Origin of the sequence: Proteus sp. G2609 (assembly GCF_963896135.1) — a bacterium.
Classification (GTDB): Bacteria; Pseudomonadota; Gammaproteobacteria; order Enterobacterales; family Enterobacteriaceae; genus Proteus; species Proteus mirabilis.
The window spans coordinates 1-53,168 of record NZ_CAWQNB010000035.1 but is presented as its reverse complement, the minus strand read 5'-3'; the positions used below and the strand labels follow the sequence as shown (position 1 = coordinate 53,168).

At 38.1% G+C, this 53,168-nt stretch carries 58 protein-coding genes, 1 tRNA gene and 1 pseudogene; 30 read left to right on the top strand and 30 right to left on the bottom strand.

Going from position 1 to position 53,168, the window contains the following annotated elements; all coding sequences use genetic code 11:
* The 7 genes from AACV01_RS10840 to AACV01_RS10810 all read left to right on the top strand — a co-directional run.
* A partial coding sequence (locus tag AACV01_RS10840; protein WP_237585020.1) for a hypothetical protein occupies window positions 1-245 on the top strand: 245 nt, incomplete at its 5' end.
* A 67-nt stretch (window positions 246-312) separates the two neighbouring features.
* Window positions 313-1,254 carry a cell envelope biogenesis protein TolA gene (locus AACV01_RS10835; protein ID WP_161682913.1) on the top strand — a complete coding sequence of 314 codons (942 nt, stop codon included), beginning with the start codon at window positions 313-315 and terminating at the stop codon, window positions 1,252-1,254.
* 220 nt (window positions 1,255-1,474) lie between these two features.
* Window positions 1,475-1,750, top strand: a complete 276-nt coding sequence (locus AACV01_RS10830; protein ID WP_036970046.1) for a hypothetical protein — start codon at window positions 1,475-1,477, stop codon at window positions 1,748-1,750.
* Complete coding sequence (locus tag AACV01_RS10825) at window positions 1,747-1,968, top strand: hypothetical protein (RefSeq protein WP_036970043.1); 222 nt, start codon at window positions 1,747-1,749, stop codon at window positions 1,966-1,968. The genes AACV01_RS10830 and AACV01_RS10825 overlap by 4 nt, the downstream gene beginning before the upstream one ends.
* Window positions 1,965-2,891 carry a recombinase RecT gene (locus tag AACV01_RS10820; protein WP_161682911.1) on the top strand — a complete coding sequence of 309 codons (927 nt, stop codon included), beginning with the start codon at window positions 1,965-1,967 and terminating at the stop codon, window positions 2,889-2,891. Before AACV01_RS10825 ends, AACV01_RS10820 begins: the two co-directional genes overlap by 4 nt.
* Window positions 2,888-3,586 (top strand): lambda exonuclease family protein, encoded by a 699-nt coding sequence (locus AACV01_RS10815; RefSeq protein ID WP_161682909.1) that lies wholly within the window; start codon window positions 2,888-2,890, stop codon window positions 3,584-3,586. The genes AACV01_RS10820 and AACV01_RS10815 overlap by 4 nt, the downstream gene beginning before the upstream one ends.
* Entirely contained in the window at window positions 3,576-4,028 is a 453-nt protein-coding gene (locus tag AACV01_RS10810; RefSeq protein ID WP_161682907.1) for a single-stranded DNA-binding protein, read from the top strand. The genes AACV01_RS10815 and AACV01_RS10810 overlap by 11 nt, the downstream gene beginning before the upstream one ends.
* A 112-nt stretch (window positions 4,029-4,140) precedes the next feature.
* Here the strand turns inward: AACV01_RS10810 and AACV01_RS10805 are convergent, their stop codons facing one another.
* Complete coding sequence (locus AACV01_RS10805; RefSeq protein ID WP_069368897.1) at window positions 4,141-4,374, bottom strand: hypothetical protein; 234 nt, start codon at window positions 4,372-4,374, stop codon at window positions 4,141-4,143.
* Between the two features lie 124 nt (window positions 4,375-4,498).
* On the opposite strand from AACV01_RS10805, the gene AACV01_RS10800 reads away from it, so the two are divergent.
* From AACV01_RS10800 to AACV01_RS10770, 7 genes are all read left to right on the top strand, one after another.
* Window positions 4,499-4,996, top strand: a complete 498-nt coding sequence (locus tag AACV01_RS10800) for a hypothetical protein (protein ID WP_161682903.1) — start codon at window positions 4,499-4,501, stop codon at window positions 4,994-4,996.
* A complete protein-coding gene (locus AACV01_RS10795) occupies window positions 4,996-5,184 on the top strand; it encodes a hypothetical protein (protein ID WP_161682901.1) in 189 nt (62 codons plus the stop codon). Before AACV01_RS10800 ends, AACV01_RS10795 begins: the two co-directional genes overlap by 1 nt.
* Window positions 5,177-5,458, top strand: coding sequence for a hypothetical protein (locus AACV01_RS10790; RefSeq protein ID WP_161682899.1), 282 nt, complete (start codon window positions 5,177-5,179; stop codon window positions 5,456-5,458). The genes AACV01_RS10795 and AACV01_RS10790 overlap by 8 nt, the downstream gene beginning before the upstream one ends.
* A 175-nt stretch (window positions 5,459-5,633) precedes the next feature.
* Window positions 5,634-6,149, top strand: a complete 516-nt coding sequence (locus AACV01_RS10785; RefSeq protein WP_072068391.1) for an HNH endonuclease — start codon at window positions 5,634-5,636, stop codon at window positions 6,147-6,149.
* Window positions 6,133-6,486, top strand: coding sequence for a phage protein NinX family protein (locus tag AACV01_RS10780; RefSeq protein ID WP_161682921.1), 354 nt, complete (start codon window positions 6,133-6,135; stop codon window positions 6,484-6,486). The genes AACV01_RS10785 and AACV01_RS10780 overlap by 17 nt, the downstream gene beginning before the upstream one ends.
* Window positions 6,473-7,075 carry an MT-A70 family methyltransferase gene (locus AACV01_RS10775; RefSeq protein WP_161682897.1) on the top strand — a complete coding sequence of 201 codons (603 nt, stop codon included), beginning with the start codon at window positions 6,473-6,475 and terminating at the stop codon, window positions 7,073-7,075. The genes AACV01_RS10780 and AACV01_RS10775 overlap by 14 nt, the downstream gene beginning before the upstream one ends.
* Before the next feature lie 211 nt (window positions 7,076-7,286).
* Window positions 7,287-7,493, top strand: coding sequence for a helix-turn-helix transcriptional regulator (locus tag AACV01_RS10770; RefSeq protein ID WP_004247694.1), 207 nt, complete (start codon window positions 7,287-7,289; stop codon window positions 7,491-7,493).
* Window positions 7,494-7,496: 3 nt separating this feature from the next.
* On the opposite strand, the gene AACV01_RS10765 is transcribed toward AACV01_RS10770, so the two are convergent.
* A complete protein-coding gene (locus AACV01_RS10765; protein ID WP_161682919.1) occupies window positions 7,497-8,681 on the bottom strand; it encodes a tyrosine-type recombinase/integrase in 1,185 nt (394 codons plus the stop codon).
* A 165-nt stretch (window positions 8,682-8,846) separates the two neighbouring features.
* Window positions 8,847-8,934, bottom strand: a tRNA-Ser gene (locus AACV01_RS10760).
* 180 nt (window positions 8,935-9,114) lie between these two features.
* Between AACV01_RS10760 and tusE the strand changes: the two genes are divergently transcribed.
* Window positions 9,115-9,444: a sulfurtransferase TusE gene (gene tusE / locus AACV01_RS10755; RefSeq protein ID WP_004244693.1), complete on the top strand. Its 330-nt coding sequence runs from the start codon at window positions 9,115-9,117 to the stop codon at window positions 9,442-9,444.
* Between the two features lie 2 nt (window positions 9,445-9,446).
* Here tusE and AACV01_RS10750 read toward each other — a convergent pair whose 3' ends face one another.
* Entirely contained in the window at window positions 9,447-9,731 is a 285-nt protein-coding gene (locus AACV01_RS10750; RefSeq protein WP_004244692.1) for an acylphosphatase, read from the bottom strand.
* Between the two features lie 199 nt (window positions 9,732-9,930).
* On the opposite strand from AACV01_RS10750, the gene hspQ reads away from it, so the two are divergent.
* Window positions 9,931-10,251: a heat shock protein HspQ gene (hspQ, locus tag AACV01_RS10745; protein WP_004244691.1), complete on the top strand. Its 321-nt coding sequence runs from the start codon at window positions 9,931-9,933 to the stop codon at window positions 10,249-10,251.
* Window positions 10,252-10,315: 64 nt separating this feature from the next.
* Here the strand turns inward: hspQ and AACV01_RS10740 are convergent, their stop codons facing one another.
* Entirely contained in the window at window positions 10,316-10,729 is a 414-nt protein-coding gene (locus AACV01_RS10740) for a CoA-binding protein (RefSeq protein WP_004247691.1), read from the bottom strand.
* Between the two features lie 139 nt (window positions 10,730-10,868).
* Between AACV01_RS10740 and AACV01_RS10735 the strand changes: the two genes are divergently transcribed.
* The gene (locus tag AACV01_RS10735; protein WP_004244689.1) at window positions 10,869-11,327 is read left to right on the top strand and encodes a methylglyoxal synthase; all 459 of its coding nucleotides are present in this window, start codon (window positions 10,869-10,871) and stop codon (window positions 11,325-11,327) included.
* Window positions 11,328-11,331: 4 nt separating this feature from the next.
* Here AACV01_RS10735 and helD read toward each other — a convergent pair whose 3' ends face one another.
* The gene (gene helD / locus AACV01_RS10730) at window positions 11,332-13,383 is read right to left on the bottom strand and encodes a DNA helicase IV (protein WP_159108775.1); all 2,052 of its coding nucleotides are present in this window, start codon (window positions 13,381-13,383) and stop codon (window positions 11,332-11,334) included.
* Between the two features lie 115 nt (window positions 13,384-13,498).
* On the opposite strand from helD, the gene yccS reads away from it, so the two are divergent.
* Window positions 13,499-15,673, top strand: a complete 2,175-nt coding sequence (yccS, locus tag AACV01_RS10725; RefSeq protein WP_161682895.1) for a YccS family putative transporter — start codon at window positions 13,499-13,501, stop codon at window positions 15,671-15,673.
* 129 nt (window positions 15,674-15,802) lie between these two features.
* Here the strand turns inward: yccS and AACV01_RS10720 are convergent, their stop codons facing one another.
* Entirely contained in the window at window positions 15,803-16,417 is a 615-nt protein-coding gene (locus AACV01_RS10720) for a TfoX/Sxy family DNA transformation protein (RefSeq protein WP_004244685.1), read from the bottom strand.
* 225 nt (window positions 16,418-16,642) lie between these two features.
* Between AACV01_RS10720 and sulA the strand changes: the two genes are divergently transcribed.
* On the top strand, window positions 16,643-17,197 hold the full coding sequence (sulA, locus tag AACV01_RS10715; RefSeq protein WP_004247687.1) for an SOS-induced cell division inhibitor SulA: 555 nt from the start codon (window positions 16,643-16,645) through the stop codon (window positions 17,195-17,197).
* Between the two features lie 348 nt (window positions 17,198-17,545).
* On the top strand, window positions 17,546-18,634 hold the full coding sequence (gene ompA / locus AACV01_RS10710; RefSeq protein ID WP_004247686.1) for a porin OmpA: 1,089 nt from the start codon (window positions 17,546-17,548) through the stop codon (window positions 18,632-18,634).
* Window positions 18,635-18,798: 164 nt separating this feature from the next.
* On the opposite strand, the gene matP is transcribed toward ompA, so the two are convergent.
* Entirely contained in the window at window positions 18,799-19,266 is a 468-nt protein-coding gene (matP, locus tag AACV01_RS10705) for a macrodomain Ter protein MatP (RefSeq protein WP_004244682.1), read from the bottom strand.
* A gap of 364 nt (window positions 19,267-19,630) precedes the next feature.
* Here matP and AACV01_RS10700 point away from each other — a divergent pair, with 364 nt between their 5' ends.
* Together AACV01_RS10700 and fabA are read left to right on the top strand one after the other, a co-directional pair.
* Window positions 19,631-21,373 (top strand): AAA family ATPase, encoded by a 1,743-nt coding sequence (locus tag AACV01_RS10700; protein ID WP_161682917.1) that lies wholly within the window; start codon window positions 19,631-19,633, stop codon window positions 21,371-21,373.
* 83 nt (window positions 21,374-21,456) lie between these two features.
* Complete coding sequence (gene fabA / locus AACV01_RS10695; RefSeq protein ID WP_004244680.1) at window positions 21,457-21,975, top strand: bifunctional 3-hydroxydecanoyl-ACP dehydratase/trans-2-decenoyl-ACP isomerase; 519 nt, start codon at window positions 21,457-21,459, stop codon at window positions 21,973-21,975.
* A 323-nt stretch (window positions 21,976-22,298) separates the two neighbouring features.
* Here fabA and rmf read toward each other — a convergent pair whose 3' ends face one another.
* The 7 genes from rmf to rlmKL form a co-directional block, all read right to left on the bottom strand.
* Complete coding sequence (rmf, locus tag AACV01_RS10690; protein ID WP_004244679.1) at window positions 22,299-22,469, bottom strand: ribosome modulation factor; 171 nt, start codon at window positions 22,467-22,469, stop codon at window positions 22,299-22,301.
* Between the two features lie 488 nt (window positions 22,470-22,957).
* The gene (locus AACV01_RS10685) at window positions 22,958-23,362 is read right to left on the bottom strand and encodes an ASCH domain-containing protein (protein ID WP_004244678.1); all 405 of its coding nucleotides are present in this window, start codon (window positions 23,360-23,362) and stop codon (window positions 22,958-22,960) included.
* An 87-nt stretch (window positions 23,363-23,449) separates the two neighbouring features.
* Window positions 23,450-24,022 (bottom strand): membrane integrity-associated transporter subunit PqiC, encoded by a 573-nt coding sequence (gene pqiC, locus AACV01_RS10680; protein ID WP_004244677.1) that lies wholly within the window; start codon window positions 24,020-24,022, stop codon window positions 23,450-23,452.
* Window positions 24,022-25,674, bottom strand: a complete 1,653-nt coding sequence (gene pqiB / locus AACV01_RS10675; RefSeq protein ID WP_004244676.1) for an intermembrane transport protein PqiB — start codon at window positions 25,672-25,674, stop codon at window positions 24,022-24,024. Before pqiB ends, pqiC begins: the two co-directional genes overlap by 1 nt.
* Window positions 25,667-26,956, bottom strand: coding sequence for a membrane integrity-associated transporter subunit PqiA (gene pqiA, locus AACV01_RS10670; protein WP_004247682.1), 1,290 nt, complete (start codon window positions 26,954-26,956; stop codon window positions 25,667-25,669). The genes pqiB and pqiA overlap by 8 nt, the downstream gene beginning before the upstream one ends.
* 92 nt (window positions 26,957-27,048) lie before the next feature.
* A complete protein-coding gene (locus tag AACV01_RS10665; protein ID WP_161682893.1) occupies window positions 27,049-28,980 on the bottom strand; it encodes an ABC transporter ATP-binding protein in 1,932 nt (643 codons plus the stop codon).
* 6 nt (window positions 28,981-28,986) lie between these two features.
* Complete coding sequence (rlmKL, locus tag AACV01_RS10660) at window positions 28,987-31,101, bottom strand: bifunctional 23S rRNA (guanine(2069)-N(7))-methyltransferase RlmK/23S rRNA (guanine(2445)-N(2))-methyltransferase RlmL (protein ID WP_004247681.1); 2,115 nt, start codon at window positions 31,099-31,101, stop codon at window positions 28,987-28,989.
* A 109-nt stretch (window positions 31,102-31,210) separates the two neighbouring features.
* On the opposite strand from rlmKL, the gene AACV01_RS10655 reads away from it, so the two are divergent.
* Window positions 31,211-32,353, top strand: a complete 1,143-nt coding sequence (locus AACV01_RS10655; RefSeq protein ID WP_161682891.1) for a YcbX family protein — start codon at window positions 31,211-31,213, stop codon at window positions 32,351-32,353.
* Window positions 32,354-32,619: 266 nt separating this feature from the next.
* Here AACV01_RS10655 and AACV01_RS10650 read toward each other — a convergent pair whose 3' ends face one another.
* Entirely contained in the window at window positions 32,620-33,171 is a 552-nt protein-coding gene (locus AACV01_RS10650; protein ID WP_004244671.1) for a cell division protein ZapC, read from the bottom strand.
* A gap of 213 nt (window positions 33,172-33,384) precedes the next feature.
* Window positions 33,385-34,395, bottom strand: coding sequence for a quinone-dependent dihydroorotate dehydrogenase (gene pyrD / locus AACV01_RS10645; protein ID WP_004251935.1), 1,011 nt, complete (start codon window positions 34,393-34,395; stop codon window positions 33,385-33,387).
* Between the two features lie 359 nt (window positions 34,396-34,754).
* Here pyrD and AACV01_RS10640 point away from each other — a divergent pair, with 359 nt between their 5' ends.
* Window positions 34,755-35,786: a PDDEXK nuclease domain-containing protein gene (locus AACV01_RS10640; RefSeq protein WP_049201627.1), complete on the top strand. Its 1,032-nt coding sequence runs from the start codon at window positions 34,755-34,757 to the stop codon at window positions 35,784-35,786.
* A gap of 161 nt (window positions 35,787-35,947) precedes the next feature.
* Here the strand turns inward: AACV01_RS10640 and pepN are convergent, their stop codons facing one another.
* Entirely contained in the window at window positions 35,948-38,563 is a 2,616-nt protein-coding gene (gene pepN, locus AACV01_RS10635; RefSeq protein ID WP_017628415.1) for an aminopeptidase N, read from the bottom strand.
* Window positions 38,564-38,904: 341 nt separating this feature from the next.
* Here pepN and pncB point away from each other — a divergent pair, with 341 nt between their 5' ends.
* Window positions 38,905-40,119: a nicotinate phosphoribosyltransferase gene (pncB, locus tag AACV01_RS10630; protein WP_004244666.1), complete on the top strand. Its 1,215-nt coding sequence runs from the start codon at window positions 38,905-38,907 to the stop codon at window positions 40,117-40,119.
* Window positions 40,120-40,133: 14 nt separating this feature from the next.
* On the opposite strand, the gene AACV01_RS10625 is transcribed toward pncB, so the two are convergent.
* Window positions 40,134-40,325, bottom strand: coding sequence for a hypothetical protein (locus tag AACV01_RS10625; protein ID WP_004244665.1), 192 nt, complete (start codon window positions 40,323-40,325; stop codon window positions 40,134-40,136).
* A gap of 73 nt (window positions 40,326-40,398) precedes the next feature.
* Between AACV01_RS10625 and asnS the strand changes: the two genes are divergently transcribed.
* The 4 genes from asnS to AACV01_RS17875 all read left to right on the top strand — a co-directional run bounded on the left by asnS (window position 40,399) and on the right by AACV01_RS17875 (window position 45,104).
* On the top strand, window positions 40,399-41,799 hold the full coding sequence (gene asnS, locus AACV01_RS10620) for an asparagine--tRNA ligase (protein ID WP_004244664.1): 1,401 nt from the start codon (window positions 40,399-40,401) through the stop codon (window positions 41,797-41,799).
* Window positions 41,800-42,140: 341 nt separating this feature from the next.
* Complete coding sequence (locus AACV01_RS10615) at window positions 42,141-43,274, top strand: porin (protein WP_272898952.1); 1,134 nt, start codon at window positions 42,141-42,143, stop codon at window positions 43,272-43,274.
* A 352-nt stretch (window positions 43,275-43,626) separates the two neighbouring features.
* Window positions 43,627-44,817, top strand: coding sequence for an amino acid aminotransferase (locus AACV01_RS10610; RefSeq protein ID WP_161682889.1), 1,191 nt, complete (start codon window positions 43,627-43,629; stop codon window positions 44,815-44,817).
* A 104-nt stretch (window positions 44,818-44,921) separates the two neighbouring features.
* A complete protein-coding gene (locus AACV01_RS17875) occupies window positions 44,922-45,104 on the top strand; it encodes a type II toxin-antitoxin system TacA family antitoxin (RefSeq protein WP_350400902.1) in 183 nt (60 codons plus the stop codon).
* 146 nt (window positions 45,105-45,250) lie between these two features.
* Here the strand turns inward: AACV01_RS17875 and AACV01_RS10605 are convergent, their stop codons facing one another.
* From AACV01_RS10605 to AACV01_RS10565, 9 genes and pseudogenes are all read right to left on the bottom strand, one after another.
* Window positions 45,251-46,213, bottom strand: a complete 963-nt coding sequence (locus AACV01_RS10605) for a hypothetical protein (RefSeq protein ID WP_049203042.1) — start codon at window positions 46,211-46,213, stop codon at window positions 45,251-45,253.
* Between the two features lie 136 nt (window positions 46,214-46,349).
* Window positions 46,350-46,484, bottom strand: a complete 135-nt coding sequence (locus AACV01_RS10600) for a hypothetical protein (RefSeq protein WP_258172072.1) — start codon at window positions 46,482-46,484, stop codon at window positions 46,350-46,352.
* Window positions 46,485-46,732: 248 nt separating this feature from the next.
* A complete protein-coding gene (locus AACV01_RS10595; RefSeq protein ID WP_017628420.1) occupies window positions 46,733-47,164 on the bottom strand; it encodes a hypothetical protein in 432 nt (143 codons plus the stop codon).
* Window positions 47,165-47,521: 357 nt separating this feature from the next.
* Window positions 47,522-47,671 (bottom strand): annotated as a pseudogene (locus AACV01_RS10590) (RHS repeat-associated core domain-containing protein); the annotation flags it as partial.
* Window positions 47,672-47,902: 231 nt separating this feature from the next.
* Window positions 47,903-48,379 carry a hypothetical protein gene (locus AACV01_RS10585; protein WP_004247669.1) on the bottom strand — a complete coding sequence of 159 codons (477 nt, stop codon included), beginning with the start codon at window positions 48,377-48,379 and terminating at the stop codon, window positions 47,903-47,905.
* Window positions 48,379-48,600, bottom strand: coding sequence for a hypothetical protein (locus AACV01_RS10580; protein WP_223307222.1), 222 nt, complete (start codon window positions 48,598-48,600; stop codon window positions 48,379-48,381). Before AACV01_RS10580 ends, AACV01_RS10585 begins: the two co-directional genes overlap by 1 nt.
* Window positions 48,601-48,670: 70 nt before the next feature.
* Window positions 48,671-49,588, bottom strand: a complete 918-nt coding sequence (locus AACV01_RS10575; RefSeq protein ID WP_004247667.1) for a hypothetical protein — start codon at window positions 49,586-49,588, stop codon at window positions 48,671-48,673.
* Between the two features lie 72 nt (window positions 49,589-49,660).
* On the bottom strand, window positions 49,661-49,810 hold the full coding sequence (locus tag AACV01_RS10570) for a hypothetical protein (RefSeq protein ID WP_155289805.1): 150 nt from the start codon (window positions 49,808-49,810) through the stop codon (window positions 49,661-49,663).
* Window positions 49,811-49,989: 179 nt separating this feature from the next.
* Complete coding sequence (locus AACV01_RS10565) at window positions 49,990-50,553, bottom strand: hypothetical protein (protein WP_004247666.1); 564 nt, start codon at window positions 50,551-50,553, stop codon at window positions 49,990-49,992.
* Between the two features lie 473 nt (window positions 50,554-51,026).
* Between AACV01_RS10565 and AACV01_RS10560 the strand changes: the two genes are divergently transcribed.
* Window positions 51,027-51,596, top strand: coding sequence for a DDE-type integrase/transposase/recombinase (locus tag AACV01_RS10560; protein WP_081042231.1), 570 nt, complete (start codon window positions 51,027-51,029; stop codon window positions 51,594-51,596).
* 203 nt (window positions 51,597-51,799) lie between these two features.
* Here AACV01_RS10560 and AACV01_RS10555 read toward each other — a convergent pair whose 3' ends face one another.
* Complete coding sequence (locus AACV01_RS10555) at window positions 51,800-52,135, bottom strand: hypothetical protein (protein WP_049202934.1); 336 nt, start codon at window positions 52,133-52,135, stop codon at window positions 51,800-51,802.
* The coding region (locus AACV01_RS10550) for an RHS repeat-associated core domain-containing protein (protein ID WP_237585018.1) at window positions 52,128-53,168 on the bottom strand (1,041 nt) is incomplete at its 5' end. The genes AACV01_RS10550 and AACV01_RS10555, both read right to left, overlap by 8 nt.

Below are 53,168 nucleotides of genomic sequence, written 5' to 3'. Positions count from 1 at the left end.
TGGGAAAAATGACATTCGTAGTTGAGTATGAAGATGGCAAGGAGCCGTCTGTAAACGCAGGAACGGAGATATTAGGCGGTAAGTTGTTATCGGTTGGATTTGATGATTATAAAGATAAAAAACTAACTAGAGATGAAATTAACGCAATAAATTACGCGTTAAATTTTAGCGAGTTCAGAGAAGCTTGTGAAGAGTTCGAAGTTGACTATGACGAACTCGTCGATAAGTTAGATTCCTCTCTTTAGCAGTAACCCACCACTTAATCATTCATATCGCTATTAATAGTTGGCACGCACATAAGGAACATAGGAAATGGCAAATGAATTAGTCGTAATTGAACAAGCAACGGCGCTAGATTTGTTTACAGCACCAGAAAAAGTAAATCAGATGCTGGAGCACATTAAGTCTCTTGCAGAAGAAGAGCGAAAAGAACTCGATAGCGATTTTTCGGTAGCTAAAAACCGAAAGGCTTTTGCATCTCTGGCGTACAAAGTTGCTCAAACAAAAACGTATATCGACAAGGAAGGTAAAGCAGTTGTCGATAAGTTAAAAGAGCTACCCAAAAAAGTTGATGCTAGCCGTAAGATATTTCGTGACGAACTAGATGCATTAAGCACAGATATTCGCAAGCCACTAACAGAGTGGGAAGCTCAAGAAAAAGCTCGCGAAGAAGCCGAAGCGCTTAAGAAGCAAATCGAAGTTGATCATGAAGAAGCTCTGCAAATGAACGAGCTGTTTGATTTACGCAAAGCTGAAGAAGAGCGCAAACGCATTGCTCGTGAAGAAGAAATGAAGCGACAAGCTGCGGAACAGGCAAGACTTGAAGCTGAGCGCAAAGCACAGCAAGAAATTGAAGCAGCAGCTAAACGTGAGCGTGAAGCAAAAGAAGCCGCTGAACGTGCAGAGCGTGAAAAGCAGGAAGCAATTCAACGTGCAGAACAAGCAGCAAAAGAAGCCAAGGAAAAGGCAGAGCGCGATGCTAAAGAAGCACTGGAGCGAGCCGAACGAGAGAAGAAACTAGCTATCGAAGCTGAGCGTAAGAAAGTACAGGAAGCAGAACAAGCGCGATTAGCAGAAGAAGAACGTAAGCGTCAGGAAGAAGCTAAACGTCAGGCTGATAAGGAACATCAGAAAACAGTTAATAATAAAGCCATGCAAGATTTAATTGATGCTGGCATTCCAGAAGAGTGCGCCAAGAATTGTATTATCGCTATCGCTAAAAACCTAGTATCAAACGTAAAAATTCACTACTAACCCACCGCACCAACACCAGATAACCACCCTATCGCTCACCTAGCGAGGTAACAATGAAAACTAACTATTACAGCGCTATGCGTGATTGCATGGCGGTGCGTATCACTACGCCTTTTTTACAACTCGCACGTCAAGCGGCAAGGATAGCCGTCTCAACTAATAACAAGGATGTCTGGCGGTTGGCGAGTCAACTACAGAAGATGGCTTACGGGAGGAAAGTATGTCACTGACTATACGTTACACCTATGCAGATATGACCAGTAGAAACCGAAATAATGGCACGGAAATAGCCTTTCAGAATCTTAACGATGTCCGCATTGAAACAGAATCATTCAGGGAACTTACTCAGTATTACCAACCTGAGCCATCAGAAGTCGTTGATTATGTCATTAATCAGTATGACGAAAAGTCACTCGCTGCAGCTATCCATCTCTCAGGACGAGGAGAAGTGGTCGCAAAGATACTTAATGAGTTGTATTTCAGGAGGGTTGCGTGAATCCTTATCATGAACTTGATGCAATGGAAGAGCGTAGGCAAGAAGAAGCATCATGGATTGATGCAAAGGACGCTGAGTTAAGTAATGTCGCATTTAGCGTGGTTGATGGATTACCAAAAGACATTACAAATCAATGGAGTGACAGCGTTTTCGATATGACAATTGATGGTCTTTATAAGGAGTTAAAGAGCTATCAGGAACGTAGGAGGATGTCGTGACAAATGCAGTTCAAAAAATATATGAGGTTGTAAATCCTCTTAAAAATGAGTTCGAACAAGTGTGTAGCGAGCCAAGCATTGCATTCAAAAGGGAATCTGAATTCGCTATGCAAATATTCGCGAACAATGATTATCTGGCAAATGTTGCAGTTAATAATCTTGTGTCAGTTCGTAGTGCGATCATGAATGTCTCAGCTATCGGAATTAGTTTAAACCCAGCGCAAAAGTTGGCTTACCTAGTTCCTAGAGACAAGAAAGTATGTCTCGATATCAGTTACATGGGATTGATGCATATTGCTCAACAATCACAGGCTATTAAGTGGTGTCAATCAAGCATCGTTCGACAAAATGATAATTTTCAACTCACATCAATAGATACCGCACCTCGTCACGAATACAACGCCTTTGCCACTCAGGAGCAAAGAGGTGAGATTGTTGGGGCTTACACTGTAGTAAAGACAGAAGATGGAGACTATCTAACTCACACAATGGCTATTGCTGATATTTACGCAATACGTGACCGCTCAACAGCATGGAAAGCTTGGATATCAAAGAAAAAATCGTGTCCTTGGGTAACTGACGAAGAGCAGATGATTCTAAAAACAGTAGTGAAACAGGCTGCTAAATACTGGCCTCGCAGAGAACGTTTAGATAAGGCTATTGACTATGTTAATACTGAGGCTGGAGAAGGTATTGATTTTGGGAACGAGCAACAAGAACCAAAGGACATAACGCCAGCAAGTGAGGATCAATTAAAGGCTATCACGGACTTGATGCCTAAAGTTAATGGTGAATGGAGTGACACGTTCTTCGCATTTATTAGTAAAAAATTCAACCATCAAATATCCCATCCAGAGCAATTAACCGCATTTGAGGCCAATACCATTATCGACATGCTAAGGAAAAAGGCAGAAGGAAAATGATTAGTAATGACATCATTCTAAGCAAAACAGGCATCGATTTAACCAAGGTAGAGCAAGGAAGCGAAGAATGGATGTCTATCAGGCTTGGCGTAGTAACTGCCTCTGAGGCATGGAAAGTTATCTCTAAGCCAAAGTCAGGGAAAAAATGGACAGACACAAAGAAAACATATTTAAACACCCTTATTGGTGAAGTCTGTACAGGAGTTTACAAGGAAGTATCAGCAAGGACGCTGGAATGGGGTAAAAACTACGAATTAGAAGCAAAGATGACATTCGAGTTTTACACCGGATTAACGGCAAAGGAAGTGCCAATAATATTTAAAGATGAGCAACTACGGATAGCTTGCTCACCAGACGGCATTTGCAGTGATGGCTCTGGATTAGAGCTTAAATGCCCTAATAACACGGACGTATTTATAGACTTAGCATTGAATGGCATCAATGCAATGAAAAAGGAATATGTGGCTCAAGTTCAATATTCCATGTGGGTTACAGGTAAGGATATCTGGCACTTTGCAAATTTTGACCCACGCATGCCGGCAGGGAAAGAAATCGCATATTTCCTTGTTGAGCGTGACGAAAAAATGATGAAAGAATTCGACGAGTTAGTGCCTGAGTTCATCGAAGTAATGGATCAGGGGTTAAACAAGTTAGGCATTAAATTTGGCAATCAATGGAGTGTATATGGCAATTAACACAATAACAGCAAGCGGGAATTTAGGTAAAGATTGCGAACAGCGATGGACGCCAAATGGTAAGGCGGTTGCATCTTTTAGTTTGCCAGTGAAACAAGGCTACGGAGAGCACGAAAAAGTATCTTGGGTTATCTGCAAGGTGTTTGGCCCTAAAGCTGAAAAGTTACCTCCGCACCTAACCAAAGGAACAAAGGTTACGGTTACTGGTGAGTTCGTCATGGAAGAATGGACAAGCCAGAGTGGTGAGAAAAAATCAGCTCCAGTAATTATCGTTAACCAATTGGATTTTGGCGGTAACGGTGGTAATCAGGCAGGAAGCCAGAATCCACAGTCTCAAGGATGGGGTCAACCTCAGCAACCGCAAGCACCAAAACAAGCATCGAGTAATCAAGCGCCGCAAAGTGAGCCACCGATGGATTTTGATGACGATATTCCGTTTTGACCACCCTACCCGTTTAACCAAAGGATATAACCATGAAAGCTACGGACAGCTTAATTTAACTCTCAGGGATGCAATGAAGAGGAATGAATGCCAATCCTTGGCAGATGTAAATTTAGATAAAGCTCGCCATAAACATACACATAGCAGACCTAGTCAATAAGGTTCTTCTATTAATTCCGTCAGGCATCTTTATATCAAACGTCAATTTACCCACATCCCACTTTTCAAAGTTAGGAAATTTAGAATTATCTTCTAAATAAAAAGTCAAATAGGAATCCCTAGAGTCTCTAGCTACAAGCCTGTAATCAATGCCAAATACTTTTATTTCATAATATCGATTACTCATTTTTCTTCTTCCTCGCTAATGGTCGAAAATCGATCATACCACCAAGAATTAAACAAATAAACCTTTTAAAACATGGATTTACATATTACATATTTTTCTCAAAAACATATCGACAGAGGGAATGATGAAGGACAGAATCAAGTTTAACGATGCAATGTTAGCGGCTGTCATGGATGGCGACAAAACACAAACGCGTAGACCGATTGAGCCACAACCAAAAGTAACCGAGGAAGAGTTACGAAACCTTAGTGCATGGCAAGAAGGTTACACACTATCAGAGCAAGTATGTGCAGCATGGCGGCATGGATTTGTTAATGTTGATTGTCCGTATGGTGAAACTGGCGACATCATTAACATTGCAGACAAGGATGGTAATATCAAAGGGAGAATTGAAATTACTGATGTTTGGTTGCAACAGATTCAAGAAATATCACAAGTTGATGCACACGCTGAAGGATTTGAGATTACTGGGTGGCGACCTACTTATAGTGACCCAGACAGTGGCGGCGAGACATTCACACCATATGATAAATTCGCTGATGCATGGATAGATATTTACGGTGAAGATAGCTGGAATAATAACGATTGGGTATGGGTGGTTGAATTTAAAAAGGTGGAGTAATGGATATATTAGATGAAGCATTTGAAGTCTGGTTTAAGAAGTCTCATGGCTATAGTCCATCAGTAGCGCCACCTGATAGTCATTTAATTGGAGTTAGGCGTATGGCATTTGAAGCTGGATATAGAGCGGCTTTGATTGAATGCAAAGATATATTAATAAGCAATGGAGTGAAAATAAAAAATGAATGATGAAATCTTGGAGTTAGCGATTGATTTAAAAAATAAAGCTAAGGTATTAAGCGTTGGGCATGAACGATCATATGTTAATTTAAATACGCTAATAAAAATTTGCGAATATATCGAACACATTAACAATCTACAGCCTGTCGCTTGGATGTACCCTGTATTTCATGATGAGAAAATGCAATTCACTACTGACGCAGTTGCATCTGAAAATATAGATATTCATTTTCAATCCCATGGCTCACCATTTAAAGTAACACCACTCTACCGCCTAGATTAAATATGAAACTAATAATCGGATATGTATTACTGCTTGTAATACAGGGTTCTGCTGTGCCTGTTACAGAGCAAATATACACACAGCAAGAATGCGAGAACCGTGCAGTGCAGATAATGCAGGTGCGGGATGTTGAAATTGTTTGTGGAGAAATTATATCTAAAAATTCAAGGTGACTATGAAGATTTTAAAATTACCTCCAATTGAAAAAATAAGTAAACACTTGTCATATGACCCTGAAACTGGTTTGTTCATATGGCTAATAGGAAGGCAAGGTATAAGAGCAGGAAAGCAAGCCGGTAAAACAAGGTCTGATGGATATATAGATATTAAGTTTGAATCAATTCCTTATCTGGCACACAGGTTGGCATGGCTTCTGTATTACAAAGAAGATCCTCTAGATAAATATATAGACCATATCAATTTAATTCGAAATGATAATAGAATTAAAAATCTAAGGATCGCATCTGCCTATCAAAACTCTCAAAATAAAATAAGCCCAATAAAATGTTCTTCAGGAGTAAAAGGAGTTCACTGGAATAAGAATATGAAAAAATGGAATGTGAAAATAATGCACAATGGAGTCAGTAATTATTTTGGTGCATTTTCAACTGTAGAAGAAGCAACTCAAATTGCTATCTCTGCTAGAAATAAATTACATGGAGAATTTGCAAATCATGATACAAAAGACTGATAAATACACCGAACTATCTGACTTCGAGATTAATTTAGCTGTTGCTCACATTGTACTTGGCAAGGGTAGCTATGATTGGTGCCCTGATAAAAAAGAGGTTTACTTTGCAGGTATTGATGGTGGTGAATTTTTACATCATGGATACTTCGACCCATGCAACAATCCATCCGACGCAATGCCGATTATTAACGAATATGGCATTAGCCTTATATATCAAGATAGACAATTCCAGTTTGCAACCAGTGACGGGAATATAGAGTGCTGTATTGCCAACCCATTAAAAGCAGCAATGATTATTTTCATGTGTATTAAGGATGCGGAGAATGAAAAAGTATGACTTGATATTGTGCGATCCCCCCTGGTCTTACAATAACAAAGTTTCAAACGGCGCAGCAGATAATCATTACAATACCACCGACTTATATTCACTCTCCCGATTACCAATAGAAAAACACTCCTCTAAAAATGCCGTACTGTTTATGTGGTACACAGGCAACTTTGCACTCGAAGCTATTAAATTAGCCGAAGCGTGGGATTTTAAAGTTAAAAACATGTTCGGGTTCGCATGGGTTAAATTAAATAAAAATGCAGGAGATAGAATAAATAAAAAACCGCCAGAAGACTTTTTCGATTTCATGGAAATATTAAACAATGAGACAAAGATTAATTGCGGTAATTATACCCGTCAAAATGTCGAAATGTGTTTAATAGCCACTCGAGGAAATGGATTACCTCGTAAGTCTGCAAGTGTGAGGCAAGTTATTTATTCGTGCTTAGGTGAACATAGCGAGAAACCTAAAGAAATACATCATCGTTTAGAGGAATTATACGGAGATGTTCCTCGACTCGAATTATTCGCTCGTGAGAAACACGGTGATTGGGATGTATATGGCGACCAAGCGGAAGAAAGTATTCAATTAATATAGGTGAATTATGGACATTATCGACTCAGCAAATGAAACAAACGAACTATATATTCAAGTATCATTATCAAATCGCAAGGCAGCAATTAAATCATATAGCGGAATGTGTATCTGGTGTCACCAAGAACCAGTCGCACCTAATAGCGCGTATTGTAGTAAAGATTGCGATGATGACCATGAGCAGTATAAAAGGAAGAATGGATAGGAGGGTAAAATGGAATATAAAATATTAAGAATGGATCAGGTTTTAGATAGAACAGGATATAGCAAATCTTGGACTTATAAATTAATTGGCAAAGGAGAGTTCCCGAAGCAGGTTAAAATAGGTTCTCGTGCAGTTGGTTTTATTGAAAGTGAGATAGACGAATGGATAGAGCAACGAATTAATAATTCTCGTTGCCCTGAAAATACCCTAAATTGAATTTTATTTCTTTTTACTTCTCAGCTCATCTATATAATCAGCATACCACTGCATCATCTCCCTTCTCCCCTCCAAATACAGCGCATGGTTATAAGTACCACGGATAGAGTTTTTATCAACATGAGCAAGTTGTAACTCTATCCACGCTGTATTAAATCCTTTCTCATGCAATATTGTGCTCATGGTGTGTCTAAAGCCGTGACCAGTAGCTCTGCCTCTATAACCCATTCTTCCAATCATTGTATTTATTGCCATTTCGGACAGATGTTTTTTATGGTTAGTTCGGCTAGGAAAAATATACTGGTAATCGCCACTTATTGGCTGTATTTGACGCAGTAAAGAAATCACCTGATCTGACATTGGTACAACATGAACCCTCCCCATCTTCATTATTTTTTCTGGTAGTTTCCATGTTCTACTTTCAAAGTCGATAAATGACCATTCTGATTTTCTTAACTCTCCTGGTCTTAAACCAGTAAGCATTAAAATGTTTAAAGCAGTTCTTACTATCTGACTTCCTTGATACTTGTCTACCGAGGACAAAAACTCAGGCAGTTCATCAGCTAATAAGTACGGGTAATTTTCTCGTTGGTGTGGAATAAAAGCACTAGCCAAGTCTGGGGCTGGATTATATTCAGCTCTTCCAGTGATAATGGCGTATTTCCAAACCTCTCCACAGCGCTGACGAACTTTTTTTAATTTCTCGGTAACACCACGTTTCTCCATTATTGAAAGCACTTCAAGTAATTCGAGAGGTTTAATCTCTGCTATTGGGCGATCTCCAATGTATGGAAAAACATCATTTTCAAATGCTTCCATCATGTCGTCGCGATAACCTTCAGACCATCGGTCTTTTCTTCCCTCATACCACTCTAGAGCAATGCTTTTAAATGTATTGCTTCCATCAAACTTTGAATCCCTTTTCTTATCTTTCTTTATCTTGTTAGGATCAATGCCATCAGATAACTGCCGTTTTGCATCATCCCTTTTCTTTCTGGCTTCCGCGAGAGTTATCGTTGGGTAGACACCGATAGCTAAAACTTTTTCTTTGCCATCTATACGGTATTTTAATCTCCAATATTTACTTCCTGATTTTGTAACTAATAGATATAAACCTCCTCCATCGAATAGTTTATAGTCCTTTTCTTTTGGCTTACTGCTATCAACTTGCTTAACTGTTAGTTTCATATTGGGGGTATTAAATATTAAGGGGGTATAATGTTCCCCCATTTGTACCCCAAAAAAATGGAGCTTTCAAGAGACGTTGAGAGACTTCAGGAGACAATAATTTGATTGGATTGCTTGATTTTACTGGGATAAGGAGACTTCAGGAGATGTTAGGAGACATTGAAATGGCGGAGGAGGAGAGATTCGAACTCTCGGATGGTTTCCCATCGGCGGTTTTCAAGACCGCTGCCTTCAGCCGCTCGGCCACCCCTCCGCAATGGGGAGCAATATAAACATCCACGCTTATATTGTAAAGCCCTTATTGTCTTGTTTGGCGTAATTTTAAACGCCCTTTGATTTAACAGCTTAATTTATCAACGATTTACGCATTAGACTTGGGTATTGCGGTTATTTTTGCTAAATTAAATGATTATTTTTGATTGGTTAGAAACACATGTTTGTATTTAACGGACAACAAATCGAGACAGATAGTCACGGTTATTTAAAAAACAGCAATGAATGGACCGAAGAGATGGTGCCAATATTAGCTGAACTTGAAGAAATTGAACTCACAGAGCAACATTGGGAAATTATCCGTTTTGTGCGCCAGTTTTATTTAGAATTTAATACCTCACCGGCGATCCGAATGTTAGTGAAAGCATTAGCACAAAAATATGGCGATGAAAAAGGCAATAGCCGTTATCTATATCGCTTATTCCCTAAAGGTCCTGCTAAACAGGCAACGAAGCTCGCGGGCTTACCTAAACCTGTCAAATGTATTTAATACTAAGATGCATAATGGCGGATTGAAAAGTCTGCCATTTCTTCATATTGGCATGGTGTTGCCGACCAGAATACAATCTTACTCCCTATTGGTCCTCCAGCAGCCAACCAATCTTCTATTTTTCTCAGTACCTGCTCTTCAGCAAAAGCTCTGATCCCCACACTGCCATCATCACGATTCCACACATAACCCGTAATAGGCTGCTTTTTCATCCATTGATAAGTATGAAAGCGGAAACCGACACCTTGTACACGACCTTGAATAATATATTCTCTACCAACCTTCATTTACCTACCCTCCAAACTTATATGTAACGCAAAAATTCCGATAAGATTGTTGTCTTTTCTTTATACAATAGATAATCTGATTTTGTGAGGTTTGCATTTACACTGGATAACGACGTGTTTAATTTTGTTACACCTTGAAATTTCACTTTATGCCCTCATATACAGAAATTAATAAAGCAAGGTTTTACGGAGGTGATAAATGATGATCGCCAGCAAATTTGGAATAGGCCAGCAGGTTAGACATAAACTACTCGGTTATTTAGGTGTAGTTGTTGATGTGGATGCTGAATATTCCCTTGATCAACCTAACGAGGATGATATTGCATCTAATATGACCTTGCGATCAGCGCCTTGGTATCATGTTGTCATGGAAGATGATGAAGGACAACCTGTTCATACCTATTTAGCTGAAGCTCAAATAACTTATGAACTCTCAGATGAGCATTTAGATAATGACTCAATGGATGAGTTGTCACAATCAATCCGCAACCAATTACAGGCTCCGCGATTAAGAAACTAATTTTCTTCCATTCTTAACCTTAATGATAATCGCCGAATACATTTCGGCGATTTTACTCTGCCTATTACCAAGGCAATCCATGGGCTTCTATCTCTTTTTTAGGACAGCGATCCATAACCACACGCAACCCCGATTGTTCAGCTAATGCTTTTGCTTCTTCATTGATCACACCTATCTGTAACCATAAAACTTTAGCATTAATTTTAATCGCTTCTTTGGCAATCTCGAGCGCTGCTGCTGATTGACGAAATACATCTACCATATCAATCGCCACAGGAATATCTTGCAAATGACCATAACATTGCTGGCCTAATATTGTTTCCCCTGCCATACCCGGATTAACGGGGATCACCTCATAGCCTTGCTCTAATAAGAATTTCATGACTTTATAACTAGGGCGATCTTCTTTATGACTTGCACCAACCAGTGCAATTGTTTTGACACTTCTTAGAATGTCATAAATCTCTGAATCAACCATTTATATGCTCCGTTATCAGCAGGAAGATTGAAAATCTTATGATACATCATAGTATCTTGTTCCGCTCATAGCTTGTAAGATAAAAAAAAGGTATGTTGACAACTGGAATAATAACTGTATTTATTTTTAAAGGTAGCAAATGGAACAAATTGACCGCACACTCGCCACAGAAAAAAATATTGCGTTAGTTGCACATGATCACTGTAAAAGCTCATTGCTTGAATGGGTTAAAAACAACAGTGAACAGCTTTCTCACCATAAGTTATTTGCCACAGGAACAACAGGAAATCTGGTTAATCACCATACAGGATTAGAGGTCACTCAGATGTTAAGTGGCCCCATGGGAGGTGATCAACAAATTGGTGCTATGATCGCAGAAAAGAAAATTGATATTCTTATTTTCTTTTGGGATCCACTCAATGCCGTTCCTCATGATCCAGATGTGAAAGCGCTGTTACGCCTAGCAACAGTCTGGAATATTCCCGTAGCAACCAATCGTGCGACGGCTAATTTTCTTATTTCGTCCCCTCTTTTTTCACAAGAGTCAAAAATTAAAATTCCCGACTATGAAGGTTATTTAAAAGAACGTTTAAAATAATGCCTTATGGTTTTTTTTGCGTAGGGACACCTTGAGATTTTAACTCTGACACAAAACAAGATGGTTGTTGTTTATTAAACAATAACCATACTTGTTTTTTTGCTCTTGTTAATGCCACATACATTAATCGGCGCTCTTCAGCATCAGGATAGTCTTCAACAGGGGGTAATAAAGCGGTTTCTATAATCGACTCTCTTGCCGGAGCTGGAAATCCGTCTTTACCCGATTGTAAACCTAATATAATCACATAATCAGCTTGTTGACCTTTTGAAGCATGAAAAGTCATAAACTGTAATTTTAATTTGGGCCAGCGCGTTTTCGCCTTTTTCAATAAATCAGGTTGTAAGTAATGATAACGCGCTAATAAAAGGATCGTTTCATCGTCACTGACATAACCACTCATTTTATTTAATAAACTTTCTAATTGATCATCCGGCAATAATACAACGGCTTTTTTATTACCTTTTGTTAAGCTATTTAAAGGCTTAGCTAATTGATTAGGATTTTGTTGAATAAATGTATTGGCAACGTCACCTATAGTCGAATTAAAACGATAAGTGGTATCTAATGCACACTCAGCACCATCACCAAAAGATTGATGAAACGCTGTTGTTAGTAATAATTCAGCCCCACTAAAGCGATAAATAGCTTGCCAGTCATCACCAACTGCAAATAATGAAGTTTGTGTATTTTGTTGTTTTAACGCATTTAATAGTGCTGCTCTTAGTGGTGAAATATCTTGGAATTCATCCACCAGAATATGTTTCCAAGGACTGACGAAACGCCCTTTTTCTATCAGATTAATGGCTTGATGTAATAGCCCTGAAAAATCAATGGCATTCTCTTCTTTTAATGCGGTTTTCCATGCCTTTAACAGTGGTGCTAATAGTTTTAAATACTTTTTAAATGCATCCGTATATTCTGCAGGCACAGAATCAATCATTGTTTTTTGGCTACCACCTTGCATTCTTAATAAACTGATCCACCGCTCTAATCTTACGGCAACTTGATTTTCTAATTTTTTATCATGCCAAAACTCCCCATCAGGGATATCCCATGCTAGCTCTTCAGATAACCACTCACGCCAGCCTTTCGCTTGTGCTTTTTTCTGCTGACACTGCTCACGCCACTGCGTTAACAATAGTGTTCTTCTCTTTTCACTATTGATTTCTAATTCGCTGATCTTGGGCTGTTTTTTAGTTGACTGTTGGATAATAAATAATGCCAATGCATGAAAGGTTTTCGCCGTAATATCAGCGTTTAAGCGCTCAGATAAACGTTGGTTCATCTCTTCAGCGGCTTTACGTCCAAAAGCCAATAGTAGAATTTGTTCAGAGGTTGCTAGTTTACGACGTAACAACCACCCTGCTCTTGCCACTAGTACCGACGTTTTACCACTACCAGCACCCGCTAATACCAATATATTATCTTCACCGTTGATAACGGCTTTACATTGCGATTCATTTAAAGGCGATGTTTCAATGGTAGTAAAAAACTCCGCATGCTCTGTCAACATACGGGTGATCCATTGCTCATTTTCTTGCGCAATTAATGCCTTACCTTGCTGTAACCACTGTAAACAGCGTTGATAATGCACCTTACAGTTATCAAATTGAGTAAGTCGTTCCAGAGGAAGAGGAATAGCAGAAAAACTTTCTTGGATAGCCTGTTGAATACCGGCTAACTGGTTTTGTTTTATCCATTTATCGCTTTGAATTATATCTTGGATAGAAGAGAGTTGCTTTTCAAGTACTTGCGCCGTTATCTCACTCATCTCTTGGCTCCATATTTGCCAAGTTTGATAGAGATAGCGGTAAAATTGTTGCGTTTCTTCCCAGTCCGTTCCATGCAAACGAACCACTTTATTGTCGGGCAGTAAAAACTCTAACTCTCCCCACACAATGCCTTTTTTACAAAAAATGTCGATCAATTCATTAAAAGGAATTAAATATTGATGCTTTTCACCACTGACCTCAATACCCGCATTTAACAATTTTACCCTGTTATAAGGATGCTGAGCTAAACGTTGTCCCATTGGGGTTGATTTCAGTTCCATTCTGTAATTCCTACAATAAATAACAAATAGTCTGTCGTTAAACTCTTTTTTATCTGTAATAAACCCTATATTCTAAGAGGTAATTATCTCCATCTTGTTTATTTAAGGGCTTTTTGTGTTCAATTTGTTTAATGGCGCCCGCCGATTTATCTATAATAGCCACTTTTTATATTATATTCGCATAATAATCGCACTTACGGGAACGACTTTATTTCCATGGGCTTTAGGACAAGAACCAAAATATACTATACCTCTTACATTAGGTGTTGTCGCAGCCGCATTAACTGACTTAGATGATAGGCTTGTGGGCCGCTTAAGAAACCTTGTGATCACCTTATGTTGTTTCTTATTAGCATCAACATCCATCGGATTACTCTACCCTTACCCTATTTTATTCTTTTGTGGTCTTGCTATCTCCACTTGGGGGTTTATTTTATTAGGCGCCTTGGGTCAGCGTTATGCTACCATCGCCTTTGGTGCGCTATTAATCGCTATTTATACCATGTTAGGTATGCCGATTTTCCCAGAATGGCATGAACAACCTATTTGGCTCCTTTTAGGCGCAATTTGGTATAATTTGCTTACCTTAATTGGTCACCTACTTTTCCCTATTCGTCCCGTTCAAGATAGCCTTACGCGTTATTATCAGCAGCTTTCCGCTTATCTAGAAGCCAAGGCCGCATTATTTGATCCCGATATTGAAGGTGATCAACAGCAATTACTGTATAACTTGGCATTGGCTAATAATCAGTTAATTGAGGCAATGAGCCAAACTAAATTAACATTACTAAGCCGTTTAAAAGGTGATAGAGGCCAACGTAGCAGTCGTTTCACATTGCATTATTACTTTGTGGCTCAAGATATTCATGAACGGGCCAGCTCTTCTCATATTCAATATCAATTACTGAGTGATAGATTACGCCACAGTGATGTCCTTTTCCGCTTTCAGCGCTTACTGTCAATGCAAGCAAGAGCCTGCGAACAAGTCGCTCAATCTATTCTTTGGCATAAAAAGTACCAACATAATCCCCATTTTGAACGTGCAATCACTCATTTAGAAAATGCACTTAATAATGTAAAAAACAGTACTTCTGATCCACAAATTATTGCGCCACTCTATAATTTATTACAAAACTTACAGGGCATAGATGCTTTATTAAAAAGTATTAGTACAGAGCAATATCAAATCTCTCATGACCAAAAAGAAGAAACTCAGTTATCTGATGAAGGGCTTACTGGGTGGCGAGATATCGTGCTAAGAATAAAAGGTCACTTAACACCAAAATCAGCGCTATTTAGACATGCGGTACGAATGTCACTTGTCTTATGTATAGGTTATGTGATCATCCAGTTTTTTGATTTGCATCGTGGGTACTGGATTTTATTAACCAGTTTGTTTGTCTGTCAGCCTAACTATAATGCGACACGTAGACGATTAACATTACGGGTCAGTGGCACTATTATTGGTATTTTAATTGGTTTCCCTATTCTCTATTTTGTGCCTTCCATTGAAGGTCAATTAGTGCTTATTGTTGTGACGGGTACGCTCTTTTTTGCTTTCCGAACCGTACAATACGCTCATGCCACTTTGTTTATTACCCTACTCGTTTTATTAAGTTTTAATTTATTAGGTGAAGGCTATGATGTCGCACTACCGCGGATCATTGATACGTTAATTGGATGTGCCATTGCCTGGTTCGCAGTCAGTTTTATTTGGCCGGATTGGAAGTTCCGTCAGTTGCCATTGCTCATCCAAAAAACCATGACCAATAACTGCTACTATCTTGATGCGATCCTCATTCAGTATTATCAAGGAAGAGATAATAGCGTTAATTATCGTATTGCACGCCGTAATGCACATAGCAGTGATGGTGAGTTAGCATCTTTAATTTCTAATATGTCATCAGAGCCTAAAAGCTTTCAAACCTCTCAAGAAGAAGCATTTAAGTTACTGTGTTTAAATCATACTTTACTGAGCTATATTTCAGCGTTAGGTGTTCATCGTTGCAAAATTGAAGATGAAGCGGTACTCACCCTGCTTAATGATACTGTCTGTTATATTGATTCAGCGTTGAGACGTAAAAAAACACAAGATAATGATTTTATACAATCTCACGATCAACTTATCGCACGTGTTAATGCACAACCAAGTTCAGATAACGCCCGTATTCAATTAGTGTTAACGCAAATACGCTTGTTACTGGATTTATTGCCACAAATTGTCAATTGCATTGAGCTAATTGAGCAAACAGAATGGCAAAACGATAAAGATAAATTAGCTACAGCTTGATGGATAAAAAGTTATTTTCTCTAATTTCTATTAGAACCTTAGAGAAAATAACAGACTCTATTGGCTTAAGTTTGCTCTTATTCCGTTATTCCTGTTCATTCTAATGTACTAAAGTCCGAATACTGTAGTTTAATAGGATTTAACGGATAACTCTTTATACCAATTTAACAATTCCATTTTTAATTGACTAGGTAACACAGAGCGATGACAGCCAACAATAGCACCCGCTAATGCAAGCAATAAGTCGCTATTTCCTTGCTTAGGTTGCGCAATCAGTTTTAAATAACATGCCTTCGCACCGATCGTACGTAATTCCTCGATACGGTTAATCCCAACTTGATTGAGTTTTTTCTCTAATGCTATGCCCAAATTGGGTAAATCTTTGATACGACGAGGCTGCTTTTGCTGCCCTAAAAACTCCTGAGTACTATAATGATATGCAAAATCGATATATTGATTGAGCTTAGCGCTATTACGCCATATTGCTTGCGTAATACGATAATAGCGCAATGTAATGGGGATACCTTTTTTTAGATAGACGTATGCATCCATGTTGTTTGCTTTATAGAGTGTTTCAGCAAAACCACTCCCTTTTAAATAAAATTCATTATCAGCAGTAATCGCAAAGATAACCTCATCAACCATTAAGCTATAACCGCCGAATTGAGACTTCTTACTTAACTTTCCATATTCCGCTACGCGCGATAATAAATGAGCCTTCCTTTGCTCAGGTAAAATTGACATCAGATCTCCAAACCACAAAAAATATTTTTATCTTAAAATTCAAATATATGAATGTATTCTTGATGGTTAAGACAATAAATAAATGTCCTTTTTTTGCCAATAGTTACCCGATCAAAAATATGAATTTACATAAATTTTGAGAGCAACTTTCAAAAAATTGATCTTGATTTAAGTGAAACTCAGGTATACTGTATATACATACAGTACATATTGAACGAGGTAAATATGAAACTCTCAACATCATCTTTGGCAAGACAAAATGGCCTTTTCCAAGAGATCTCTACTGAGGTATTACCTCTCTCTATGGCCTCCGATGCAATTACAACAACAATGCCCGATAATAGACAAGGCATGGTAAGTGAACTGCTTTACCAAAATCCCTTGATGATTAACCACATCTTACTACCTCTGTTAAAACAGTATAGCCATGAATCACGTTGGTTACTGTGGTTGAGTCCACAACAAAAATTAAATCGTAGTTGGTTAAAAGAAACCGGCTTACCCCTGAATAAAATCATTCAACTCAATCATGTTGATTCAATTAATACTGTGGAATTAATGGAGAAAGCACTATTAAGTGGAAACTACAGTGTAGTATTGGGTTGGTTACCAGAAATATCGTCAGAAGAGATGAAAAGATTAGAATATGCTGCCAGCATCGGTAAAGCGTTAGGTTTTATCATGCGACAACAAAACAGTAATCATATCCAAATAGAAAACAATAATTCCTCTAAACGACATTTAAACTCGATAAAAATTCATTCAAATCACTACCATTAGTGAAATTTAAGAGTTTTCCTAATACTCATAACGCAACATTATCATTTAAGATAAGTCATAATCAATTGTAACTTAAATCATATGGTTACAAGAAATTTAACAAAAATATAGAATAATTCTTATTGTGAATAACGGCCGATCTTTTTAAAATTTTAAGTCGAATTTTAAAGGGATACTTGTAACTTTTTAAGTTCATTGTAGACTTTATATCGTTAAGGTTATGCTTTAAATCCCGTTTTTGGGGATCATCATTTGATGAAAGCATCGAATTCCTAACAATAATTTAACCAAGGGCAAATAATAAGGCTTAAAGCCAAATGCCTAACTTGGATGATAACGAGGCGTAAAATGAAAAAGACAGCTATCGCATTAGCAGTGGCAGTGGCAGCTTTCGCAACTGCAGCGCAAGCAGCTCCAAAAGACAATACTTGGTATACCGGTGGTAAATTAGGTTGGTCTCAGTATCAAAGTACTGGTAACAATTGGGACGGTGTGAATATCGGTAACGGTAGCACACACAAAGACCAAATTGGTGCTGGTGCATTTGCTGGTTATCAGTACAACCAATACTTAGGTTTTGAACTGGGTTATGACTGGTTAGGTCGTATGGCTTATAAAGGTTCATACAACAACGGTGCATTCAAAGCTCAAGGTATCCAATTAACCACTAAATTAAGCTATCCAGTAATGGATGACTTAGACGTTTATACACGTTTAGGTGGTATGGTATGGCGTGCAGATTCAACTGCAACTATTAATGCAACTTCAGCAGGAACTCAAAAACGTTTCTCTGAAAATGATACTGGCGTTTCTCCAGTATTCGCATTAGGTACTGAATACGCGATCACTCCTAACATTGCTACTCGTCTTGAGTATCAGTGGATCAACAACATCGGTGATAAAGGTACTCTGAACGCTCGTCCAGACAATGGTATGCTGAGTGTTGGTGTTGCTTACCGTTTCAACCAAGAAACTCCAGCTCCAGTTGTTGAGCCAGCTCCAGTAGTTGCTCCAGCTCCAGTTGTTGAGAACAAAACCTTTACTCTGCGTTCAGACGTTCTGTTCAACTACAACAAATCTTCTCTGAAAGCTGAAGGTCAAGAAGCACTGAATGGTCTGTACAACGAATTAGCTAACATCGACCCAACTCAAGGTCGTGTAGTAGTTATCGGTTACACTGACCGTATCGGTTCTCAAAACTACAACCTGCCTCTGTCAGAAAAACGTGCTCAATCTGTAGTTGATTACCTGGTATCTAAAGGTATTCCTGCAAACAGCATCTCTGCAGAAGGTCGTGGTAAAGAAAACCCAGTAACTGGCAACACTTGTGACAACATCAAAGCTCGTGCAGCTCTGATCGATTGCTTAGCGCCAGACCGTCGTGTAGAAATCGAAATCCAAGGTACAACTGAAGTTGTTGTTCAACCTGGTCAATAATTCAAATAGTAGAGAAATCTACTGTAATGAATTCTAAAAAAACCCTGCTTCGGCAGGGTTTTTCTTTTGATGATGACTTTAAATGATTAGCAGAGATATTCTCTATACCTCTTAAGTTAACGCTATACTGATGATCTCTCGATAATAAACAACGCTATTGTCATCTACTCTTTTTTCTGTTTGTCTCGTTCTAGTAACTCAATTAGGCCATCTTTTAGGTTATGTACTTTTAGTGCATACTGCTCTTTTCGCTCCGCATCTTCGATAAGCTGGACAATCGTTTCTGATAATGTCAAACCTCGGCGCTGAGATAGTGCTGATAGGCGTTGCCAAACCTTAAAAGTTAAATCGATAGATTTTTTACGCGTATGCTGATGTTCAGCATTAAAATAACGCTTTCTTCGAGCACGAATAGTTTGCTTCATTCTATTCGATAACTCAGGGTTCATATGTAAATTGATCCATTCAAGGACTTTTAATGGTTGAGATTCAAGGCGTAATAGTTGCTCAACCACTTCATCGGCGGCGCTCTTTTCGACATAACGGGTGATTAACTCACCTTCGCGATGTTTTTTTACCAAATAAGCCCACTTCCAGCCACATTCTAGATTTTCTAACTGTTGATATTTCATACAAATCACCGTGACAACGTAACTATATACTAGCATATCAACAATTTTGCCAAAAAACTGCCTTAAACCGAATATTTTTGCTTAAATTATCACCAAAAAAGATAAGTAGCTTTTGTTACCTCCCACCGACAAATGTCAGAAGGGATAGTTTTCTAACCACGTTGTGATAGAATCGTGCGTCGCTATAATAAAACAATACATTCAATTTAATAGGTTATAGCAAAAGTAATGGCAACGTATATTCCCGGCCAAAAGTATAGACATAATATAACTGTCAATAGCTGTCTTATTGCAGGATAGATACCAGCTATTAACGCTTTATGTTAACTTCCATGTTCACTACTCAATAATAAAAACGGTAACCTTGAAAAACAACGAATTAGAATGGCAGGCGTTACGCCCAGATTACGCCTCCTACCAGACTTTCTTTCAAACAGCATCGCAATTGCCTGCATCTTCACTTCGTGAGGTTCAACCTCGCTTATATGAAAGCTTACAGTGGCTAAATAATGCAGAAGCAGGCCAATTTATGCTGTTAAAAGCAGAAGATTCTACTGCTTATTTCGAAACACTCGCTGATACATTACAACAAGCAGAGATAAAAAATTATCCTGTTGTAGGTGCCTATCAAGCTGAGTCTAATCAAATTTATTGGCAAGATAATGTAGAAGGTTCATTTTCATCATCAGAATCTATTGCTTGTTGCCAATGGATAGAGCCAGAACAACTTTTTGGTTCATTTTATTATCATAAAGATAAGCTCCTCGTTAACCCAGGACTGCTGCATAAAGTCAATGGTGGTATTTTAGTCTTATCCATTAAAACGCTCTTAGCACAACCCTTAATGTGGTTCCGACTGAAAAAGATGGTTGAAGAGCAACGCTTTGAATGGTTAGTGTGGAATGACCATCAAGCCCTTCCTTTGCCTATTGAAGCCATGCCCCTTCACTTACGTGTTATTTTAGTGGGCGATCGCCTAAGCTTAGAAGAGCTTGAGTTTATGGAGCCTAATATCAGCAGTACGGCGCTATATGGCGAATATGAATACGATATGTATTTAGAAGATGAAACCGCCCTGAGCCAATGGTGTGGTTTTGTTAATGGACTTTGCCAAAAATATCGTCTTCCTTCATTATCTGCTGATGCTTGGCAAGTATTACTGACTCAGGGCGCAAGAGAGCATGAAGATCAGCTTATCTTATCTCTCGATCTTGAACTCATATTACGCCAATTACGTTATGCCATACGTTTTAATCATGATGCTTATCTTGGTGCCGAGGCGCTTAAAAAAGCGCAAGAAAATCGTTTATGGCGACATAGCTACTTATTAGAACGAAGCCGTGATGAAATATTACAAGGCCAAGTCACTATTCACACTGAAGGTGAAATGGTAGGCCAAATAAACGGTCTTTCTGTCTTAGATTATCCCGGTTATCCCGATCTAATTGGCGAGCCAACTCGTATTACCTGTGTGGCTCATATTGGTGATGGCGAACTGGTCGATATTGAACGAAAAGCAGAATTAGGTGGCAATATCCATGCAAAAGGCATGATGATTATGCAAGCCTACTTAAATTCTGAATTACGATTAGATCAGCCACAACCTTTTAGTGCTTCCGTCGTTTTTGAACAATCTTACGGTGAAGTAGATGGTGATAGTGCCTCACTAGCAGAATTATGTGCGCTGATCAGTACATTGTCACAACACCCAATTGATCAACAAATCGCCGTAACCGGTGCCGTAGATCAATTTGGTCAGGTACAACCTATTGGTGGTGTTAATCAAAAAATTGAAGGCTTTTTTGATATCTGTCAGCAAAGAGGATTAACAGGATCACAAGGGGTTATTATACCGCTGGCAAATGTGCGACATCTTGTTTTAAACGAGAGCGTGATACAAGCTGTCAAAGAAAATAAGTTCCATATTTGGCCGGTTGTCCATGTTGCAGAAGCAATTACTTTGCTAACACATCAGCCTTATTACGAAGAACAATGTGAAAATCCACAATCAAATGAACACTTGTTAGCTATTATTCATGATCGAATAACACAAGCTAATAATCAGGATAGGCCTAAATTACCTTGGTTCCTGCGCTTATTCAGATAATTCTGTTTCAAGTGATCGGAGTTGTTCAGCGTACAAGTGTAAGCTATTCTGTTACCTTACACTTGATAAAGGCTATATAAACAATGGTTGATAAACGCGAATCTTATTCTAAAGAAGACCTCATTGCTTCAGGCCGTGGTGAATTATTTGGCCAAGATGGCCCACCACTGCCTTCAGGTAATATGCTAATGATGGATCGCATCATTAAAATGACTGAAGATGGCGGCTCCCATAATAAAGGCTTTATCGAAGCAGAATTCGATATCAAGCCAGACTTATGGTTTTTTGATTGCCACTTTGTCAATGATCCTGTTATGCCGGGTTGTTTAGGGCTTGATGCAATGTGGCAACTGGTAGGTTTCTACCTAGGTTGGTTAGGCGGTGAAGGTAAAGGCCGAGCTTTGGGTGTCGGTGAAGTGAAATTCACTGGGCAAATTCTACCAACAGCCAAAAAAGTCACCTATAAAATTGATTTCAAACGTGTTATCAATCGCAAGCTTATTATGGGTATCGCTGACGGTGAAGTTTATGTTGATGGTAAACTGATTTATGAAGCCAAAGATTTAAAAGTCGGCTTATTTAAAGATACCTCAGCATTTTAAGTCAATATTACACATAGATAGATAAGAGCCTATTCTCTTCGATGAGATTAGGCTTTTTCTTTTATGGTGGTATGGTGGTATGGTGGTATCTCAGATAAGAGTACTTGGCAAGTTTTCGCCCTACCGTACTTTACAACATAAAAAGGCCTACCACGGTAGACCTTTTTATTTCCAATTCACAGTTGTTATTTATATTCAAATTGTCCTATGTTCAAGTTATTCATAGGAATATGCATAAATAACCCTCTTTTGATTATCAATTAAATCTTGGTGATAATATTTGCGATAACACAGGTGTCCGCAGTATCACCTCGACGGGTTATTTATTTTGCAAGCCCAGGACGATCTTCCATGGCCTGTCGCCAACCTCCTAGCCAATGTGAACGTGCATCAATGGCAAAATAGGGACACTGCTCTTTTGAACGACCTTGCATACCGGCTTGGTAACCTTTCGATAATGCTCTAGCTAAACGATCTCGTTTCTGTCTTTTCATATTTAGACAACCCTCACGTTCTAAGTTTAAGCGGAAAGATAATGATTGTTTTTCATACAACCACTATAAATTGATACGCTTTATTGAGGATTTAAGCAAGTAAAGAAATTAATATAATTGTCATATTTGTGATACTAAGCTGGATCCTATTTAAATCACCTTAGATTACAATTAATTATATTTAATATAATTAAATAATTTATATCTATTTGTATTTATTAATAAAAGACATAAAGCAAATCATAACAAGCTGATTTTTATTTATTTTTATAAAAAAATAATATTAAAGCTCCGATTTCTGACCTAAATAATAAAAACAATAGCTTGAAAATAAATAATCGATTTTTTTCAATTTATGTCAATATAACAATCCTATTAGAATTGCCTATTTTCTACTATTCACAGTAGTAAAAATAAAATTTATGCCAAATAACCATAGCAACATTAATGATATAACTTAAGTTATCGACAAATATGAAGCCTGTTAACTAAAAAACCTCTATTAACTCAAATTCTTCAAATATTAATTCCATATCTGGAGAGTAGGTACCTTCTCGCATAAAGAATTCTTTATGTCCTTGTTGCCAATATGACAAGCTTAGATCACCCTCACCTTCTTTACGCGCTAACTGTTCTGTGACTTCAGAAAAACGTACCAATGTTAAAGAGCGTGTTCTGATAACACAAATAGGAACCCCATGGCTATTTAAAATAATATTGTAACCACCAATTGTTGGCGTGACTGGATCACTAAAAAAACCACTTAATGAGCTACATGTTGCTGTTTTTTTTCTTTCAACGACAAGTTGTGCAAGTTCATCAGCAAGCTGCGGATTATCCCCGAAAGACCAACAAATCGCTGTAGGGTATTTCTTTTTTATCAATTCCAGCATGAGATTTTTCTCTCGTTATCTCGAATAAAAAACCAACACCTGATTTTAGTCAGGCATTGGTTATTCCTATATTACTGTATAAAACAATTAATATTGTGATTTAATTGTTTTTGCGATCTCAGCGACGACATTCTGCCATCCTTCCCCTAGCGTACGTACCAGAGCCGGATAGCCATCTTCAGTTTGTGTTAACGCGACAGAAAAAGGCTGACTAATCACTTTATTGCCTTGAGTGTAGATCCAATCACCAGCAATAATCACTTTGCCGTCATATCGACCTTGAAAATAATTAACATTGACAGTCAATTTAGCAAGTTTATCTTCAATAGGTTGTGTCGAGACCACTCGATTAGGGAATTCTTTTGCTAATCCCACAACCAGATTTTGCTGTAGCTGTTGATCAAGCGGGTTTATCCACAAATGTTGGTTAGCAACGGTATAATTGATATCACTGGTTTGATAGACAATGCCCGTGTTAACTAACATATCAGATAAACGGATAGGCTGAACCCAAATCTGATCTTGCTTTGCGCTCTCAGTAGTTGTAACAACCTTATTATTTGCACCTTGATAAACATCAGGTAATTGATAATAAGCTTTATCAGGCACACTTGAACAAGCCGTCAGCATCAATACCGCGATCCCAATAATATATTTCATTATTTTTCAGCCCTCTTTGGTTCAGGATCTTTACCTTGTTGTGCTTCAAAAATTAATGCGTTGCTCTTATTGTTTAAGGTCTTCAATAGCGGTTGCATCTCTCTGAGCACTTGATCTAAGCGTTGCATATTATCAACCATTTTACTGTATGCCGGTGAGCCAGGTTGGAAACCTTGCATACTGCGATTGATCTCTTTTAATGACTGTTGAATATCATTAGGCAGTTTTTGGAAGTCATCACTACCAATCATAGCATTTAATGATTTCAGAGTTTCCTTCGCTTCAGCAACCGCTTTTTGACTTTCGGTTAATGTCGCGGTCATCTCTTTCAACATTGGCTCAACAGGAAGATTGTTGATCTTATCCAATGAAGTCATCACTTTTTGCTGAATTTGCGTTAAACCAGAACTGACTGTGGGTATTTGTGGTAATCCTGCAACAGTTTGTGGCCCTTTCCAAGGTTCAACATCTTGATAAAAGTCCAGATCAATATACAGCGCACCTGTTAATAGATTGCCTGATTTTAACGATGCTCTTAATCCATTTTTAGCAGCAGAAGAAAGCTCTTTTACGAAATCAAAACTTTCACCTACATCATTCGCAAAACGTTCCGGCTCAACATGGATAAGCACAGGAATACGGAAATCTTTATCTAACGATTGTTGCATTTCTTGGGTGTAATAGGGTACTTGAACAACCGTACCCATTCTAATACCACGGAACTCAACTGGCGCTCCGGCTTGTAATCCTCTTATAGAATCAGAGAAAAACATAATATAGCTACGGTAATCGGTATATAACGAATTTTGAATACTCTTTTCGTTATCATAAAGTTTAAATTCTGTTTTAGGGGCAATAGCTTCACCAGGTAACCACCCCGTAGGCACATCGAAACTCACCCCACCGCTAAACAGTGTGGAAAGCGAAGCCATTTCAACACGAACCCCTGATGATGACATATCAAATGCAATGCCTGAATCTTTCCAGAAACGAACATTCGACGTGACCATTTTGTCATAAGGTGCTTTGATAAAAAGCTGGTAGTGCATATCTCGGCTTTCAATATTAAATTCACTCGTCTCAACCGAGCCGACTTGATAACCCCTAAATAATACCGGATCACCTGCATTAAGCTGGCCTGCTCTTTCACTGACTAAATTAATGCGTATCCCCTTTGCATCTGGAGAGGCCAGTGGCGGAGAGTCCAATAAATTAAATTCATCCTGCTCTTTGCCTGTTAAACCGGGTTGTAGCTCAATATAAGCACCTGAGAGTAGAGTACCTAAACCAGTGACACCTTCTTTTCCCACTTGTGGTTTAACCACCCAAAAAGCGGTATCAGCACGCAGTAGCTCTTTCATTTCATTATCGAGACGAGCTTTGATGATCACTCGGCTAAAATTACTATCTAATGTCACACTTTCGACTAAGCCAATATCAACACTGCGGCTCTTTATTTTAGTTTTACCTGCTTCAATACCATCAGCATTATAGGTTATTAATGTGACTTCAGGACCTTGATGACTGAAATGATAATAAAGTATCCAAGCTCCTATCAATAACGTAACAAGAGGTATTATCCAAACTGGAGACCAGCTTTTCAGTTTATTAATTTTTGCTTGTGTTAAAGCAGTATCGTTCTTTTCAGTCACCCTTAGGCTCCTTAATCATGGGTTTATCATCATCGGCAGTACATTTATCCCATGTTAACCGAGGATCAAACATCATTGCAGAGAACATCGTTAATACGACAACCAATGCAAATAGCACTACACCAAAATCGGGATAGATACTCATCAGACGTCCCATTCTGACTAATGAAGCTAAAACAGCGATAACAAAAACGTCAATCATTGACCAACGCCCTACATATTCGACCACTTCATAGAGAAAGTGCATTCTCGCCGGATCACGTTTTCCTTTGGCTTTATGTGCATCCCAACATAACCAACCGATAGCCACCATTTTTAAACTAGGTACCATAATACTGGCAATAAAAATAACCATTGCCACAGGATATGAGCCATCTTCCCAAAGTAAGATAACCCCAGCCATTATGGTTGAGTAAAGATTATTACCCAGCGACTCCGTCACCATAATCGGCAATAGGTTAGCCGGAATATAAAGAATTAAAGAAGTAATTAAGAAAGAGAGCGTCCATTGCAAACTATGAGGTTTTCTCGCATACCCTTTTACTTCACAACGACTACATTCATATTGATCAGCCGGTAAAATAGCAGTGCAAGAACGACATAATCTTACCCCTTGCTTTAAACCTGTTTTACCTGATTCAATTTTAGGATAAGCGGGTCGCGATTCTAGTTTTTCCCATAATGTATGGCGATCTAAACATTGAAATGCACGAATTTGTAATAAGCAGTAAAGTACATAAGGTAGGAAGCTTAACCCTAAGCCGATATCACCATACGCCATTAGCTTGACAAAACTGACTAAAATACCGGCTAAAAAAATCTCTGCCATACACCACGATTTTAATTGGAAAAGAATTCGTGATAGCCAAATTTGTAATTTTCTTGGCAGCTTAATGGGTGTACAAAGCAGTAAAATCGCTATCATGCAGAAAGCAGGAACCACTTGTACAAAGAGTAAAAAGAAAGCGCCTAGCTCAACATAATTTTCGCTAAACATCACATTTGGGATCTGCATTAAAGTAATGTTATTGGTAATTCCTGCCACTTCCATACTGACAAAAGTAAATTGGCAAGCCATTAACAACATAAATAATGCACTAATCGCCAAGGCTACAGGCTGATAAAAAGGTTGTCGCCAACGTGCTGTTAGCAAAGTGTGGCAACGTGGACAGGTCGCCTTGGTTCCTTGGGCTAATTCAGGAACACTCACTACCAGATCGCACTGAGGGCACAATATTTGCTCATGTTGTTCTTCATGACAAGAATGTTGACCCGAACACACAACGGCACCTCTCATTTATTTGATAATCAATAAACAACAATAAGTATAGAGACTAAAACGGGGCATTATGCCCCGTTATGAGTTGGCATACGTTATTCACCGTTTTGCATCATCTCCAACTCTTGCCATCTATCAAAAGCTGTTTCAAGTTCATTTTCCTTATCAGCTAATGCTTTTAGCACTTTTTCTGTCTCTTCATGAGGACGTGTAAAGAAATCAGCTGCAGCCACTTCTTCTTGTAAACAACCTAATTCCTCTTCTAAACGTTCCAGTTTAGCGGGCAGTTGTTCAAGCTCGCGGATCAAATGATAGCTTAACTTATTGTTACTTCGTGTAGCCTTTTTGGCGTTCTGTTTTGGTTTAGTCTCTTTTTCAGTTTTTTCTGGTGCATTACGTGACTTATTCGCTTCATTTTTAAGAGAAACAGACTGTGCCCGCTGCTGCTGCGCATCATAATAGCCACCAACATAGCTATTGATTACGCCATCACCTTCAAAGATCCAACACTCCGTAACACTATTATCAACAAATTCACGATCATGGCTAACCAACAACACAGTGCCTTGATAAGCATCCACCAGCTCTTCTAATAGTTCTAATGTTTCAACATCAAGATCATTAGTTGGTTCATCAAGAATAAGTAAATTGCTTGGTTTTAAGAACAAACGAGCAAGCAATAGACGATTTCTTTCGCCCCCCGAAAGTGCTCTAACAGGTGTCATGGCACGTTTTGGTGGAAATAAGAAATCTTGCAAATAACCTAAAACATGACGAGGACGACCATTTACCATCACCTCTTGCTTACCTTCTGCAAGGTTATCCATCACTGTTTTATCAGGATCAAGTGTGGCACGGTGTTGATCAAAATAAGCAACTTCTAATTTAGTGCCGCAATGAATACGACCACTATCTGCTTTTAAATCCCCTAACATCAATTTGAGTAGTGTGGTTTTACCACAACCATTAGGGCCAACTAAGGCAATTTTATCTCCTCGTTGTACTTTTGCAGAGAAGTCCCGAACGAGCCTACGCGTACCGATGCTATAATTAACATCTTCTAATTCAAACACAATTTTACCTGAGCGCGTTGCTTCTTCGACCTGCATACGAGCACTACCTAATACTTCGCGACGTTCACTTCGTTCAACTCGCAATGCTTTTAATGCCCGTACACGACCTTCATTACGAGTCCGGCGAGCTTTGATCCCTTGACGTATCCATGCTTCTTCTTGCGCTAATTTCCGGTCAAACTCAGCATTTTGTTGCTCTTCAACACGCAATGCTTCTTCTTTACTTTCCAGATATTTATCGTAATTTCCCGGCCATGAGGATAGTTTTCCGCGATCTAAATCAATAATGCGGGTTGCCATATTACGAATAAATGATCGGTCATGGGAAATAAAGACAATGCTACCTTGGAAATCCTTTAAGAATTTCTCTAACCATAAGATAGTTTCTATATCTAGATGGTTGGTGGGCTCATCCAAAAAGAGCACTTTCGGTGCGCTCACTAATGCGCGCCCTAATGCGGCTTTTCTTAACCATCCTCCAGAAAGTGAGGAAAGCTTAGCTTCGCCATTTAACCCTAATTTTTCCAGTACTTCAGCAATACGGCTATCTAATAACCAGAGATTACGGTTATCGAGCACTTCTTGTAACTGAGCTAATCGATTAAGATTTTTTTCAGAAGGGTCCGTTTCTATTACCTTTGAAACACGATGATATTCGGTAATATATTGCGCATCTTCTGCAACGCCTTGCGCGACAAAATCAAAAATAGTGCCTTCGATATCTCTGGGGGGATCTTGTTGTAAACGTGCAGTCACCAGATCTTGTTCATACACCACTTGCCCATCATCTAAGGGCTGCTCTTTGGCTAACACTCTTAATAGGGTCGATTTTCCGGCACCATTGCGACCGACTAAACAAACGCGTTCATTTTCATCAATAAACAAGTCTGTATTATCTAATAAAGGGGCATCACTAAACGCTAAATAAGCCCCAGTCAAACTAATTAACGGCATTGTAAATTATTCCTCACCAGCATGATTTAATAGCCAGCAATTGTGTATTTGGCGGTTACGTGCAAAATCTTGCGATAATGTTTTTTGTGTTATCTCTTTTGCTGTTAACCCAATATTCGCTAATGCTTCATGATCCATTTTGAAACCACGTTTATTATTTGAGAACATAATTGTTCCGCCTTTTCTTAATAAACGCTTTAGATGTTTCATTAATTCAATATGATCACGTTGTACATCAAAGGTATTTTCCATGCGTTTTGAATTAGAGAACGTCGGAGGATCGATAAAAATCACATCAAACTGTTCATTACTTTGGCTTAGCCACTGTAAGCAATCCGCCTGCATTAAACGATGTTGTCTACCTGATAATCCATTTGCTTGAAAGTTTTTCTCAGCCCATTCAAGATAAGTCCGTGACATATCTACTGTTGTGGTACTTTTAGCTCCCCCCAACCCAGCATGGACTGACGCGCTACCGGTATAAGCAAAGAGATTTAAAAAGTCTTTTCCTTTGCTCATTTCACCTAACATTTTGCGGGCAATGCGGTGATCTAAAAACAGTCCAGTATCGAGATAGTCGGTTAAATTCACCCAGAATTTGGCACCAAACTCATCAACTAAAAAGAAATCACCCTTCTCTGCCATTTTTTCATATTGTTGTTTACCTTTTTGGCGTTGACGAGTTTTTAAAATTAGTTGATCAGAGCGTAATGCTAAAACCTCCATGGTGGCACTAATCACATCAAATAAACGCTGACGTGCTTTATGTTCATTAATGGTTTTTGGAGGTGCATACTCTTGGATCACCACTTTTTCGCCATAGCGATCTACCGCAACATTATATTCTGGCAAATCAGCATCATATAAGCGATAACATTCAATTTGCTGTTGTTTTGCCCATTTTGCGAGTTTTTTCTCATTTTTACGTAAACGGTTAGCAAAATCTTCCGCCAGTCGTGTATTAATCGTCGAAGGTGTTTCTGATAATAAATAGTTTTTTTGTACACAATCTAACGGGCCATTTTTAGCTTTAAATTCACGCTCAGCACGTAACTGAATACAGCTTAACAATTCAGGAGAAGCACTAAAAAGTGATAATCGCCATCCTGGGAAATGGGCTTTTACCGCTCGTCCTAACTGGCTATGCAAGGCAATGAGTGCGGGTTCACTTTCTAAACGTTCACCATAAGGCGGGTTACTAATAATCGTCCCTTTAACACCTGTGGATACTGGATTAGTCAGTTTTGCTGCATCACCTTGGGTAAAAGTAATTAAATCGGCCACATCCGCACGACGTGCGTTGGCTCTTGCCATATCTAATACGCGTTTATCCACATCAAAACCATAAAAACGCGCTTGAGTATTCTTTTTACCTTCACGGAAGCGGGCAAATGCTTCATGAGTGACTTCTTTCCATAGCGCTTCATTATGTCCTAACCAATGACGGAAACCCCAATGGACTCGATTTAAAGCGGGGGCACAATCCGTCGCCATCATTGCCGCTTCAATAAGTAAAGTACCTGAGCCACACATAGGATCAATTAATGGTGTATCGGTTTTCCAACCTGAACGCATAATAATCGCTGCGGCTAGATTCTCTTTTAGCGGTGCTTGCCCTGTTAAGTCACGATAACCACGTTGATGTAATCCATCGCCACTGAGATCTAAAGATAATGACGCTTTTTCTTTATGTAGATGTATAGTTAAACGAATATCCGGTGATTGTTTAGCAACATCCGGTCGTTGCCCTATTTTACGTTGGAATGAATCGACGATAGCATCTTTCGCTTTTAATGCACCATATTGGCTATTACGGATCACATCATTAGTGCCATTAAAGTGAATAGCAAAAGTATGATTAACTGTAAATACTTCGCTCCAATCAATTGCTTGCACACCAAGGTATAAATCTAGATCACTGTAGACATTAAATTCATTTAGCGGAAGCATGATGCGAGAAGCTAAACGGCTCCAGAGCAAAGACTGATACATGGTTTTATCATCAGCACGGAAATAGACACCACCTTGCGTAATCTGGCAAGACTGGGCACCAAGGTGTTCAAGTTCAGTTTTTAATAATTCTTCCAGACCTCGGCCTGTGCTGGCAAACAGAGAGCGCATAATATTGTTACCACCTAAAATAAAATTGTTGGGCATTATAGCTAATTGTATTACGTTGTCATAAAGTTACTGACGATAAAAAAATAATAAAACCTTTTTGGGAGCACTGATGATCAACGTATCACGCCTTTATATACACCCTGTAAAATCAATGAAAGGGACTCGTCTTTCTCAAGCCTTTGCCCGTGAAAGCGGCTTCACGTTTGATCGTGATTTTATGATAACGACCCCTGAGGGGACATTTATCACCGCACGTAAATACCCTTTGTTGCTGTGTTTTATTCCCACTGTAATGACAAATGGTATTTATATTCAAGCACCCGATGGTGAAGGAATTGCCATTACTTATCAGGATTTTGAATCTTCATTACAACCAACTGAAGTGTGGGGAAATCATTTTACCGCTTATGTTGCCCCAGATGAAATAAATCAATGGTTCAGCCGCTATTTAGGCATGGATGTACAACTTCGCTGGACGGGTGAAAAATCAACACGTCGAGTAAAAAAATCTCCTGAAACCGCGGTTTCGTTCGCTGACGGTTACCCTTATCTATTGATTAATGAAGCCTCATTTCAGTCTCTGCAACAGCGTTGCCCAGCTTCAATCAATATTGAGCAATTTCGCGGTAATATCATCATCACAGGTGCAAAACCTTTTGCAGAAGATAGCTGGCAAACAATCCGTATTGGCTCTGTCGTCATGGACTTAGTCAAGCCTTGCAGTCGCTGTATTATGACCACTATCAGTATCGATAAAGGCATTAAACATCCTACCACAGAACCGTTAGCAACACTGCAAACATTCCGTACAGATGAAAAAGGCGATGTGGATTTTGGTCAAAATATTATCATTCGCCAATCAGGTATTATTCGTGTTGGGGATAAAGTTGAAATATTAGCTTATAAAGAAGCGAAATCTTATTTACAAACAACAGAGCAAACAACCGAACCGGCAACTGACAATGCGGTTACAGCAGCCTCCGCTCAAGAGCCAAAACAAGCTGTCACTATTGAATTTAATGGCATCAGCTTTGCTGGGAATAATCAAGAGGTGTTGTTAGAGCAACTGGAAAATCACGGTTATGCTATTCCCTATAGTTGTCGTGCGGGGATTTGTGGCTCATGTGTTATTCAATTAGATGAAGGTGATGTCAATGCATTAAAAGCAGGTGCCATAAAACGTTCTGGCAGAATACTCGCATGTAGTTGTGTTCCTAAAGGCAATGTAAAAATTTCACTTAATAAAAAATAACGCTTATCTTTATCACAAATAAAAAGAAGGTAAACTGTCCTTATCTTCTTTTTATTTTGCATGATCTGCTATACTAATTAAGAATTATCTCATCAATAACCCAATTTTAAATTAACTATAAACTCACTTTATTTACTTTTATAAATTTGTTGCAAAAAGAGAATAATGCAGATTTGATTTTAGGAAGTGTTGTTTAAGGCCAATTGTTTTTAGCATATTATAAACAATAAGTGAAAATAAAAGAGTAAGTCCTTTTTACTCTTTTATTAGATGACTTTTTCGTACAAAAACGATCTTGGCTCAGACTGTTTATGATATTCACTTAACCGATCATTCATGATTTTTAGTGGATCACAAAACGTTAGTGTTCTATCAAATAATGCTAACTGAGGCTGGGCTAATAAGCATAAACAGGCTTGCTCTCCCACTTCCGCCACTAAAAAAAGCACTTTTTCATTGCTATCTTTCAATGCGGCTTCCACCACTTGAGCTAAATAAGGGCGGGTTGATGAATGACTCACTTCAAAATACCAGCTCTTAGGCATTAATGGCTTTAAAAAACGATGGGCTATTAATGCATTTAACGCTAATTCTGCTCGCGACTCAGAAGGCATATCAATCTGGCGGATTTGCTCATCATATCCATAATAAAGAGCAGCATCATCAACAGTAAAAGGTGATGATTGATGAGCAGTTGCACTTAGCATTTTACTTGGAAAACGACTACGAAAAATCATTCCATTAGCTAAATCGAGCATCAACTTTTGTTGCTCGTCATCAAAATACCAACGCCAGCGATCATCGGGTTTTATTATCACTAATTATTCCCCCTTCGATTTATTACCTGCTTTTTTCTCTGATACTCAATATTAAATAACCTAAATAAAATATTTAATACCACCTAACAAAAACAGGGTTCATTTTTTATTAATTAAGCACAATCACTGCCATTTAATAAAAAATAATCAACTAGAGGCAATATAAACGAGTTAAGGGCAGAAGAAAAGCCCTTAACTGATTATTGAATGTAATTAAATATGATTAATTATAGATTTTATAAGTGCAGGACCATGATAAATGAATCCTGAATAGACTTGTATTAAAGAAGCACCTGCATCCATTTTTTCGCGTGCGGCAGTCAATGAATCAATCCCCCCTACCCCAATAATAGGTAAAGCGCCTTTTAACTCTTCATTTAGTTGTCGAATGATTTGTGTACTTTTTGATTGAACCGGACGACCGCTTAATCCACCGGCTTCATTGCAGTGATCTAATCCACTCACTAATGATTTGTCTAATGTTGTATTGGTCGCAATTACGCCATCAATATGGTGACGCACTAAGCTATCTGCAACTTGGATTAATTCTTCATGAGTAAGATCAGGGGCAATTTTAACGGCCACAGGCACATATTTTTGATATTTCCCTTGTAACTCAAGTTGTTTATTTTTAATCGCAGATAATAAATCGTCTAATGCTTCACCATATTGGAGTGTCCGTAAGCCGGGGGTGTTAGGTGAAGAGATGTTAATCGCAATATAACCTGCATAAGGGTAAACTTTTTCCATACAGATTAAGTAATCATCTTTTCCTTGCTCTACGGGGGTATCTTTATTTTTACCGATATTAATACCCAGCACACCACCATATTGAGATTGTTTTACATTCTCTATTAGGTTATCAACCCCTAAATTATTAAACCCCATTCGATTAATTAAGCCTTCAGCTTCTACTAAGCGAAAGAGACGCGGTTTGTCATTACCTACTTGTGCTCGTGGTGTAACAGTACCCACTTCAATAAACCCAAACCCCATTGCCCCTAATGCATCAATGCAATCACCATTTTTATCAAGGCCGGCGGCAAGACCGAGAGGATTTTTAAATGAAAGTCCCATACAAGAAACGGGTTTGGCAGGAAGTGATTGTTGAATAAGAAATTGAAATGGGGAATGAGATAAGCGTTTTAACTGACGAAAGGTAAAATCATGGGCACGTTCAGGATCTAGCCGAAACAATGCCTTCCTTACTAAGGAATAATACATACGATCTCCATTGAGAATATCGGGTATTAGGAATGATATGTCTACGACGATTTAAGCGTCGAGCATCATATAGATAAAAGCACGAAAAGTAAACGTTTCAATTGCACAATTCACCATAAAAAATCCCCAGTTTATGATGTCCCTCGCACAATTCTCCTTTCATTAAGATGATGTAACATCTCAAAAAAACTTAAAAAAAAATCAATATTTAAGATTTTTTTCATATTTATCAATAAATAAAGTTTTCTACAATTATTGAGCAATATAACACTAGTTAAATCCTAGCAATTCAGTAGCGCTAAACTTGGATAGTAAATTGAGTAAAAGAGTCTTTTATACTCAAAAATGGAAACTACTTTATGAACGATAAAAAAACCATTAACACGCCCCCCCCTTTACTTACGAATATTCGAAACCTCTTGATACAAGGTAGAAAAAACACAGTACAAGCAGTAAACAGCATAATGGTACAAACATATTGGGAAATAGGTCGTTTAATTGTTGAAGATGAACAACATGGAGATAATCGAGCAAAATTTGGAAAAAGAGTTTTACAAACTTTATCAGCTGAATTAACAAAAGAATTTGGTAAAGGGTTTGATACCTCAAATCTTCGATATATGAGGAAATTTTATCTCACATTTCCAATTCGTGACGCAGTGCGTCACGAATTAAGTTGGACTCATTATAGAACGCTACTAAAACTAAAGAATGAACTCGCCCGTCAATGGTATATAGATGAAGCAATTACACAATCTTGGTCCGCCCGTGCATTAGAAAGACAAATTAGCACATTATATTATGAACGATTACTTTCAACACAGGGGAAACAGCAAAGTATTTATCCTGTATTAGCTGAAGGAAAACAAAAAACTACTGAACTCGCAACTTCAGTCAAAGATTATTTACGTGATCCCTATATTTTTGATTTTCTAGGACTACCTAGTAGTATCCTGCAAGAAAATAAACTAGAACAAACTTTAATAGAAAACCTAAAAGAATTCTTACTCGAATTAGGAAAAGGGTTTGCTTTTGTCGAACGACAACAACGTATTAGTACTAATGATGGTGATTTCTATATTGATTTAGTTTTTTATAACTTTCACTTAAAATGCTTTTTGTTAATAGACTTAAAAATGCATAAACTCACCCATCAAGATGTTGGGCAAATGGATATGTATGTCCGCATGTATGAAGAGAAAAAACGCCGTCATGATGATAATCCAACCATAGGACTAATTCTTTGCACTGAAAAAAATCACACAGTAGCCAAATACTCCATTCTAAATGAAAGTAAACAGCTATTCGCTTCAAAATATATGCTTGAATTACCAAGCGAAAAAGAATTAATTTTACAATTAGAAAAAGAACGCCAAAAATTATTTGAATAATAGTCATAACCCCTTAGCTTTTATTCAATACATATTATTAAACCATTATAATTTTTTGTATGAAATACTTACCATAAAAAATCCCCAGAATATGCTGGGGATCTAATTATCATGCTAACTTAATACCTTCTTATCACTTACTTAGTGATAGCGATATAGTGTTAATCTGCTAATGCTTTAGTGATTTTCTCATATAAATCACCTGATAAGTTATCAAGGGCTTTTAGCTTTAATAACTCGGCACGCATTTTCTCTTGGCGATTAGCATCATAGCGTTTCAAACGAATAAACGGCTCAATAAGACGAGATGCAACCTGTGGATTTCGGCTATTTAAGTCAGTCAGAATTTCAGTCAATAATAAATAACCTGAGCCATCTTCTGCATGGAAAGCCACAGGGTTATTATTCACAAACGCACCGATTAAAGCACGAGTACGATTTGGGTTAGCTAAAGTAAAAGAGCGATGTGATAGCAAACTGCGTACTGTTTGTAATACATCAGTTGCCGGACTCATTGCTTGTAAGCTAAACCACTTATCCATTACCAAGCCATCTTGATGCCATTTATCATCAAACTCTTGTAATAGTGCCTCTTTACAAGGTAATTGTGCCATTACTGCGGCATTTAAGGCCGCGAGTGCATCGGTCATATTATCGCTATTGTGATATTGCGCTTCAACCAATTGATTACCCGTTTGCTGGTTTTCAACGGCTAAATAACCCAAGCAGACATTGCGTAAATCACGTTTAGCAATATCACCATGATCGACACGGTAAGCACCGATATGCATTGAGTGATAAACCGCAGAGAACTCATCAGCCATTTCAGTGGCTAAAGTTTTACGAATAAAACCTAAGGCCTGATGAATAGCAATAGGATCGATAATAGCAAAAGCTTCACCCGCTTCAACATCGGTAGGTAATGTCAGAATAAGTGCCGCCAAGGCAGGATCGATATCTTTATCAAGCAATACAGCACGGAAAGCATCAATCACCATTTCAGGTAAAATTAATGGCTGCCCTTTTTGAACACGCGAAACGTTTTCTTTAATATAACGCCCTAATAAAGATTGCGCCGCATCCCAACGAGAAAAAGCATTACGTGCATGTTTCATTAAGAATGAGAGTTGCTCATCCGTAAAAGGATAATCAAGTTTTACTGGCGCAGAGAATTCTCGCAATAATGAAGGAATTGGCTGTTGAGCGACATCATCAAAAATAAACTGCTGCTCTTCTCTCACCACATTTAATACATTAGAAACCGGCTGACCTTGTGAGCGTAAAGGGATAACCTCCCCTTGTTGATTATATAATTCAATATCTAACGGAATATGTAGAACTTGTTTTTCCGCCTGATCTGCCGTTGGTGGCGTCATTTGGCTGACAGTTAATGTATATTGCTGTTTTTGTGCGTCATAGCTATCACGTACAGTCAATACCGGTGTACCTGATTGGCTATACCAACGACGGAATAAAGTCAGGTCAACATTCGAGGCATCTTCCATCGCTTGTACAAAATCATCACAGGTCGCTGCACTACCATCGTGACGATGAATATACATCTGCATACCTGCTTGGAATTTCTCTTCACCGAGTAGCGTGTGGATCATACGGATCACTTCCGCCCCTTTTTCATATACCGTTAAGGTATAGAAGTTATTCATTTCAATCACACTATCTGGACGAATTGGATGAGCCATTGGGCTTGCATCTTCGGCAAACTGTGCTGTACGCATAACACGCACGTTATTGATACGATTAACTGAGCGAGAGCCTAAATCAGAGCTAAATTCTTGATCACGGAAAACCGTTAGTCCCTCTTTTAAGCTTAATTGGAACCAGTCACGGCAAGTAATACGGTTACCTGTCCAGTTATGGAAATATTCATGGCCAATAACAGATTCAATCCCTAAATAATCTTTGTCTGTTGCTGTTTCGCTTTTAGCAAGAACATATTTAGAGTTAAAGACATTAAGCCCTTTATTCTCCATTGCTCCCATATTAAAGAAATCAACGGCGACTATCATATAGATATCGAGATCGTATTCTAAATTAAAGCGTGACTCATCCCATTTCATGGCATTTTTTAGTGATGTCATCGCCCAATCAGCACGATCAAGATTACCTTTATCGACAAATAACTCTAAAGCAACTTCACGACCACTTTTAGTGTTAAATGTATCGCGTAATACATCAAAGTCTCCCGCCACTAATGCAAAGAGATAACTGGGTTTAGGATGCGGATCTTCCCAAGTCACCCAATGACGACCATCTTCAAGATCACCTTGTGCAACACGGTTACCATTAGATAATAGATAAGGATACTGTTTTTTATCTGCAGTGATCGTGGTGGTATAGCGCGCTAAAACATCCGGTCTATCTAAATAATAAGTAATATGACGGAAACCTTCCGCTTCACACTGTGTACATAGCGCATCGCCAGAAACATATAACCCTTCTAACGCGGTATTAGCTGATGGGTTAATCTCATTAATAATTTTTAACGTAAACTGTTCAGGCAATTGGTCAATGATGAGTTTGCCGTTTTCTTCTTTATAGTGTGTCCAAGCAACATCATTAACAAAAATAGATTTTAATGTTAAATCTTCCCCATCTAACACCAACGGCGTTACCGTTGTCGCTAAGCGCTTGCATTGGCTAATAGCAGTAACCTGTGTTTTTTCTTTATCTAAGATAAAATCAAGATGCAAATCAGTGATGGTGTAATCTGGGGCGCGGTAATCTTTACGATATTTAGCAATTCTTTGTTGTGTCATAGAAAAAAGCCTTTTAGTTAACACGACTATTTTACGGTTATATAACCAAAGCTTACTCGTCAAAAAATGGTTTAGCTAGTCGAATATTCAATTGAGCACATTAAAAGTCAATAGAATGTTAATGGGATATTAATATGTGTAACTAATTTATTTGCTAATTGATGCTAACATACTCCCAAATTATGTTTAACGTGGTAAACTCAATAGAGATTTACAGCTTGTTTTTATGTCGCAGAGAAATATTAACGAATAGTGACGCATTATCATCATATTCGGGTATACTCTCCAACCTTAACGATTTAGCTGACATAAAAACGCTCCGTGAGGATGCTTGACGCGCTATGATTTTAGACGCTACACCGATTATTACATCACTGTTGGATACCGATGCATACAAGCTCCACATGCAACAGGCGGTTTACCATCATTATAGTGATATTCCTGTCGTTGCTGAATTCCGCTGCCGGAGTGATGAACGTCTAGGTGAATATGCAACAACCTTACGCCATCAAGTGGATATGATGGCAGACTTGTCATTAACTAATGAAGAGTTTGGCTATCTTCAAAGCCTGCCTTTCTTTAAAAATGACTATCTGCAATGGTTTAAACATTTTCGCTTTAAACCCGAGCAAGTGCATATCGCGACCACTGCTGACAATCAATTGACAATTAAGATAACTGGCCCTTGGCGTGAAGTTATTTTATGGGAAGTTCCTTTGTTAGCATTGGTGAGTGAAATTGTCCACCGTGCTCGTTCGCCACAAATCACCGCTGATGACGCCGTTATTCAATTACGCAAACTTATCGATATTTTCTATCGTGATGCGGCTGAACAACAGATTGATTTAGCGGATTTCAAATTGATGGATTTTGGTACTCGTCGTCGCTTTTCTTATGATGTGCAACGTGCCATTGTCGATGAATTAAAAAATCATTTCCCTTATCTTATCGGCACCAGTAACTATCATTTTGCTGAACGTATGCAACTGGCCCCCGTAGGCACACAAGCCCATGAATGGTTCCAAGCACATCAGCAAATTAGTCCTGAGCTTGCCAATAGTCAACGGGCTGCATTGCAATCATGGTTAGATGAATACCCAGATCAACTCGGTATTGCACTCACTGATTGTATCACTATGGATGCATTCTTACGTGACTTTGATATGCCATTCGCCAGCCGTTATCAAGGGTTACGTCATGACTCAGGTGATCCGATTGAATGGGGTGAAAAAGCCATTGCTCATTATGAAAAGCTCGGCATCGATCCGATGAGTAAAGTATTGGTATTCTCTGATAGCCTCGACTTTCAGAAAGCCTTAGTACTTTATAAGCATTTCCATAAGCGTATCCGCTTAATTTTTGGTATCGGCACCAGATTGACTTGTAATATTCCGAATATTACACCTCTTAATATTGTGATTAAGCTGGTGGAGTGTAATGGTAAACCTGTTGCTAAATTATCAGATAGTCCAGGTAAAACCATTTGTGAAGATGATGAGTTTGTCGACAAGCTACGTAAAGCCTTTGATGTTCCTCTTGTTAGGCAAGCTTGTTAATAAAGATTAAATCGCTATTTATTCACTCTATCTATTCTATCTATAAAGAAAGGGCCAATATTGCCCTTTCTTTTTGCTATCACCCCCACTATTCGACTGATTTTACCTATTTTTAGCAAAATATTTTCTATAAAGGCTTTTCTCTTGCTGATTCCCTCTTTAAACTGAAATTTCCTACTTGTTTCCTGCGCTATTGCAAGTAACATAGAAAAACTGTCCGACAGGGGCAGAATGAATTTACTAAACAATTATTTTAATTAAACGAAGAGAGATTTATTTATGATCGTTGCGCCTGTAGTCGACGTACTGCAAGGCCGTATCGCGGTTGGCGAAGACGTCACCGTTCGCGGTTGGGTACGTACAAGAAGAGATTCAAAAGCTGGTATCTCATTCCTTACCGTCTATGACGGTTCCTGCTTTAATCCAGTACAGGCCATCATTAATAATAATTTACCGAATTATCAAGATGAAGTGCTGCACTTAACCACAGGTTGCTCTGTGGAAGTCACCGGTAAAATTGTTGAATCTCCGGGTCAAGGTCAGAACTTTGAAATTCATGCGACCAAAGTTGTGGTAGTAGGAATGGTTGATGATCCGGAAACTTATCCGATGGCCGCTAAACGTCACAGCGTTGAGTATCTGCGTGAAGTTGCTCATCTTCGTCCACGCACAAACTTAATTGGTGCTGTTGCACGTGTTCGCCATACCTTGGCACAAGCACTACATCGTTTCTTCGATGAGCAAGGCTTTTTCTGGGTTTCTACGCCATTAATTACGGCGGCGGATACCGAAGGTGCGGGTGAAATGTTCCGTGTCTCTACCTTAGATATGAACAACCTGCCACGTACTGATAAAGGTGAAGTTGATTTTAGCGAAGACTTTTTTGGTCGCGAAGCTTTCTTAACCGTATCAGGACAATTAAACGGCGAAACTTATGCCTCTGCATTAAGTAAAGTCTATACTTTCGGCCCAACTTTCCGCGCTGAGAATTCAAATACTAGTCGTCACTTGGCTGAATTCTGGATGGTTGAACCTGAAGTGGCTTTTGCTGATCTGAATGATATCGCCGGATTAGCAGAAAAAATGCTGAAATATGCCTTTTCTGCCGTGTTAGCTGAGCGCAGAGATGATATGGAGTTTTTTGCTCAACGCGTTGATAAAGAAGCCATTACACGTTTAGAGCACTTTATCGCTTCTGATTTCGCACAAATTGACTACACAGATGCGATTACTGTGTTAGAAAATTGCGGCCAGAAATTTGAAAACCCAGTTTATTGGGGTGTTGACCTCTCCTCCGAGCATGAGCGCTATCTTGCTGAGAAACACTTTAAAGCCCCTGTGGTTGTGAAGAACTACCCGAAAGATATCAAAGCATTCTATATGCGTATGAATGAAGACGGTAAAACAGTTGCGGCAATGGATGTGTTAGCACCGGGTATCGGTGAAATCATTGGTGGTTCTCAACGTGAAGAACGTTTAGAGATGTTTGATAAACGTTTAGCTGAGATGGGTATGAATAAAGAAGACTACTGGTGGTATCGTGATTTACGCCGTTATGGCACAGTACCACACTCTGGTTTTGGTCTCGGCTTTGAACGCTTAGTTGCTTATGTGACTGGTGTCACAAATATTCGTGAAGTGATCCCATTCCCACGTACACCAAGAAATGTCGATTTCTAATAGTTTGATTAATTAGTAGCCAACAAAAAACATTTGTGTTGCTGATTAATTGTACTAACTTTAGTTATACCAGAAGCCAACCTCAGGGTTGGCTTTTTTTATGCATGGCTACAATTTGATGGAAAAGTTCCCCCAAATACACACTTTGAAATACATTGTTACAATTTGTTACACTTTTTTCGATTTTGTAGCAAATTCGGGGTAGATAAAATTTTTTACCAATGGAACACTGTCACCCGACACAGACGACACTTAACTCTCATAAATAGTTCCATAAAAATTAAGAAACTATTTCTGGCAGTGGCAAAGGTGTCTGAATAACACCAATGAGGGTAATAATAATGATGAAGCGCAATATTCTTGCAGTGGTAATCCCAGCTTTAATGTTTGCTGGTGCAGCAAACGCAGCTGAAATGTACAACAAAGACGGCAACAAAGTAGATATCTACGGTAAAGTTGACGTTCGTCATTACTTCGCTGACAAAGATTCTGGTGAAGACGGTGATGCATCTCGTGCACGTATCGGTTTCAAAGGCGAAACTCAAATCAATAAAGACTTAGTTGGTTTTGGTCGTTTCGAGTACGAAGTTAAAACTAATAATACTGAAGGAAGCGAAGGTAACAACAAAACTCGTCTAGCTTTTGCTGGTCTGAAATTTGCTGACTTCGGTTCTTTAGATTACGGCCGTAACTACGGTGTTATTTATGACACCAACGCATGGACTGACGTTCTGCCTTTATGGGGCGGTGACTCCATGGCGCAAACTGACGTTTATATGACTGGTCGTACTACTGGCGTATTAACTTACCGTAACACTGATATGTTCGGTTATGTTGATGGTTTAAGCTTTGCTCTGCAATATCAAGGCAAAAATAACGAAAACACCAACAATACTCGTGGTCACTACAATCCAGAACACCCAGAAAGAAGCCAAGCTGATGCTAAATCAAATGGCGACGGTTTTGGTTTCTCTACCGCTTATAACTTAGGTTGGGGCGTAACATTAGGTGGTGGTTACTCAAGTTCTGCTCGTACAGCACCACAACAACACGCAAGCTTAGCTGGTGGTGAACGTGCTGAAGCATGGAACGTTGGTGGTAAATTCGAAGCTAACAATGTTTATTTAGCAGCAATGTACGGTGAAACCCGTAACATGACTTACTTTGGTGATGACAAACTGATCGCTAACAAAACTCAAAATATCGAGTTAACTGCACAGTATGACTTTGCTGATTTAGGTATCAAACCATCTTTAGCCTATGTTCAATCTAAAGGTAAAGACTTAGGTGTTGCTCAAGGTAACGACCAAGATTTAGTTAAATATATCTCTGTAGGTTCTTTCTACAAATTTAACAAAAACATGACTGCAGTTGTTGATTATAAAATCAACCTGTTAGATGACAATGACTTCACTAAAACTTACGGCGTTGCAACTGACAACGTAGTTGGTTTAGGTCTGACTTATCAGTTCTAATTACCCTTTAAGGTAATTAAACAGTCAAGTTAATTGATTTAAAAAGCAACACTTCGGTGTTGCTTTTTTATTTGCCTATCCTATTTATATTGCTCGCTTTTCTGTTCCTCCTTTTCTAATACCAAGATAAACAGTTTATTATACTAAACTATTGGTTATTTTTAGTGGTTATATTTACATGTTAATGTAATCACGAAAGATTTACTTATTTACATCTTGTTTTGCTATTTATTCTCACTTAGTTCACAACTTCTTGCTAATTTCTCTACAAACTGTTGGCAAACCGATTCTATAGCGTTACTCTTGTTACTCATAATTCGGCTTCGTTTTGAGCTTAGGGAATAATTACACTATGTTTGAGAAAATCATTGCTGCACCAGCCGATCCTATTCTGGGTTTAGCTGATAGTTTCCGTTCTGATACTCGTGAAAACAAAATTAACTTAGGGATTGGTGTTTATAAGGATGAAACAGGTAAAACACCTGTACTCACCACCGTTAAAAAAGCAGAAAAATATTTATTAGAAAACGAATCCACTAAAAATTATCTTCCTATTAGCGGTATTCCTGAGTTTGGTGCGGTCACTCAAGCACTGTTGTTTGGTGAACAACACCCTATCATCACAGAAAAACGTGCACGTACAGCACAAGCTCCGGGTGGTACTGGGGCATTACGTATTGCTGCGGACTTTATTGCTCAGCAAACTAATGCTAAACGTGTATGGATAAGTAACCCGACTTGGCCCAACCATAATAATATTTTTCAGACTGCAGGCTTAGAGATTTGCCAATATGATTATTATGATGCAGAAAGCCACGGTTTAGATTTTGAAGGTATGCTAGCCAGCCTACAAAATGCACAAGCAGGTGATGTTGTGCTATTCCACGGATGTTGCCATAACCCAAGTGGTATTGACCCAACGCTAGAGCAATGGCGTCAATTGGCTGCCTTATCCGCCGAGAAAGGTTGGTTACCAGTATTTGACTTTGCTTACCAAGGTTTTGCTAATGGTCTTGAAGAAGATGCGCAAGGCTTACGCCTATTTGCTGAAAGTAATCCTGAGCTGATTGTTGCAAGCTCATATTCAAAAAACTTTGGCCTTTATAATGAGCGTGTAGGTGCTTGCACTATTGTCGCAAAAGAGAGCGATACTGTTGAGAAAGCATTTAGCCAAGCCAAAGCGATTATTCGCGCAAACTACTCTAATCCACCGGCACATGGTGCATCTGTGGTGACCACTATTTTATCTAACCCAGAGTTAAAAGAAGAGTGGATTGAAGAGCTCACCACAATGCGTGAGCGCATTCAGCGTATGCGCCAACTGCTGGTGACAACGTTACAAGAAAAAGGCGCAAAACAAGATTTCAGCTTTATTATTGACCAAAATGGTATGTTCTCATTTAGTGGTCTTAATAAAGAGCAAGTTGAACGTCTACGTGCTGAATATGGTATTTATATTGTCGGCTCTGGTCGTATTAATGTCGCAGGCTTAACACTGGAAAATATGGTTCCATTGTGTGAAGCCATTGTCGCTGTACTTTAATGGCTTTTTCATCGTTTTAAAGCATACAGTTAGATAACACGTTTTATAACCCAACAGCATTTAATTAGATATGTTGTTGGGTTTTTTATTGTTTTATTCGTGCTGTGGGAAAAAACCATACTGAATTTGTTTTGAAAGCCGTTCGACATTCAGCCGAAGAAACACTGACAGATCTGCGAGTCATAAATGTTAATCCCGAAGTTTATCAGGAATTTATCAACCCGCTTGATGCAACACTTGTAAGCAACGAAACATTACGAAAAACAGTGATATCTAAATCCCCTTAAGAGGAATGACATTGAAACTGACAGCACCTGAACCACTCAAAATAGGCCATAGGCTGGAGGTTTTTCCTCCGGTGAAAAGGCTTTAGAACTCAGGCTAAAAAACTGGGGTAAGTTCCAATAAGGCCTTGATATTCACAATAATCCTATTATTTATAAGGTCTCACTATCTTATGCCAAGCGGTTCCATCATACAGATCAACATTATAATCATCAGCTACAACTAAAATCCCATCGCGGACATCCATATGACCTGAGGCGATAACATTTTTATCACCATCCTTGGGACGGACCATTTCTTTACCATTCCAACACTGTAAGCGATAGTCATCACATGCCCACACTTTATCTTCAAACCAACGCAACTGGTTCAGTAAAATAGCCGAACTGCCGTGATAAAGTTTTTCCCATTGGTATTCACGCCCTCGCCATAAACTGCCCCCTTCACCGCCAATATACACATAACCATCAGGGGCACATAAAACTGCACTTAATTGCTCATTAGAGGGAAAACCACAGGGGATCCAGATTTCGCCATTATAATGCCAAACATCACCTGCACCGCCAACGGCATACATATCCTGTTCAGAAAAACCATCGAGATCATCAAACCCCATATCTGTATTGAATTTACTCTCTGGAATACCATTTTGTATCTGTTGCCACTGACCAATATCGATTCGTTTATAAATATCTCTTCCTGGGCCAACATAGTAGGCATAACCATCAATACATTTAATATTTATCGGAAAAGCTTCTTTTTCTGGCATAACTTTTTCTAGCGGAAATTTAGATCCACTGCCCATACACTTGACAAACCCACCATCGCCTCTAGATGCAAGCATCCCTTGTTCTTTCGGTTTTAAACAAATACCTACTTTAGGATTATCGAACCCTTCAATTCTAATATAATCAATCGGGTCATCTGGTGTGTCTAAATAAATACATAATAACTGTGAGGGGATTTCGCTGTTCCATAAATTTCGAGCCTTTTCGTATGGAATATCTTTGCGCAAACAAAAGTACACAATATTTTTATCTCGGATTGCACAACCAGTAAAAATATATCCCTTGATATATTTGGCCCAATGTTTATTAGTTATATACTCCATTATCTTTCTTTCCCTTTTTCAGTTGTTATAGGATCTCATCTAGAGCCTTTTGTACACTTTATCCGGCTCATGTTGGTGATAGGTCATTGTATTGGCAATCGCACTGGCTTTCCATAACCGTTTTCAATCCGACGCCCTAAGATATCGTAGCGGTATTCCCCTCGCTGATACCTAAGGGCCCTTGGTCGATATCCACTGCGATAATGCGGTGGTCACTGTCATAGTGATAGCGTTGCCCCGAGCTACTGCCTTTTTCATAGCGGGAGACCATGCGACCAAAACCGTCGTAGCGATAATCAAATTTATCACTGCCTTGTACTTGGTTATGCGGTGCTTCGGTGTGTGGACACTGAATATTTCAAATATCAACAAGTTTTAGTAAAATTTTTACTATTACGAGCATAATTTAAAATTTTCTTTTTATGCACAATATCGTATTTAGCTTTAATGTTTATTATATCTGACCTCCAGCTATAATTAGCTAAAATAATTATCAACCGAAGTCTAGACTTTTATAAATTAAAACACTTTAATTTTTGATAACCAATAATTGCCTTTATCGTAAACACATCCAAGTAAAACGTTCCCCTCTGTTTTGATTGTCAACTCACGGCCATTACAGTATTTATTTTCAAAAGACCAACCTATATCTGCAACATCAAGATACCTCATTATAAGCTCAAAACTTGTTTCACTACATATAGATAAATCATTCAATATAAATACAGGGCAACGAGCCAAATCAAATCCTATAGAGTACACTACTGAATTAATTATCATTATTTCTAATGCATCATAAAAATATGAGAACCCTTCATGTTTATTTGCATTATCAAAATAATACTTTTGACCCAAATCTTCTTTTGAAAAGACAGAGTATACGTCTTTTTCACTGGCACCTACTTTTAATGATAAATAGGTACCCGTCTTTAAAAAACTAGTTAGGTTCATTTAATTTTTCCAACATTTTAGAGAACTTGTCCACGCCTCTTTCGGCTAACTCAATTTAGTTTTTACTGCTACTTGAATCACTTAATATTTTTTAAAATCATCCATTGTTTGAGTAAGTTGAATCTTGGCCTGCTCCATTATTTTTTTATTCTCCATTAAACTCCTAATATATTTATCAGCTTGATTTAACGATTTATTACTGGTTCCTTTAATATTATCACAACACTCCCATATAAGGTTGCCGGATTTATCAAACCTCAACTTAGCTTCAGTAATCTTTCTACCATTAACAGATATATCTAAATGAGGCCCTTTGACCCTAACATCGCCAAACCGGTATGGTTGCATCTTACCTATACACGCCAGCCCCCACGGATCCACCCATGTCAATGGATTTGGCGCATAAGCATATAAGTTTATCCCCCCTGCCAACCCTATTGAGTCTTGCTGGGTAAAACGGCCTAAATCCGGGGCATAGTACCTGAACGTATTATAATGCAGGCCAGTATACTCGTATCATCTTGATACTCGCCCTATGGGCCAGCGCAAGCGCTGTTCAAATTTGTTCCCGACAAACTTGCCTTTGCCGAAATACTGCCCTTGAAAGCGCAGGTTCTGTTCACGATTAAACGAGTTTTTTCATCATAATCTCTTCAATTTTAGGGCAGATATTCTAATTATAGCTGTCTTATTTTAAGGGAAGTCGGCAATATCCCGTTTCACTGCCTAATTGAATAACTATTTTTTATTCGATGCCCAAAAAGAATAGTCAGACACATAGATTTCACTTATTCTTAGATCTAATGGAATATGTTCTATATAATCTGCGATTTCATCATAAGGGGAAGGTAGTATAAAAGAAATACCATAATCTTCATCTATAATAATAGATCCATTTAATATACGCTGACTTCTTGTTAGTTTAATTAATTCTCCCATTAACATACCAGAATATAGTTTATTTTTATATTTCCCTTTATACTTCTCGTTACACCCAATCGAAATAATCGTCCCATCTAATAATGTTGCTATAGTTAGAATATTATCAATATAATAAGCTATCCTACAATCTTCATTAGGTAAATAATAATTAGATTGACTGACATCATGATGTTCATACAACTCGCTAATGTAAAGACTAATATTTTCACCAACAAAAATATTACCCATTGATTTATAACTTATTATAGAGGCGCTAAAATCTATCATTTTCATCAACCATTCATTAATACGCTATCAATATAAACTGGCGATTCTTTAATAAGATCATAGTTTTTAAAATCACCATGACCTATTCTCCCTAAAACTTCATCAGAAGTTTTACTTGTAGATTTATAAACTTTCCAATAATCATTTCGATGAATATTCTTCTGAATTCCTAAACCACCAGGATGATAATCAAGTTTATAAGTTGTCGCTGATTTTGTTGTTTTCATATAAGCCATATGTTGAATAATAAGAATTATCTGTTCTATATCCCGAGCATAACTACAACTCAACGATTTTTCAGTGATTCTGACTAATTTTATGTAATGCTTTATGTAAAATAGATTTTCTTAATGAACGATTAAAATTACTTAAAGGTATATCTTTATTTAAAAACATCTTAAATCTATTTATTAGTTGATGATCAATATTATTAATAGGTAATTTATTTAACTCTCTCATTCTAAGTAACACTATTACTTCACAAGGTATTAATTTGTAAATTACATGATTAGAGTTTTCAGTTGAGTTAATTTTAGGATAATTTATCGATATATGATAATTGCAAAGTTCATTTAATAATGAGCTTATATCTTCATTATGAAAAAAACCATCAACAATTTTTTTATATTTTAAATTAAAATTGAATTCTTTTATCCCCCACTCAATATCATTATTCAATTTATCATTAACTGAGTTTGATTTTTTCTTGGAAAGATAAAAAACAAGTGGTATTAAAGTCTCTGAAAACTTATCATCAATAAATTCATTGTTAGCTTTAATATTTTTAATTAGACTTTTAAAAACAACAAGTTGATCATCTAGAGAAAAATAAGACAATGTGATAAAATATACAGCAATTAGTTCATTTAAATTTTTTTCTATTTTGTTGCCAAAGTATTCTTCACAATAACACTCCAATACAGAAAAATAAAAATAATTGATCAACTCAATATAATTATCTTTTTCCTCCATTAAGAAATCTCTTAATAAAAGCACGATCATACTACTTTTTTCATTTAGTAAGGCATTAATATTAAGTGTTATTTTACATTTTTTTTCAAAGAAATCATCATTCCATTCATAAATAAACTTATTAGTAGCATTTTCTATATAATCGACTAAAGCATTATCTATAAAATCATAATACTCTTTATCTTCTAAAATAAAATTAATAGCTGATTCTAATTCACGATAAAATTGTTCTATCTCTTTCATCCTACCATTCCTCAAACGTTATATTCCAATCATAAAATTTGGGATTTCGGCCAACATTTACCTGAATCCCATTCAAAAAATCAAGTTTAATTCAATGCATTGACATAACGGAAGGTTTTTCGCACCTCGTTTTGCTGTAATAAGGGTTCGTTGGGCTAAATCATAGGTCAGTTCGGTATGCTCTAAACAGCGTTTACCGTCTTTAAGCCAGTGCTCAACCACTCGCCACTCAGGTTCATTGTCTGATAATGGTAAAGCGAAATACAGACACAGACTTTCATAACCATTACCTGCTAAATATTGACTAGTAACGATAATTTTTAAATCACGACTTTTTTTGACACAAAAAGCCTAGTAACTGGTTAGTCAATAATTGAAAAATTTTACTTTCTTTTTTATTTTTACGATAATTCTATTTCCACTGAAAAATCGAAAGCCGTTAAACCTGCATCTTCTACTCTTTGTTTAAATTTATCCGTAACAAAGATTCGACTAATATATTCGTCAATAGTAAATAAATACTCATCAGTGATGTTATTTTTTATGAGAACTGGCTTTTCAATCATTAATCCATTGGGGTATTCCCGATAAACAGAATTTTTTCTGTCAAAACATCCTGAAAGTGAATTAGTTGGATAATAACCAACAAATTTCTTCCGTTTGCTCTCAGTCTTAACGGGTAATACTTGTCCTCTTGAACTCAAAATATCAGATAAAGACACCAATGCATCTTCACTAAAAACCATAAATGGCGACAAAAAACTACTAAAATCAAATTTATAATTCTTTCTTCCAAAATCATTGGAATTTAACTCTAATGAAATTGCAGTATAGTCATCAGTAAATTTAGACCATCGCTGATCCATCGCTCTCCCTATTATACTTTCTTCTCCATCAGGATAATTTTGAATAAAAGAACTATAGTTTTCCAAATCTGATTTTAAATAATAGACTTTATTAATCATAATATAGTTTTCCATTTAGCATTTCTACTAGCAGAGGATAGGATTTCTCGAATTTCAGATAATGTATCTATTACCCCTTGTTTACCTCCTTCTTTATCAGCCCTAATAATCCTTTCATTCACAGTATCACTGATCATGTAAAACTGATCCACTTGGTATTATCCGTACACTTTGTACGGGGAATTTATGATAACCAAGGAGATATTTGTGGATATTCATGTTCGCTTTACACAAGGTCAAAGCATCCAAAAAATTGCCCGTGAACTGGGTATTTCCCGCAATACTGTTAAACACCATTTACAGCAGGAACCGATGCCAACGTATACTCGACGCGCACCCAAACAGACCAAATTAGTGCCATTTGAGCCGTACTTAATCCAACACATCCAACTGGCTAAACCCGACTGGATCCCTGCAACTATCTTGTTTGATGAACTTTGTCAAAGGGGATATCAAGGTGCAGGATTGCGCAATTGCGTCGTTTCGTTTACCAGTTTAAACCCATTATTGCACCTGAGCCGATTGTGCGTTTTGAAACGCCTCTCGGTCAGCAGATGCAGATTGATTTCACCACTATTCGCCGAAGTAAACAGAAGCTAAAAGCGTTCGTGGCGACACTGGGCTATTCCCGAGCTTGTTACGTCAAGTTCTTTGATAATGAACGAGCCAGCACTTGGCAACAGGGGTTAAAAGAAGCGTTCGATTACTTTGGGGGCGTGCTTCAACAAGTACTTTGTGATAACGCCAAAGCCCTCATTGTCAAGCGAGACGCTTATGCTAAAGGTGAACATAAACTGCATGTTGAAATGCTTCAGATGTCAAAAAATTATAGTTTTAAGTTGACCGCTTGCCAGCCTTATCGGGCCAAAACGAAAGACAAAGTAGAGCGTTTTAACCATTGCCTAAAAAATAGCTTTATCGTGCCATTTAAGGCGGAACTTCGCGCTCAAAACCTTGAATTGGATGTTGAGATAGCGAACGCAAAAATTGGTCCATGGCTACAGCGAAAATGGGGTGTTGGTAAGAATGTATTATTGCCATGAATGGCAACAACTTGAGCCCAATATCGAATTTGGCGTGAAGAGATAGAATATATTTTAGAAAGTTTCCGAGATGTTTCTCCCGCTAAACATTGGTTGGCAATGATGATTTTTAAATCGTGGATGTATTTTGACATAAAAAGAGCCCCAGTAATTGGTTGTCCAACTATTGGGGGTCACTTCAATCCCTTCCGGCTTTGTTTAATTTATTTAATCTTAAAAGGATGAAGTGCTTCTTTAAATACTTCTTGTAATACACTTTCATCCATTTTATTTATACTTTTCTCTTGATCATCATTGATTTTCTTTGTGATAAAATTTTCGTTATTAATATTCCTCTTACTATAAAACTCCTTGGCTGCTTTTCCAAAGCAATCAATGTCAATTAATTTATCAAAAAAACTATTAATTGAATAACTACTTGCATATTGTAGCGACTCATTTTCTTCACAAGAAAATTTAACGTACATTATTAGTTTTTTTAATGCATTAACTTCATCCTGCGTAATATCTATAGTTTTACTTTCTATATGTTCAACCACCGCATTTACTCCTAGCATTGAGTTGGTTATTAGTCATTTTATTGCGTGTTTCATAATCTATATGTGACACAATAGAATATGGGTTTTTTCCGGCATGTAAGATTTCCTTCATTTTCAATTTACCTGAATGAATATACTCAAATTCAGAAACTTTATTAATATTAGTCAGTTGCACAGAATCAACTTTAAATATAATCGCATAATCACCACGTCCTACATACTTAGGATTATTGATGAGGAGATTTCGTGTAACATCATCAGGTATCATTAATATGTCGGTTACATAGACTTTCCCTTGGCTATTAGGATTCAAAACACCAGTTTTCATTATACTGTCAAAACCAGCTTTATCCGTATAATGAATAAAGGTGTTTTCATCAAGTAATCCCCACGGATCCACCCATGTCAATGGATTTGGCGCATAAGCATATAAGTTTATGCCCCCTGCCAACCCTATTGGGTCTTGTTGGGTAAAACGGCCTAAATCCGGGGCATAGTACCTGAACGTATTATAATGTAACCCCGTCTCTTTGTCGAAATACTGCCCTTGAAAACGCAGGTTCTGTTCACGATTAAATGTGCTTGTGGGGCGGGTTTGACGCTGTAAATGTCCCCAAGCACTGTATTGCCCTTGCCAAACGATTTCACCCTCACTGTTGGTCAACGCTTCCGGTAAGCCACTTAAACTGCTGTGCGTATAATAAATCCCCCGTTGCGGATTAAGCGGGTTATCCGTGCATTCAATGCGGGCTAGAGGCGTATAACTTTGGTCATTGTAAGCATGATAAACCGTGGTATGGGGCGCTGCGCTGCTGTGCTCAGATACCAGTCGCATCCCTACCCAGCCAAAGCTGTACACTTCATCCGGCTCATGGTGGTGATAGGTCACCGTATTGGCAATCGCACTGGCTTTCCATAACCGTTTTTCAATCCGACGCCCTAAGATATCGTAGCAGTATTCCGCTCGCTGATACCCTAAGGGCCCTTGGTCGATATCCACCGCGATAATGCGGTGGTCACTGTCATAGTGATA

Bases quoted from the DNA above. Each gene is read 5' to 3' on its own strand.
- AACV01_RS10835 (WP_161682913.1), top strand. From the start codon at position 313: ATGGCAAATGAATTAGTCGTAATTGAACAAGCAACGGCGCTAGATTTG.
- AACV01_RS10830 (WP_036970046.1), top strand. From the start codon at position 1,475: ATGTCACTGACTATACGTTACACCTATGCAGATATGACCAGTAGAAAC.
- AACV01_RS10815 (WP_161682909.1), top strand. From the start codon at position 2,888: ATGATTAGTAATGACATCATTCTAAGCAAAACAGGCATCGATTTAACC.
- AACV01_RS10810 (WP_161682907.1), top strand. From the start codon at position 3,576: ATGGCAATTAACACAATAACAGCAAGCGGGAATTTAGGTAAAGATTGC.
- AACV01_RS10805 (WP_069368897.1), bottom strand. From the start codon at position 4,374: ATGAGTAATCGATATTATGAAATAAAAGTATTTGGCATTGATTACAGG.
- AACV01_RS10800 (WP_161682903.1), top strand. From the start codon at position 4,499: ATGAAGGACAGAATCAAGTTTAACGATGCAATGTTAGCGGCTGTCATG.
- AACV01_RS10795 (WP_161682901.1), top strand. From the start codon at position 4,996: ATGGATATATTAGATGAAGCATTTGAAGTCTGGTTTAAGAAGTCTCAT.
- AACV01_RS10790 (WP_161682899.1), top strand. From the start codon at position 5,177: ATGAATGATGAAATCTTGGAGTTAGCGATTGATTTAAAAAATAAAGCT.
- AACV01_RS10785 (WP_072068391.1), top strand. From the start codon at position 5,634: ATGAAGATTTTAAAATTACCTCCAATTGAAAAAATAAGTAAACACTTG.
- AACV01_RS10780 (WP_161682921.1), top strand. From the start codon at position 6,133: ATGATACAAAAGACTGATAAATACACCGAACTATCTGACTTCGAGATT.
- AACV01_RS10775 (WP_161682897.1), top strand. From the start codon at position 6,473: ATGAAAAAGTATGACTTGATATTGTGCGATCCCCCCTGGTCTTACAAT.
- AACV01_RS10770 (WP_004247694.1), top strand. From the start codon at position 7,287: ATGGAATATAAAATATTAAGAATGGATCAGGTTTTAGATAGAACAGGA.
- AACV01_RS10765 (WP_161682919.1), bottom strand. From the start codon at position 8,681: ATGAAACTAACAGTTAAGCAAGTTGATAGCAGTAAGCCAAAAGAAAAG.
- tusE (WP_004244693.1), top strand. From the start codon at position 9,115: ATGTTTGTATTTAACGGACAACAAATCGAGACAGATAGTCACGGTTAT.
- AACV01_RS10750 (WP_004244692.1), bottom strand. From the start codon at position 9,731: ATGAAGGTTGGTAGAGAATATATTATTCAAGGTCGTGTACAAGGTGTC.
- hspQ (WP_004244691.1), top strand. From the start codon at position 9,931: ATGATGATCGCCAGCAAATTTGGAATAGGCCAGCAGGTTAGACATAAA.
- AACV01_RS10740 (WP_004247691.1), bottom strand. From the start codon at position 10,729: ATGGTTGATTCAGAGATTTATGACATTCTAAGAAGTGTCAAAACAATT.
- AACV01_RS10735 (WP_004244689.1), top strand. From the start codon at position 10,869: ATGGAACAAATTGACCGCACACTCGCCACAGAAAAAAATATTGCGTTA.
- helD (WP_159108775.1), bottom strand. From the start codon at position 13,383: ATGGAACTGAAATCAACCCCAATGGGACAACGTTTAGCTCAGCATCCT.
- AACV01_RS10720 (WP_004244685.1), bottom strand. From the start codon at position 16,417: ATGTCAATTTTACCTGAGCAAAGGAAGGCTCATTTATTATCGCGCGTA.
- sulA (WP_004247687.1), top strand. From the start codon at position 16,643: ATGAAACTCTCAACATCATCTTTGGCAAGACAAAATGGCCTTTTCCAA.
- ompA (WP_004247686.1), top strand. From the start codon at position 17,546: ATGAAAAAGACAGCTATCGCATTAGCAGTGGCAGTGGCAGCTTTCGCA.
- matP (WP_004244682.1), bottom strand. From the start codon at position 19,266: ATGAAATATCAACAGTTAGAAAATCTAGAATGTGGCTGGAAGTGGGCT.
- fabA (WP_004244680.1), top strand. From the start codon at position 21,457: ATGGTTGATAAACGCGAATCTTATTCTAAAGAAGACCTCATTGCTTCA.
- rmf (WP_004244679.1), bottom strand. From the start codon at position 22,469: ATGAAAAGACAGAAACGAGATCGTTTAGCTAGAGCATTATCGAAAGGT.
- AACV01_RS10685 (WP_004244678.1), bottom strand. From the start codon at position 23,362: ATGCTGGAATTGATAAAAAAGAAATACCCTACAGCGATTTGTTGGTCT.
- pqiC (WP_004244677.1), bottom strand. From the start codon at position 24,022: ATGAAATATATTATTGGGATCGCGGTATTGATGCTGACGGCTTGTTCA.
- AACV01_RS10665 (WP_161682893.1), bottom strand. From the start codon at position 28,980: ATGCCGTTAATTAGTTTGACTGGGGCTTATTTAGCGTTTAGTGATGCC.
- rlmKL (WP_004247681.1), bottom strand. From the start codon at position 31,101: ATGCGCTCTCTGTTTGCCAGCACAGGCCGAGGTCTGGAAGAATTATTA.
- AACV01_RS10655 (WP_161682891.1), top strand. From the start codon at position 31,211: ATGATCAACGTATCACGCCTTTATATACACCCTGTAAAATCAATGAAA.
- pyrD (WP_004251935.1), bottom strand. From the start codon at position 34,395: ATGTATTATTCCTTAGTAAGGAAGGCATTGTTTCGGCTAGATCCTGAA.
- AACV01_RS10640 (WP_049201627.1), top strand. From the start codon at position 34,755: ATGAACGATAAAAAAACCATTAACACGCCCCCCCCTTTACTTACGAAT.
- pepN (WP_017628415.1), bottom strand. From the start codon at position 38,563: ATGACACAACAAAGAATTGCTAAATATCGTAAAGATTACCGCGCCCCA.
- pncB (WP_004244666.1), top strand. From the start codon at position 38,905: ATGATTTTAGACGCTACACCGATTATTACATCACTGTTGGATACCGAT.
- AACV01_RS10625 (WP_004244665.1), bottom strand. From the start codon at position 40,325: ATGTTACTTGCAATAGCGCAGGAAACAAGTAGGAAATTTCAGTTTAAA.
- asnS (WP_004244664.1), top strand. From the start codon at position 40,399: ATGATCGTTGCGCCTGTAGTCGACGTACTGCAAGGCCGTATCGCGGTT.
- AACV01_RS10615 (WP_272898952.1), top strand. From the start codon at position 42,141: ATGATGAAGCGCAATATTCTTGCAGTGGTAATCCCAGCTTTAATGTTT.
- AACV01_RS10610 (WP_161682889.1), top strand. From the start codon at position 43,627: ATGTTTGAGAAAATCATTGCTGCACCAGCCGATCCTATTCTGGGTTTA.
- AACV01_RS10605 (WP_049203042.1), bottom strand. From the start codon at position 46,213: ATGGAGTATATAACTAATAAACATTGGGCCAAATATATCAAGGGATAT.
- AACV01_RS10600 (WP_258172072.1), bottom strand. From the start codon at position 46,484: ATGGTCTCCCGCTATGAAAAAGGCAGTAGCTCGGGGCAACGCTATCAC.
- AACV01_RS10595 (WP_017628420.1), bottom strand. From the start codon at position 47,164: ATGAACCTAACTAGTTTTTTAAAGACGGGTACCTATTTATCATTAAAA.
- AACV01_RS10585 (WP_004247669.1), bottom strand. From the start codon at position 48,379: ATGAAAATGATAGATTTTAGCGCCTCTATAATAAGTTATAAATCAATG.
- AACV01_RS10580 (WP_223307222.1), bottom strand. From the start codon at position 48,600: ATGAAAACAACAAAATCAGCGACAACTTATAAACTTGATTATCATCCT.
- AACV01_RS10575 (WP_004247667.1), bottom strand. From the start codon at position 49,588: ATGAAAGAGATAGAACAATTTTATCGTGAATTAGAATCAGCTATTAAT.
- AACV01_RS10565 (WP_004247666.1), bottom strand. From the start codon at position 50,553: ATGATTAATAAAGTCTATTATTTAAAATCAGATTTGGAAAACTATAGT.